This is a genomic window from Micromonospora sp. NPDC047521 (genome assembly GCF_055587305.1).
In genome coordinates, this window is the sequence record NZ_JBVJGN010000011.1 from 1 (window position 1) to 55,899 (window position 55,899).

Below are 55,899 nucleotides of genomic sequence, written 5' to 3' on the forward strand. Positions count from 1 at the left end.
TAATTGGCACTGGCTTTACAAGCACCCTGTTGAGTTCTCAAAGAACAACCACACACCGAACCAAACACCACACTCAGTGGCACCCGTTTCGGGGCAACCGCTCAAACCTACTTGGCCGAACTTTCATTGTCAACCTCGTATCCGAGGTGATCAATCTTGTTCGCCCGGACCCACGATGACGCACGCCGTATCCGGCGGTCGCTACTGTCGTGGGAAGCCGCAGACCGGCCGATCACCGCTTCGCGGCTCTCCGCCCGGCTCCTGCCGGCTTCAGAACTCTACCCGGTCGGCTTCGCGTTCGCAACCCCGTATCCGAGGTGTTCCGCACCGCCCGATCCTCAGTCTCGCTCGGCGTTCCCGCCACGAGCCTGGCGCCCGTTCTCGGCCGGTTTGTCCGGCCTCCCCCGTGCAGAGAGAAAGTTACGCGGGCGGCCCGGAGAAGGCAAATCAGGGTTCATCACTGGTTCGGGCGATCCCGCTGCAGGACTCGTCGGCCCACCCGGCGACGCGGGACGGCCGGGCGTGCCAGAGTGTCAGGCATGGATGACTCCGGGCCTCGCACCACGGTGGTCGCCGAGGAGGCGCTGCTCGGTCTCCTCCTGCCGTTCTGGCAGGTGGTGATCGGCGCGGTCGTGCTTGTCGTCCTGGTGCTCTCGGTCGGGCGGCTGGCCCGACGGGGTCGATCGCGGATGACCACAGCGCTGCTGGTCACCGCCGCGGCCATCGCCGGGCTCGCGGTCATCGGCGTACTGCTGGAGGGCTGAGGGCTCAGAGCCGGCGGTTGGCCAGGCTGGGCAGTTCACTCCGGATGACGGCGAGCCGGTCGAGATCAAGGTCGGCCACCGCCATCCCCGGCCCGTCCGGCAGTTGCGTGAGGACGGTCCCCCACGGGTCGACCACCATGCTGCGCCCGAAACAGGTGCGGCCGGGCTCATGGTCGCCGGTCTGACCGGCAGCCGCCACGAAACACTGGTTCTCGATCGCCCGGGCCCGCAACAGGACCTCCCAGTGATCCCTGCCGGTGTGCATCATGAACGCCGCCGGGACCACAAGCAGCTGGGCGCCACCGTCGGTGGCCAGTGCCCGGTACAGCTCCGGAAAGCGCAGGTCGTAACAGATCGACAGGCCCACCCGTAGACCCTCGACGTCGACCACCACCGGCTGCGTCCCGGGTGCCACGGTCGCCGACTCACGGTAGGAGACCCGGCCCGGGATCTCCACGTCGTACAGGTGGATCTTGCGGTAGCTCGCGGCCAGGCTGCCGGACCTGTCGAAGACCAACGAGGTGTTCCAGGTGCGCTCCGGGTCCGGCCCGGCCTCGTGGAACGAGCCCGCGATCACCCACATGCCGAGCCGGCCGGCCACCCCGGCGAAGAAGCTGCCCACCTCGCCGTCGACCGGCTCGGGCTCCGGCAGCCCGGCCGCAGGGCCGAGATAGTCGACGTACTCCGGAAGGACGGCGAGATCCGCGCCGCCGGCGGCGGCGCGTTCCAGCAGGACCTCCGCGGCAGCCAGGTTGGCCTTGCGGTCGTCCCGGGCGTTCAGCTGGCAGACGGCGACGCGCATGAGCCCAGGGTACGACCGCACGGGCCGGTGGGGACAGCGTCAGATGCTCGCCAGCACCAGCGCTCCGGCGGCGAACCCGAGCCCGGCGACCTGGACCGGGCGGAGCCGTTCCCTGTCGACGGCGAGTGCGAGCAGCACCGTACTCGCTGGATAGAGCGCGGCGATCGCCGCGATGATGCTCAGGTGACCTCGGGACGCCGCGCCCAGGAACAGCGCGTTCGCGGCGCCGTCGAGCAGGCCGGCGACGGCCACCCAGACCAGTACGCGCCGGCCGAGCCGCAGCCGGACGCCGGTGCCCGCGGCCAGCGCGAGCCCGAACGCTATCGAACTGACCCGCAACGCCGCCACCGGCCACATGCCGGCGCTCTCGTCGGCCTGGCCGAGGAGCGCGAAGAAGACGCCGAAGAGCGCCCCGGCGGCGAGGGCGAGCCCGATCAGCCGGGTCGGAGCGGCTCGCCGGCCGCCACCCTCCCCCAGGCTCACAAGCGCGATGGCAAGCACGGCGAGGCCCGCTCCGGTCAGGGCCGGGCCGCCCGGGAAGGTAGCCGTGAACAGGCCGGCGATGATCGGCACCACGGCGGCGGTGATCGCGGTGATCGGCGCGACGACGGCCATCATCCCGCCGGCGAGCGCGCGGTAGAGGAGCATGACCCCGGCCGCGCCTGCCACCCCCGCGGCGAGCCCCCAGACGATGTCCCCGGTCGTCGGGGTGCCGGGCACCAGCAGCACCAGGACGACCAGCAGCGGGACGCTCAGCAGCTGGGAGACCACTGTCACGGCGATCGGGTCGGCACGGCGGGAGGCCTTCCCGCCGGAGAAGTCGGCGGCACCGAACGCGATCGCGGACACTGCGGCGAGGACAATGGGAAGCATCTGTCTGTCGTACCATAATAGTGACCGTGAGGGATAGTTTAATGACCGACACCGGGGGCGACCGGGTGGGCGCGGTGACATCCGCGGTCGCCCGGCAGGTACGCGACCTACGGGCCGCCCGAGGCTGGACCTTCGAGGAACTGGCCGGCCGGTCCGGAGTGAGCAAGGGGATGCTCGTGCAGATCGAGGGCGCCCGGACCAACCCGAGCGTCGGCACGCTCTGCCGGGTCGCCGACGCCTTCGGCGTCAACATCGCCCACCTGCTCGAACCGGCCGAGGAACACACCGTGAAGATCACCACCGCCGCCGAGGCGCCCCTGCTCTGGCAGGGCGAACACGGCGGCACCGGTCACCTGCTGAGCGGACTGGGCGAACCGGACCTCGTCGAACTCTGGGACTGGCGGATGGCCCCCGGAGAGACACACCGCTCCCTCGACCACCCGCGCGGCACCCGGGAGGTGCTGCACGTGCTGGACGGCGCCGTGGTCGTCCGGGTCGACGGGCAGGACCACCCCGTCCGCGCCGGCGAGACCATCGAGTTTCACGCCGACCGCGAGCACGGATACCGCAACGAGACCGACCAGCCGACCCGGCTGATGATGGTGACCGTCACCCCGTCGGGCGAGTGGGACCGCCGAACGCGATCACGCCGGCCGCGTCAGGAGTGAGCGACCGGCGTGACACGGGGAGGATCAGGCCGACTTCTCCTCGCGGTCCCGCCGGGCCCGACGCCCGGTGAACTCGCGCGGAACGATCGTCGGGTTGACGTTCTCCAGGACCACCTCGCGGGTGATCAGCACCCGGGCGGCGTCCGGGTTGCTCGGGACCTCGAACATCGCGGAGAGGAGAACCTCCTCGATGATGGCCCGCAGACCTCGGGCGCCGGTGCCCCGCAGCATCGCCTGGTCGGCGATCGCCTCCAACGCCGGCTCGTCGAACTCCAGCTCGACACCGTCCAGCTCGAAGAGCCGCTGGTACTGCCGCACCAGCGCGTTGCGCGGCTCGGTGAGGATGCGCACCAGCGCGCTGCGGTCCAGGCTGCGCACGTTGGTGATCACCGGGAGCCGGCCGACGAACTCGGGGATCAGGCCGAACTTGAGCATGTCCTCCGGCATGACCTGGCTGAAGATGTCATCGGTCGACCGGTCGGACACCGACCGGAGCCGGGCGCCGAAACCGGTGCCGCCCTGGCCGGTGCGGGACTCGATGATCTGATCCAGACCGGCGAACGCACCACCACAGATGAACAGCACGTTCGTGGTGTCGATCTGGATGAACTCCTGATGCGGGTGCTTACGACCGCCCTGCGGCGGCACGTTCGCCACAGTGCCTTCCAGCATCTTGAGCAGCGCCTGCTGCACACCCTCGCCGGAGACGTCCCGCGTGATCGACGGGTTCTCCGACTTACGGGCGATCTTGTCGACCTCGTCGATGTAGATGATGCCGGTCTCGGCGCGCTTGATGTCGTAGTCCGCGGCCTGGATCAGCTTGAGCAGGATGTTCTCCACGTCCTCACCGACGTAGCCCGCCTCGGTGAGCGCCGTGGCGTCCGCGATGGCGAACGGGACGTTCAACATCCGGGCGAGCGTCTGCGCCAGGTGGGTCTTGCCGCACCCCGTCGGCCCGAGCAGCAGGATGTTGGACTTGGCCAGCTCGACGGCGTCACTGCCGGAGCCCGGCGCACCCGCCGCCTCGGCCTGGATGCGCTTGTAGTGGTTGTAGACCGCCACCGCGAGCGCCTTCTTGGCCTGATCCTGCCCGACGACGTAGTTGTCGAGGAACTGGCAGATCTCCATCGGCTTGGGAAGCTCTTCCCACTTCACCTCGCCGGACTCGGCCAGCTCCTCTTCGATGATCTCGTTGCAGAGATCGATGCACTCGTCGCAGATGTAGACCCCAGGGCCCGCGATGAGCTTCTTCACCTGCTTCTGCGACTTGCCGCAGAAGGAGCATTTCAGTAGGTCGCCGCCGTCACCGATCCGTGCCACCTACGTTCTCCCTGCACTCATCGGCCGGAGACCCGGCCCTGACCTGCGGACGCTGCGCGCCGCCCGGCTTGGTTCGCCACACCGGCCCAACCGGCGAAGCGGTACGGACCCGACGTTACCCGCTGGCGGGACATTCTCCGACCCCCAAAACGGGTGTGTCAGAGGTCGGCCGGGAACGAACGCCCCGGCCAACCCCTGACCCGGTACTGATTCAGCTGGCCGCGTTGGCCGCCAGCAGACCCTTCTTGCGGCTGGTCAGGATCGTGTCCACCAGCCCGTACTCCTTGGACTCCTCGGCCGTCATGATCTTGTCACGGTCGATGTCCTTGCGGACCTGCTCGATCGGGCGGTTGCAGTGGCGGGACAGCATGTCCTCCAGCTGCGTCCGCATCCGCAGGATCTCCCGAGCCTGGATCTCGATGTCCGAGCCCTGCCCGTAGCCGCCCTCGGTGGCCGGCTGGTGGATGATGATCCGCGAGTTCGGAAGAGCCATCCGCTTACCAGGCGTACCCGCCGACAGCAGCACCGCCGCCGCGCTGGCGGCCTGCCCCAGGCAGACCGTCGAGATGTCCGGACGGACGTACTGCATGGTGTCGTAGATCGCCGTCATGGCCGTGAACGAGCCACCGGGCGAGTTGATGTACATGATGATGTCGCGGTCCGGGTCGGTGCCCTCAAGCGTGAGCAGCTGGGCCATCACGTCGTTCGCCGACGCGTCGTCCACCTGCACACCGAGGAAGATGATCCGGTCCTCGAAGAGCTTGTTGTACGGGTTCGACTCCTTGACCCCGTACGACGTGCGCTCGACGAACGACGGCAGAACGTAGCGGTTGTGCACGGCCGCGAACTGGGGCGGCAAGCTCAGATCGGTCATCGTCAGCTCCTCAGCTCAGGGTCCCGGCGCCATCCGGAACCTGAGCGGCCCCGATGATCACCTTGTCGATGAAGCCGTAGTCCATGGCCTCCTGGGCGGTGAACCAACGGTCCCGGTCCGAGTCCGCCTCGATCTGCGACTGGCTCTGGCCGGTGTGGTGCGCGACCCGCTCCTGGAACATCCGCTTCGTGTAGAGCATCTGCTCCGCCTGGATGGCGATGTCGGACGCCGTACCGCCCAGACCGCCGGACGGCTGGTGCATCATGATCCGGGCGTGCGGCAGCGCGTACCGCTTGCCCTTGGTGCCGGCGCAGAGCAGCAGCTGGCCCATCGAGGCCGCCATGCCCATCGCCACTGTCGACACGTCGTTGTCGATGAACTGCATGGTGTCGTAGATCGCCATGCCGGAGTAGACCGAGCCACCCGGCGAGTTGATCCACAGGTTGATGTCGCGGTCCGGGTCCTCCGCGGCGAGCAGCAGCAGCTGCGCGCAGATGCGGTTGGCGACCTGGTCGGTCACCTCACTGCCCAGGAAGATGATGCGTTCCTTGAGCAACCGGTTGTAGACCGAGTCGTCGAGGTTGCCAATGGAGTCGCCACCGCGCGCGTCAATCGCCCGGAGCGACTTCTTGGGGATGTGCATGTCGGTCATGGCAGCCCTTCGCTCTCCGTACCGTCTTTCCCGACACTAACCGCTGTGCGGGGCGGCAGAGTCCCGGTCGGGGCACTGTTCGCTCTCAGCGCAGCTGTGTCAGGCGCACCCGCGGCGCGGGCGTCCGGGCGTACCCCGGAACGGATTCGGCCGCCGCCCACCGCGCAGCGGCGGACGGCGGCCGCACCCGACGATCAGTGCTCGTGGTTGTGCTCCGCCTCGTTGGCGGCGCGCAGCGCGTCCAGGGTGACCTCGTTGCCGGCCGAGTCCTTGATCGTGATCCGCTCCATGACGGCCGCGAGCGCCTTGCCCCGCCGCACGTCACCGAAGACCGCGGCGGCCGCGCCGGAGCGCACCAGCTGGTCGTAGTACTGCTGCGGAGCCATGCCGGCGCGCTGCGCCCGGTGCACGATCTCGTGCCCGAACTCGTCGTCGGAGACCTGCACGTCCTCCGCGTCGGCGAGCGTGTCCAGCAGGAGCTGCACCTTGACGCCCTCGGTCGCCGCCTCGGTCAGCTCGGTGTCGATCTGCTCCTCGGTCTTCTCCTCGGCGGCCAGGTACTCCTCCAGGGAGGCGCCGATCCGCTCGAGCTGGTCGACCATCGCCTGCTTGCGGCTGGCGACCTCCTCGCGGACGACACCCTCCGGCGCCGCCACCTCGGCGGCCTCGACGAGCTGGGCCAGGGCCTTGTCCCGGGCGGCGTAGATCTGCTCGACCTGCTTGCCCTGGGTGACCCGCGCCCGCAGGTCGCCGCGCAGCTCCTCGATCGTGTCGAACTCGCTGGCCATCTGCGCGAACTCGTCGTTCAGCTCCGGCAGCTCCTTCTCCTTGACCGTGCGCACGGTCACCGCCACCTCGGCGTCCCGGCCGGCGAAGTCGCCGCCGACCAGCTGGGTGGTGAAGGTGGTGCTCTCACCGGCGGCGAGACCCACCACGGCCTCGTCCAGGCCCGGCAGGAGCTGCTTGCTGCCCACCTCGTGGGAGATGTTGCTGGCCTGGCCGCCCGGCACGTCCTCGCCGTCGACCGTGGCGTTCAGGTCGATCTGCACGTAGTCGCCCTCGGCGGCGGCCCGCTCGACCGTCTTGAGGGTGGCGAACCGCTCCCGCAGGTTCTTCACCTGCTCGTCGATCTCGCTCTCGTCGATCTGCAGCTCGTCGACGGTCACCTCGATGGTGCTCGCGTCGGGCAGCGTGATCTCCGGGCGGACGTCGACCTCGGCGGTGAAGTTCAGCGAGTCACCGTCGTTGAACTCGGTGATCTCGACCTCCGGACGCCCGAGCGTCTTCAGGTCGTGCTCGCGTACCGCGGCGAGGATGTTCTCCGGGATGGCGTCCTGGACCGCCTCGTTGAGGACGGTCCCCCGGCCCACCCGCTGGTCGATCACCGCGGTCGGCACCTTGCCCCGACGGAAGCCGGGAACCTGGACCTGCGAACCGATCTCCCGGTACGCCTTCTTGAGGCTCGGCTCGAGCTCGACGAACGGCACCTCGATGGCGAGCCGCACGCGCGTCGGGCTCAGAGTCTCGACGGTGCTCTTCACAGGCGTACTCCTTGACGGATCTGGGTTGTGATTCTGGGCCTTCGATTGGCCCATCGAGTGTAGGCGAGCCGGCCCGGCCGGCTGCTAGCGCCCGGGGCGACCGGACGCGGACAACAGTCGGGGTGGCGGGATTTGAACCCACGGCCCCTCGCTCCCAAAGCGAGTGCGCTACCAAGCTGCGCCACACCCCGTGGCGACGTGCAGTCTATGCCGTCTCCGCACCCCAGGCGGGGCCGGGGCGTCCCCCACCCGGACACAACTTCCAAAAGCCCCACAGCCCGCTTGCATTCGGACGCCCACACGCCCCGCACCGCGCCACGTGCCAAGATCCACACAATCTCGGGGGATGTAGGGGTATCCGCGAGCCGGGACACCACTGTTGCCTGAAACTGTGCGGATCTTGGGCGGTCGGGGCGCGACGCGGGCGCCACGCCCACCGCCCCGGGACGGCGGGCGTGGTTGCGCATCGGACACGGCCATTGGGTACGCTGTCGGCGCGCCCCGTCTTCGGCGGGGCCGAGCGCGGGCGTAGCTCAATGGCAGAGCTTCAGTCTTCCAAACTGACGGTGCGGGTTCGATTCCCGTCGCCCGCTCCACCCACAGAGGCCCAGGTAAGTCGCATGATTGCGGCACCTGGGCCTTCGCGTCTCTCCGCCGCCTTGGATCTTGCGTGCCAACCGCGTGCCATTCACGGCCGGCGGCGGCCGTTCCCGGCGATGCGGCGGTCCATCCTGCCAGCCATCGAGTGCAGGGATGCCGATCAGAGGTCTCCGAGCGCCGGCCCTCTTGGCGTCCCCCGGCTGTCCGCAATGTGAGCCGATGAGGCACGCTCGCGGGTGTGAGTTACGACCTCGCCGTATGGGAAGGCGACCGGCCGGCGGACGATGGAGTCGCGACGGCGCAATTTGAGCGGCTCTACGAGAAGTACCTCGACAAGCAATACCCCGTCCCGCCGACGCCACGCATCCGGGCCTACGTCGAGGCTCTGCTCGAACGCTGGGACACCGAGGACGCGGACGACGAGGACGTGGACGACGACTGGGAGGACGACAGCCCTTGGTCGACGGGCGGGTTGATGAACAGCGCGTCCGGACCGATCGTCTACCTCGCCATGGTCTATAGCAGATGTGAGGAGGTGTCGGCCGGTGCCGCACGCATGGCCGCCGACCGTGGCCTTGTCTGCTTCGACCCGCAGTTGAGCCGCCTGCGGCCGGCCGCCGGCGAGCGGTAGGCCGGGCCATCCACGGGCCGTAAGCCTTGTCCGGCCGGTTCACGCGGGTCGGGACGGGTCTGGGGGTGGATGACGCGCAGCGTGCACGGGCGGCGCCGGTCGCCTACTGACCAGCGAGCTGGTTCAGCGGTAAGGGTCGGGGCTGAACTGCGGATTGGGGCTGGGAAAATCCGGCGGGAAAATCGGGATCTGAAGGGATTTCGTCAGCAGCTCGAAAACCATACTCGGGGATTCGAGGTGAACGATCGAGAATCGCAGCCGACCGGCCTCCAACACGAGGGTTGGCCACTCGTCCACCGGCCCTGTCGGAATCCAGAGGAGGAGGTCACCGTTGTCGGTTCCGCCCCACTGCACGAGCTGATCGGGAGTGATGTCAAGGCCCGACAGATACTCCGCCAGGGATTCCGGAAGGCCCCTGCTCAATATCGATCGGGCGGCCCGGGTGTTCTCCTCGATGTTCAGAGATTCGCGCTCGACACCCTCGCCATAAATCCACAGGAACTCGTCGAAACAGCCCGCCCCGTAGGCCGCAAGCATCTGCCGATGGCTGGAGGGCAGCTCCACCGCCTCGGCAGCCGTCGCGCGATGGGACGGATCCACGGCGGCCGGAGGAGGACACAGGGTGAGAAGCTCCGGCAGCCTATGCACCAGACGTCCTAAATGTTGCGCACCTTCTCATACAACGACCATCCAAAATCGTCCACGGCTTCAATGATGACATGGCTGGGGACGACCCCACCATTCTCGTACACCGGCGTAACGCTCATGACAACGCTGTTCTGGCTGCTGCTGACATGCTGGGCAATCCTGTTTTCCACATCCGCGATCGGCCCGTTGTTCTGAGTCGCGCTCTGGGTGACGAGGTTTCGGATGTCCCTTCCGTCGCCTCCGAACTGCCGACCGATCAGGTGGCCGCGAGAGTGGCCATTTCCGCCTCCGAGGAAGCCTGCCGGACGCATGCTCCGTCCTGCCTCGCTGCCGATCCTCCCCGCAGCCGCGTCGATGAGCGTCTGGGGGGAAACCTCCGCGTAGGCGGCACCTGCCCGACCATTGACGACATCACTGTAAACAGGGCACGGAACCAGACCCAGGGGGTCGGTCCACTGCAGTGGGTTGAAGACATAGCTCTGCGGGTTGAGGCTTCCGCTGATCCCCAGTTTGTCGGTGGAGAGGTATTGGGCGGCGTCGGGATCGTAATAGCGGTGGTAGTTGTAGGAGACGCCGGTTTCCGGATCGTGGATCTGACCGGGAAAACGCAGCGGGCAGTCGACCCCGGTGGCACTGACGTGGGTCGGGACACCCCAGATGGTGGTTCGCTGCTGCCAGGCGATGTCGCCATCCGGGCTGACCAACTCGGTGGGCGTGCCGACCAGGTCGGTCACGATCGCGTAGAAGCGCCGGTCGATCTCGCCCTGCTCAGACTGCGCATCGGTCTGGGTGACGGGACTGAAGGTGCCCGGGGCGTACTCCCAGGTGCTGGTCCGTCCCCCGCCTGCGCCGCGGTGGCTCTGCTCGATCAGGCGTGGGCCGTCCCAGGCGAAGTCGACCTGTTCGACAACATCGCCCCCGGCGTCGAGGCGCTGCTTGGCGACCCGGCGGCCGAGCGCGTCGTACCGGTAACGCCAGCGCGTGCCGTCGGGCGTGGTGACGGCGACCAGCCGGTCCTCGCTGTCCCAGGTGTAGCGCCAGGTCAGCGGCTTGGTAGAGCGCTGCTTGACCTGCCGTAGCGTGACCCGGCCGGCGGCGTCGTGCTCGTAGCGCACCTGCCCCGCCCGACGGATCAGAGTGCCGGTGTATTCCCGCTCGCCCCAGGCCCCATCGCCGTCCGCGCCCGTGGCACCGGGCCGGACCGCGCTCGTGACGTTTCCGGCCGCGTCGTAGGAGTACCGCTCGGTCCAGTCGGCGGCCTGCACGGCGGTGACCCGGCCGGCCCGGTCCACCTCCAGCCGGCGCTCACCGACGAGCTGGTCGGCGATGTCGGTCAGGTAGCCGTCGGGGCGATACCGGTAGGCCCGGTGGGTGAGGAGTTCCGGCACCCCCGTCGGGCTGCCCGTGGCGGCGACGAGGATCTGGGAGAGCAGCCGATGGTTGGCGTCCCAGCTCTGGGTGAGGGCAAGACCGCCAACCGCCCTCCGGGTCTCGCGGCCGGCGGCGTCGTGGGTGAAGCTGACCGTCGCGCCGCCGGTGTGCAACGCGGTGGGCTGTTGGCCCGCGTCGTACTCCCAGGCACTCTCGACCCCAGTCGGGGTACGCCGCAGCGTCCGCCGGCCGAGCACGTCGTAGTACGACCTGACCTCTTGACCGTCCCGGATCTCGGCGAGCACGCGGCCCAGCGGGTCCCGTTCGAAGCGGAGATCGACCTCGGGTGAGCTGGCCCGCAGCAACCGGCCGACCGGGTCGTACGCGAAGGTGGTGACGCCCTCGGCGGTGCGCTTCTCGACGACGTTGCCGAGAGGATCGCGGACCAGCTCGATGCTCCCCCCGGCGCCGTCGGTCCGGGCGACGAGTTGGCCGGCGGCATCGTAGGAATACGTCTGTACGCGGCCGTTGAAGTCGGTCTCGGCGACCAGCCGCCCGGCCGGGTCGTAGTCGTAGTGCCAGGTGAGCCCCTGCGGGTTCGTGACCGTGGTGAGGCGCAACTCGGTGTCGTAGTCGAAGGTCAACCGGCCGCCGTCCGGCCCGCTACGCGCCACTGGAAGGTCGAAATGGCCGATCTCGAACTCGGTGGTTGCCCCGGTCTGGTCGGTGTGGGTGACCAGGTTGCCTTCCGGGTCGTAGGTCCACTCCTCGCTCGCCCCGTCCGGGGTGCGTCGCCAGGCCAGCCGCCCGTCGGCGGTCCAACCGAGATGGGTGACGCCACCGACCGGGTCGATGACCTGGGTGATCTGGCCCGCCCGGTCGCGCTGGTAGGTGGTCACCGCGCCGGTGGGGTCGGTGAGTTGACGGATCAGTCCGGTCGCATCGTTGGTCACCCGCAGGGCGTTGCCGAGCGCGTCGGTCACCTCGGCGAGGTGACCGAACTCGTCGTACCGATAGCGGGTGAGCACGCCGGTCGGGTCGGTGACCATGGTCAGGTTGCCGCGCTCGTCGTACTCGCGCCGCCAGACCGCGCCGTCGACACCCGTGAGGACGACCGGCTGGCGCAGTTCGTTGTAGCCAGCGGTAGCCCGCGCACCGTCCGGGCGGGTGACCTCGACCAGGTTGCCGTCGTCATCGTAGGACCAACGAGTGGTCCGCCCGAGAGCATCGGTCTCGGTCAGCTTCCGATCGGAAGAGTCCCAGGTGAAGGCCGTGGCGTTGCCCAGCGGATCGGTGACTCGTTGGACTTGGCCGCGTTCGGTCAGCTCGTAGTGGGTGGTGTGGCCGAACGAGTCGTTCATGACGGTCATCCGGGCGGCAGAGTCGTAGCGCAGACGCGCGGTCAGGTATCCGCCGGAGCCGGTGGCTGCGACACAGCGGCCCTGATCGTCGTAGGTGTAGTGGTACTCCTGCTCGTTGCGGTCCTGCCAGTGGGTCAACCGGCCGTCGGCGTCATACCCGAACCGCAGCGCAAGCCCGGACCCGTTGATCACCTCGGCGAGGTGGCCGGCCTCGTCGTAGCCGAACCGCACGAGCGTCCGGGCGTCACCTGAGGGTTCCGCGTCGAGCAGGCTCAACGCCGCGACTTGACCGTGCAGGGTGTCGACCGCGATCCGATACCCGCCACTGTGCCGAATCTCGCTGACCGCGCCGTCACGCCAGTCGAGGTCGATCCGGTGACCGTTCCGGTCGGTGACGGCAACCAGAGGTAGTACCCGAACGGGCTCGCCCTCGCCTTCCGGCTCAGGCTGGTCCGGCACCGCCTGGAAGTGCAGGGCCCGGCCGGACCCCGGCTGGTCGACGCGGTAGCCGTCGCCGGATGGGGTGATCGGCCAGCGTGGTCCCGTCTCCGGCATGGTCTGCGCGTCGCCGGCCGCGGGCTTGGGATAGGTGAGGACCATGCCGTCCTCGGCGACGAAGCAGACCCCCTCGTCGTCGACCTCGACCCGCTGGTCGAGCGTGGACGCCCAGGACGGCCCGAACCACCGGCCGACCCGGTACGACGACAGGTGACTACGACGCAGGACCAGCGGGAGCAGGCCGGGCAGCTCGGCGTCGGTCTGGGTGAGCACCACCTCGCCACTCGCCACGTCGATCGGGTCACCGGCACACTTGCGTGCCCCCATCGGAATGCTCGGGCGGGGCATGTTCGAAAGAGCCGCGCGCGCATTGGTCAGGCCCCTACCCAGAGCCGGCAAACCCCGCTTGGCAAGGGCCAGGACCGGTCTGCCGAGCATCGCGAGCCGCCCAATCGGCACGACTGTGAGCACCGTGTCGATCAATAGATTGGTCAGACTGCCCTTACCCGTCGCCGCGTAGAGCGAGGCGTCGATGAGCAGGGCGGCGGCGCCGGCAGCGATGGCGATCGGCCCCATGATGGGTGCGAGGATGGGGATGAAGGACAGCAGACCCGCGACGAGGGAGACGATCTTCAACGCGCCGGACAGCTGCGCCAGCAACTCCTGATTGTCCCGGACGAAGTTGGTGAACTGGCCCTTGAGGTCCCACCACTTCGGGTTTTCCTTGAACCGCAGGCCCTTGGCGTCGTTCACCACCCGTACGCAGTCCCGCACCGCCGTGGACAGCTCACCCCGCAGAGCCCCGGCCTGCGCCACGCACTCGTCCCAGTCGCGCTGCGCCTGCGACAACGCCGCGCCGGCCGCCCCACTGTCCGACCGGTACGGGTCCGGCTCCGCCGCAGCAGCCTGATCCGGCGGCCGGTCGGCCACCTCCTGCTCATGACGCTTGTCGGCCTGCTCGGCGCGGTCGGCCCGCCCCCGCGCGCTCTGCAACGCCGCCCACAGGCCCGGGGCGCGCTGCGCCACCGGACGCATCCGATCCTGCAACGACGACAGCGAGTCCGCGAATGTCGTCAAGCCGGTCGACACCTTGCCGAACGCATCACCGGTGATCCGCAGATGCCCTGGCATCTCGGCGTTCAGCCCCTCCCGGAACAGATCAGCTTCCGGCCCCACGAACTGACTCGTGTCCAGACCCGTGATCTGTGCCGCGGCCTGCGTCGCCGCCGAACCGAACCCCTGCCATCTCGTCGCCGACGACCGGATCGCCGACGGATCGCCTTCCATCCTGAACAGATGCGCCGGAAACTCAGCCATCCCGCCCGGACCTTCCCCGTGTCCACGCCTACAAGCCCGAAACCCACCCACTGAGCCCCGATGCGGGACGACCAGACGCGCGCCGCCCCGCCCGGCACCACCTGCCAGCACAGCGCGCCCGGACCTCGATCGACGCCCGGACGCCGCCACACGTCTGGATCAGCCCTGCAGGGTCCCCCGCACCTGACCGCGCATCTCCTGCACGGATGTGGTGGTCTGACCCAGGGCCTGCTTCACGGAGTCGAGAATCTGCTTCACGGTGTCCGCGGCAGCGTTCCACTGCATCTGGATTCCGTTGTAGATCTCCATCTCGTCGCCCTCCCAGTTGGCCTTCACCCGGGTGACGAAGTTGGTCAGATCGTCGAGACTTGCCTGAACCCCGTTGGCGACCGAGGCGATGTCGCCCTGCGCCGACCCAGCGGTCGACTCGTCGTAACTGAAGACGTCACCCATGATCCCGTAACCTCCGTCAGCCCCGGAACTTCGCGCTGTCCCAGTTGGCCGACCCCATGGTCGACTGCAACTGGCTGGTCTGCTCCGAGTGGTAGGTGTCGTAGAGTTGGCCCGCCGAACCGACCCGGCTCGTGATGTCGGTCAATGCCTTGTTCAGATCGGCCATCGCCGTGTTCCACCGCTGAGTCAGCTGGTCCCAACTCTGGAACGCCGAACCCCGCCACACCGCCGGCAGCGGCTCGATCGCGCTGATGAACGACTGCGCCTGGCTGTTCAGCGCGGCGACCGATGTGTCCAGATTCGACGAGTGTTGATTGACCGCATTGTCGGTGATCGAAAACTTCGCACCCATCCGAAGCCCCTCCCGTGAACTCGACCAAATTCATTCGAACATAGACGCGCAACGTCCTTTGCTTGCTACCTGAGTTGGAGATCTCGCACAATCTGCGCAGCCATGTCCAGAATGATCTCCGCAGTGCCGGCAGCGAGATCGGCCCACTGCAACGCACCGTCGACCCGTAGCGCCGGATCGAACGGCAGGACGAACGTCGCTGCGCCGCCGGACCCACCGGACGACAGCCCAGCGGTGGCAGCGGGCGGCCGCGCGTCATTGCCGACCAGCACCTGCACGCCTACCTGGTCGAACGGCTCACGGAGCAGCGGGGCGATCCACGACCGACAGTCGGTCAGCCAGCGGGGGCCGTGCTCGTCGTTCGACGCCACGAGCACCACCCGGTCGGCCCGGGTCAGCACCGCTGGCACGACCGGATCGCCGGTCAGCGGCGGGGTGTCGACGACCCGCACCGGAAACCAGCGACTGAGGGTGGCCGAGACCGTGGCGTAATCGGCCGCCGCGACCGGACGCTCGGCGCCGCCCGGCGGGCCGGCCAGCAGCATCGCCCGCTCGGCCAGCGCGAGGTGTTCCCGCAGCCAACGCTGACCCACCGCTGGCCGGCGACCGGTGGCGACGTCCCGCAGGCCCAGGCCGGCCAGCACCACCTCGGTGGACCCGCCGGAGCGGATCGCCAGACGGGCGTGCAGCCCACCACCACGGCCGGTGTCGATGGCGAGCACCCTGCCGCCCTGATACCGGGCCAGCGCCAAGGTCAGCAGGGCCGCCACGGTCGAGCGGCCGGTACCCACGCCCGGACCGACCACGGCGATCACCCCCGGCCGCAGCCGGACGGAGAGGATCTCCGCGCGCTCCCGCTCGGCCCGCACCCGTGCGGTGATGCGGGGGTCGAGGGCTCGCACCATCGTTCGGCCGATTTGCCGGTACTCGGTCATCGGGGTCTCCCGTAATAGACGTGAGTTGTTAGCCTTACTGAGCGATGACGGGGAGGCGGGATGACGTACGTTCAGTATCCTTACGCGACACTGGTGAGCCTAGGCGGGAATTTGACCAGCCTTTCTGATCAGTTGGAGACGGACCATCGCGGTGTGGTCGACTGCGCCGGCCTGACCGATGATCATGCCGATATTCAGGGAGCGATCTCTGATTTCCGCGACGAGTGGAAGACCAGCCTGCTCGAGTTGATGAACAACATCGGCGAGTGGGGCGGCCTCTCCAGCGCGATCGGCAAGATGGTCTCCGACTTCGACAGCCAGACCGCCGCCGCGCTGCGCCCGACCGAGTCGTAGGGGTGCCGCGTGAGCGACGTTTCCATGCGTGATCCGCTGCCCGCCCACGACCTGAAACTCAATCCCCATGCCCCGCACCCGGATTTCGCGTGGTATGTCGGGATCCCCGCAGACTGGGCGCTGCTCGACACCAATCCGGAGTCCTGGCAGCGCAGCGCGGTCCGGATGGTCGACGACCGCTTCTTCGGGCAGCGGCTACGCGCCGCCGAGCGACGGGCGGTCCTCCAGTTCGTCGAGCAACTCGTCGCCGACTGTCAACGTGCCGGCGCCTCGCTGAGTCTGGTCCAGCTGGGTCCGATGTCCACCGGGACGGTGGGCAGCGCTGGGCTGCACCTGGGCTGGTTCAACTCCACGCCCCAGCCGGCCGGCCTCGCCCTGGTCCGACAGACCCTGCCGCGCACCGGCACGGCAGAAGAGGTCGACACTCCGGTCGGGCCCGGGGTGCTGCACCGCGATGTCGCGTCCACGGTGCCGCCGGGCGGCCTGACCCGGGTCCGTTCGACGGTGCTGCAGCTGTTCCTGCCGTTGCCCGGCACCACCTGGACGGCGGTGCTGAGCGCCGCGACACCGCATCCCGAGATGGAGCAGGTCATCACCGACGTGATCGTCGCGGTGAGCCGGAGCATCAAGCCAGCCGGTCCGGACGACGTGGCAGCACCCGGTGGAGCCGAGCAGGGCAACGCCCGTGGCTGACGGCCGGGACCGGGTTGTGGTCGAGTCGCACGCGCTGCGCACCGCCACCGCCAAGGCCGCGCTCCTGCACGGGTCACGGCGCGGCCCCCGCGAGTTACGCCGTCCCTATGCGGCGGTGATCGCGAGCCTGGTCGTGGGTGCTCTGTTGCTGATCGCGGTCTGGGCGGTCACGCGCATCGGCGGGCTGCTCGCCGAGCAGCGCCAGAAACGAGGGCTGGGCACGCCCGCCGCCACGCAACCGTACGCGGCCCGTCCTCTCCTCGTGCGACCGGCGGAGCTGCCCGGGCCGGCCACAGCGATCGTGCCCCACGCAGCGCCGGCCACGCTGATCGGCTGATCGGCGGATGCGGTCGGCCCGTGGCTCAGCCGGCCGCCCAGTCGAAGCCCCCGAAGAGCGCGATCACCAACGGCGCGAGGCTGACCACCGCGAGCACCTCGGCCAGGTCGAAGAGCTGTCGCAACCGGGCGGCGCCGACGTCGTCCAGCCGGGGACGGCCGGCCCAGAGCACCACGGCCGCCACGACCAGGGCGCCGCCCACGGTCAGCCAGGCCGTCACCACGTCATCGGCGTCGGCGAGTCGGACGGCGCCGAGCACCGCCACGGTGGCTGCCGTCACCGGCGGCACGAGCATGGGCAACACCTGACCCAGCCGGGTGAAGACCCGCGACCGCAGTGCGAACACCAGCCCCAGCACGCCACCCAGCACCGCGCCGACGCCGGCCGGCCCGGTCAGCAACACCACGCACGCGGCGGTGGCGGCCAGCGCGACGCCGACCACGGCACCCGACAGCACGGTCTGACCACGGCGGACCGCCGCCGTGACCAGGGTCCGGCCGACCCACTGGCTCTCCTCCTGACGACGCAGCAGGTCGACGAGGCGGGCCGAGCTGAGTGCGAGCTGCGGCGCCAGCCCCACCGCGAAGACGACCACGACCGAACCCACCGCTGCCGTCTGCTGTGGATCGAGCCCGGCGGCGAGCAGGGCGGTCCCGATCCCGCCGAGGACCGTCACCGCAAGCCCACCGGCCGCGACGCCGTACCACCGCTCACCACCCAGGGCGATCAGGGCGGCGCCCACTCCGGCACCCAGGGCACCGGCGGTGAACCAGGCCGACTCCGGCCAACCGGCCGCCCGGGCCACCGCCACGCCGGCGACCAGCCAGGCCGGTACGGCCGCGGCGATCAGGAGCGTGCCACCCGGCGCCCCGAGCACACGCCCGGCCAGCACCGCCAGCGCCGCCACCGTGAACAGCACGGCCGGGGCCGCGGCCACCGGCGCCGGCATGGTGGCGAGCGCGTACGTGAGTGTCAGGACCACGACACCGGCCAGCGCGGCGCTGCCCGTCAACCGGGCGGCGTCGCGCCACTCGCTGCCGTCACCGTCCAAAGTGGTTTGCACCTCGTCCACCACGTCGTCGACGAACGGCGGCAGAGGCGCGTGCTCGGGCGGGGTCAGGTAGAGCGTCTCGGCGTCGATGATCCCGGCGTCGTCGAGCGACCGACCGGGGTCGAGCCCGCCGGCAGCCACTGTGGACAGCTTCCAGCGACCGGCGGCCTCGGGGGTGAGCGAGAGCAGCTCGCACATCTGCGGCACGAACTCCAGCACCGGTCGCGCCGCGGGCAGGCTGATGTCGAGGCTTCGTCCGTCGGCCACCACTGTCACTCGGGTGAATCGGGTTGCCATGACCCTCCGTCCCCGCACGGTCGGCTCAGTGTGCCGACCGGTACTACTGTAGGCAGTCGGAGCACTACCGGTAACCCGGCCGAAGCACTGATCGGTCCGGCCCGGAAGGGGTCGCGATGACGCAGCGGGTGATCCACCGACCGGCCCGGGTCCCGCCAACGGAGCCGGAGCCGAGCGCGCTCGATGTGGTGACGCCACCGGCGATGCCCGACGGTGGCGGCGGCTTCGCGGGTGTCATGCAGGTCTTCCTCCCGATCATGGGCGGCGCCGGCATGTTGCTCATGATGATGGCCAACAAAAACCCGATCATGATGATCGCCGGGCTCGGCATGCTGATCGCCACGGTGCTCGGCGGGATCGCCGCGTACGTCACCCAGCGCACCGGTGCGGCTCGGCGCTTCGCCCGGCAACGGCAGCGGTACCTGGAGTACATCGACCGGGTACGCGACCAGATCCGGGCGGACGCGGCCACTCAGCGGGCAGCCGCCCAGCACCGGCACCCCGCCCCGGAGGTGCTGCCGGACCTGCTCCGTGACCCGCACCGGCGCTGGGAGCGGCGGCTGGCCGACCCCGACTTCCTCGTGCTGCGGGTCGGGCACGGGCAGGATCGTCTCTGGCGCCGGGTCACCCTCCAGGCCGACGAGAACAACCCGCTGGTCGACCTGGATCCGGTGACCCTGGCCGCCGCACGGCTGGTGGTCGACCGGGACCGGCTGCTCGACGGTATGCCGGTCGCGGTGCCGGTCACCGGCGTGGTCTCGGTGGTCGGCAGCCCGGCCGCCACCCGCAACCTGATCAGGGTGCTGGTGGCGCAGCTCGCCACCCTGCACGCCCCGGACGACGTACGCCTCGCCTGGCTGCTCGGCGGCACCGCCGGGCTGGAGTTCGACTGGCTGAAGTGGCTCCCACACTGCCTGCACCCGAGCGAGTACGACGGCCCCGCCCCGCAGCGGCTCGTGGCCGCCGAGCCGATGGGGTTGGCGTCGCTGCTGACCGCTGAGCTGTCCCGGCGCGTCGGCGAGGTCAATCGGGCCCGACGACTCGGCGATCCGCAGCACCGGTTCCGGGGCAGCCGCCTGGTCGTCGTGGTCGACCAGATCTCGGCCGGGCGGGCGGACCCGCTCGGTCACCTCGAAGCCGGTCTGGCCCCCGAAGACCTGGGCATGGCGGTGGTGGTGCTGGTGGACGACCGGCAGCACGAGCCGTCCCACGTGGACGTCCGGGTGCTGTGCGAGGACGACCGGGTCACGGTGCAGGACCTGCGGAAGGTCACCGACAGTCGGGCGCAGGCGATCCTGGCCCAGCGCGAGCGGCTGCGGGGAGCGCCCGCCGGTACCGTCGACCGGCTCGACCTGACCGAGATGGAACTGCTGGCCCGGCGGGTCTCGCCGCTGCGGCTGGTGGCCGACACGGTGGACGACGCCCCGTTGGAGGCGACCGTCGACCTGCGTGGCCTGCTCGGCATCGTCGACGAGGCGAGCTACGACGTGCGCTCGCTGTGGGCGCCCCGGATGCTGCCGGACTTCCTCACCGTGCCGTTCGGGGTGGGCCCCGACGGCAATCCCGTGCACCTGGACATCAAGGAGTCCGCGTTGGGCGGCATGGGCCCGCACGGGCTCTGCGTCGGCGCGACGGGCTCCGGCAAGTCCGAGGTCCTGCGGACGCTGGTGCTCACCCTGGCGATGACCCACCCGCCCGAGCGGTTGAGCCTGGTCCTGGTCGACTACAAGGGCGGCGCCACCTTCGCCGGGCTGGAACACCTGCCGCACACCTCGGCGATGATCTCGAACCTCTCCGACGACGCGGGTCTGGTGGACCGCCTGCACGACGCGATCCAGGGCGAGATGAAGCGTCGCCAGCAGATCCTGCTCGACGCCGGCCAACTGCCCAACATCACCGAGTACAACAGGCGGCGCGACGCGGGCCGGCCGCTGCCTCCACTGCCCAACCTGATGGTGATCATCGACGAGTTCAGCGAGCTGCTGACCGCCAAACCGGACTTCATCGAGCTGTTCATCGCGATCGGCCGGATCGGCAGGTCGATCGGAATCCACCAGATGCTCGCCTCGCAGCGGCTGGAGGAGGGTCGGCTGCGCGGGCTGGAGTCGTTCCTGTCGTACCGGCTCGGGTTGCGCACCTTCAACGAACAGGAGAGCCGCACGGTGCTGGGGGTGCCCGACGCGTACCGGCTGCCGCCTCTGCCCGGTTCGGGTTACCTGAAGGTCGACACCACGGTCTTCGAACGGTTCAAGGCGGCGTACGTGTCCGGCACGTACCGGCCGCCGGCCGGCGAGGAGGTGGTGGACGCCGCACCCGACCCGATGATGTTCCTGATGTACAACGTGGCCCGGCACCCGCCGAAGCTGTTGACGGGCGACGAACCGGCGGCGGGGGCGGACGAGAGCGTCACGGCGCCGAGCACCCTGGACGTGGTGGTCAACCGGCTGCGCGAGCACGGGCGGCAGGCGCACCGGATCTGGCTGCCTCCGCTGCCTGCCGCACTGCCACTGGACGCCGTCCTCGGCCCGTTGGAGACAGATCCGGCGTACGGCCTGGTGGCACCCGTGGAACGGCGCGGACGGCTGCGGATTCCGCTCGGCCTGCTCGATCGGCCCACCGAGCAGAAGCAGGAGCCGTTCGTGCTGGACATCTCCGGCGGCGGCGGGCACGTCTGCATCCTCGGCGCGCCGCAGACAGGCAAGTCGACGCTGCTGCGCAGCCTGGTGGCCGGTGCCGCGCTGACCCACACGCCGCAGGACATCGCGTTCTACTGCGTCGACGTCGGCGGCGGGGCGCTGAACGCGCTGGCCGGGCTCCCCCACGTCGGCGGGGTGGCCGGCCGTCTGGACCCGGACCGGATCCGCCGCACGGTGACCGAGGTCAGCATGTTGATGACCGAACGGGAGGAGCTGTTCGCCGCCCACGGCATCGACTCCATCGACACGATGCGGCGGATGCACCGCGAGGGGCGGCTGCCCGAGTTGCCCGCCGCCGACGTGGTGCTGGTGATCGACAACTATCCGGTACTCAAGGCGGAGTTCGAGGATCTCGCCGACCTCGTACAGGACATCGGCGCCCGTGGGCTCGGCTACGCCGTACACCTGGTGTTGACCGCCGGTAGATGGTCGGACCTGCGGATGCAGCTCCAGGCGGTGATCGGCTCGAAGATCGAGTTCCGGTTGAACGACCCGCTGGACTCGACGATCAAGCGGCAGGCCGCCGAGAACCTGCGCGCCGATACCCCGGGCCGCTGCCTGACCCAGGACGCCCTGACCGCGCACATCGCGCTGCCCCGGATCGACGGCAGCGACGACGTGGGCACCCTGCCGAAGGGGCTTGACGATCTGGTGTCCCGGGTGGCGACGGCCTGGACGGGGCCGTCGGCCCCGGCCATCCGGATGCTGCCGACGATGATCGGGTACGCCGAGGTGTCCGGCGGGCTCCCCGCCGACGGGCGGGTCCGGCTCGGGCTCGACGAGGCGGAGCTGCGGCCCACCCTGCTCGACCTGTTCGGCACCGATCCGCACCTGCTCGTCTTCGGCGACTCGGCAAGCGGCAAGACGTCCCTGCTCCGCCTGCTGGTCCGGGACCTGACCGCGCAGTTCACCGACGACCAGGTGGTCTTCGCCGTCATCGACCTGCGGCGCACCATGCTGGACGCGGTGCCCGACGCCTATCTCGGCGCGTACGCCGGCACCGCCACCGCCGCCGCGGGTCTCGTGCAGGGTGTCGCCAGCGAGGTGCGCAAACGGCTTCCTCCGGACACCCTGACCGTCGACCAGCTCCGGAACCGCTCGTGGTGGAAGGGGCCGGAGATCGTGGTGCTGTGCGACGACTACGACCTACTGCCCGGTGGCGGCGCCGGGCCGTTGGCGCCGTTCCTGGAGTTCCTGCCGCAGTCGAAGGACCTCGGCTTCCACCTGGTGCTTGCACGGCGCAGCGGAGGCGCAGGGCGGGCCGTGCACGAGCCGGTGCCGCAGCGGATGAAGGAGGTCGGCTGCGCCGGCCTGCTGCTCTCCGGCGAGCGGCAGGAGGGCCAGCTCTGGCCGCAGGCACACCTCTCCGTCCAGCCGCCCGGGCGGGGACGGCTGGTGCGGCGCGGCCGTCGTACCACCCTCGTCCAACTGGCGTACGTGGAGTAGACCGCCGCGCGCCACTGCGGGAGGGCGGCCCAGCGCGCCAACGACACTCCTTGACAGATGCCGATCAATGGACTGGTGTAAGGACCAAGCCACATCGACGTCCGTCACAGGAGGGCACATGATCGTCCGACGACGGTGGACAGCTGCCGCTACCACAGCGATCCTGATCAGCGCGGTGCTGTCCCATCCCGGCTCCGGATCGGCGGCACCCGCCGCCCCGGCCAGCCCGATCACCCTGACCGCCACCGAGACCGCCCTGGTCCGGGTGCAACTACGCGACCAGGCCCAGCTCGACCGGCTCGTCGCCACCGGCGCCGACCTCGCCAACCGGCCCCGGACACGGGACAGCCGGATCCTCGCCGACCTGGTGCTGACCGGCGCCCAACTCGCCGACCTGACCGCGCAGGGCGCCACGGCGGTGCAGATCGTGCAGCGCGCCGGGGACGGCAGCCGGCACTTCGCCGACAGCGTCCGCGCCGCGCAGACGAGGACCAGGGCCGGGCTGCGGGCACCGGCCGCCGACCAGCGGACGACCACCGCCGCGGCAGTGGACACGCTCCAGGTGCAGCAGGCGTACTGGTGGACCGCCTCCGGGCAGACGTTCCTGCAGGCACAGGTCGCGACCACCGCCACCGACGACCCGGACGTCGAGATCACCGTCAGCTGGCGGACCGCCGACGGGGCCACCGGCTCGTTCCCGCTGTACCGCTTCGAGGACTCCGGCGAATACCAGTACCACTACAACCTTCCCCAGCCGGTGCCGAGCCGACCGGTCCAGCTGACCGCCACGTCCAGCCTCGGCGGGGTCAGCCGGGTCGTCACGCCGTCGCTCTGGCCGAACGCCACCCCGCCTCCGCTGCCGGCCGGCTACCAGAGGGACTTCATCGACGCGTACCTGACTCCTGTGGACGTGCAGGCGCGGATCAAGCGGTTGGCCCGCCAGTACCGGGACCTGGTCGACGTGATCGACCTGCCGAACAAGACCCAGGGGTACCGGCGTAACGCCGTGGCGTACCTGGGTGACCCGGCGGTCGCCGCCGTGGTGGTCGAGTCGGTGCGCTTCGGCGACCAGGGCATGAACGGCGTGCAGGTGCGGACGGTCGACCCGGGCCGCCGGAACCGGCCGCTCACCGTCACCTACCGCGATCGCGTCCTCACCGTCTCGCTGGCCACCGACACCGCCGGCAAGACGGTGAGCACCACCGACGAGGTCGCGGCGGCGATCACCGCACGGCACCCGAACCGGTTCCGGGCCACAGTCGAGGACGGCTCGACGGGTCTGCCGATGCCTGTCGCCGGTCCGGCCCGGCTCGACGACGGCCTCCAGGGCACCGAGGTGCCGGCTAAGCCGTGGACGGTGCAGGCGCTGCGCCTCGGCGTACACCGGGACGGCTCCCGCGTCGGTGTGCTCGCGTACTCCCAGGAACACGCCCGGGAGTGGGCCACGCCGCTGGTGACGCTGGAGTTCGCCGAGCGGATGCTGGCCAACGCCCGTACCGACCCGGCCACCCGGGCGCTGCTGGAACAGGTCGACGTGTTCGTCATCCCGACGGTCAACCCGGACGGGGCGAACTACTCGTTCAACGACTTCAACATGCAGCGCAAGAACCTGGTCAACCACTGCACCGGGGCGGCCCGCGACCCGAAGAACCGCAACTCGTGGGGTGTCGACGTCAACCGCAACTACACCGTCGGGTCCTATTTCGACGGCTATGTGGGCGCCAGCGCGAACTGCCTGTCCGGCACGTACGCGGGCACCTCGGAGCTGTCCGAGGCGGAGAGCCGCAACGTGGTCGCGCTCGCGAAGGCCCACCCGAACATCAAGTTCGCGATGAACGTGCACTCCTACGGCGGGTACTTCATGTGGCCGCCCGGGGCGTACCGGGCCGACGGGCGGGTCACCCTGCCCCGGCCGTCGATCGACGAGTCGACGCTGTTCCTGAACAGCGCTCGGCGGATCGTCGGCGCCATCGCCCAGGAGCGCGGCACCGTCACCTGGCCGTCGCAGACCGGCCCGGTCGCCGACGTGCTCTACTCCGCCGCCGGCAACTCCGCCGACCAGCTCTACTACGAGCTGGGCATCTTCGCCTGGGACTTCGAGGTCGGCAACGACCGCTGGAACGCGGAGACCGGCCAGTGGGAGGGCGTCGGTTTCCAGCCGCCCTTCGACGAGGCGCACGCCGAGTCCCAGGAGTACGCGGGCGGTCTCGTCGAGCTGGTCCGGGTGGCCCGCGACTACGCCGCGGCCGAGTCCGCCGCCGGCTGACGCGCCCTGGTGCTGCGCCCGGATCCACGGGCGCGGCACCACCGGCGGGTCGACGGCGACCCGGAGGCTATTGCCGCATTTGGCCCGTTTCCGATCGAGAGCGTCTGGGTAGGGCTACGGGCATGGACACGACGACAACGGCACACCTCATCGGCGGACCTCGTGACGGCAGCACCCTCGACGTCGGCGGCGACGCCCTCGTCGAGGTGGAGATCGACGGCATGATGCACCGCTACATCAAGACCACCAAGCAGCACGACGACGGTGGCCCGCTCTACAACTACGACGGGATGGTCGCCCCAGACGGCGGCGAGCCCGGCGTCGAGGATCCGGCCGCCCGGGTCGCCTCCCCCAGGGCCGACGCCGAGGGGCACGGCGGCAGCCACTGACGCTCCGCAACGCACACGAACCGTCCGGCCACGGATGAACCGTGGCCGGACGGGTAAGCAGCACCCCTGCCTGGTGGGGAGACGACCGGGTGCACGGGCGGGCGGCCTCGGGCCGACCCGCCCGTGCGCGCCCCGACATCAGTTGTTGGAGATCCAGTTCCAGGCCGAGACGACCCACTCGGTCTGCTGCAACCAGGCCACCCCGAGACCGACGAGGAAGACCGCCGTCGCCAGGTGCGCGCCGCGCGCGCTGCGTCGCACCCGCCCCAACTGACGCTCCAGCACCACCCGGCCGACGAGCCGCGACAGCGCGAACAGGCCGACCGCCACCAGCAGGCTCAACACGAGCACCAGCAGCGGCCCGGACAGGTCACCCCCACCGGAGAGCGCCCAGATCCCCCAGCACACGAACGCGAACAGGCCGGCCGCCGTACTCCACTCGCCGCCCCGGCGCAGCTGCGCCAGGTGCCAGCTCAACGGGCGGCGCGGCGCCGCCTCGCCCGGCCAGCCCGTGCCGGTCGGCTCCTGCCCGACCACCGGGAACGGTTCGGTGCGCGGTGTGCGCGGCTGACCCACCGGGGCCACCCCACGCCGGAAACCGTCGCGCTGCGGTGGGACCCCGACGCCGGCCTGCGGTGGCACCTCCACGGTCCGCTCCGCCCACGGCTGCGTCTGGTCTGCCATCTCGTCCTCCCCCTGACCGACGGCACCACCACCGCCTGAATTCGAGGGTAGCCACCCGACAAACCCTCCCGCCGACCCCGTCCGAGCCGGGGCCGGCAGGGTACGGTCGGCTGATGGGTGACCCGGACCGGCGACGGCGACGCCTGCGCCACCATTCCGACCCCGACCCGGGTGGACGGGGCGCCGACGGCTCGACCGCCAGCACAGCCGGGGTGCACGACGGTGACGAGCCGCCACCGCCGCGGCGTCGAGGCCAGGGCGGTGACGACCGCGACGGCGAACGAGGGCTGCGCGGGCTGGTCGGCTCCGGCTCGTCCCAGGTGGGGTTGAGCGCGGCGCTACGGGCGCGGGACGCGGCCCGCCCCACCGACGACGACCTGGCCGAGGCCGAGGCGCGGGTGGTGGTCGTCCGGCGCAACTGGGTGCCCCGCGAGGACCTGCCCCGCTCGCCGCGCTGACCCGCCCGCTGTCAGGGCAGGTCGGGCAGCTGCCGGGTCCGCTCGTACTCGGCCACCTGGGTGATCCGCCGGGCATGCCGGTCGTTGCCGGAGAACGGCGTGTTCAGGAACGCCTCGACGATGCCAGTGGCCTCGTCCAGGGTGTGCTGACGGGCACCTACCGCCACCACGTTCGCGTCGTTGTGCTGCCGGGCCAACTGGGCGGTCTCGACGCTCCAGGCGAGCGCGGCACGGACCCCGGCGACCTTGTTCGCGGCGATCTGCTCACCGTTGCCGGAGCCACCGATGACCACACCCAGGCCGACCCCGTCGGCCACCACCCGGTCACCGGTGTGCAGGCAGAACGCCGGGTAGTCGTCGTCCGGGTCGTAGCTGTGCGGGCCGACGTCGACGACGTCGTACCCCTGCTTGGCCAGGTGGTTGGCCAGGTGCACCTTCAACTCGAAACCGGCGTGGTCGGATCCCAGGTAGACGCGCATACCGCGCAGTCTCTCAGGCCGCGCTCTCCGACGTCGCGGGGGCGGCGTCGGAGAGCCGGGTTCGTCACACGGCCGGGTGGGCGGGTCGTCAGCGGGGCAGCTCGGCGACCACCAGGCCGCCGCGCGCCTTCGGGGTGAACCAGGTGCTCTTACGGGGCATCTTCTCCCGGGCCAGGTTCACCGCGACGAAGTCGTCGACGGTCACCGGGGCGATCAGGATGGCCAGCTCGGCCCGACCCGCGTCGACCTCGCCGGTGAGCCAGCTCGCCGGGTAGTCCCCACCCACGTAGGTGATCCGCTTGTCGCCCGGGTCCAGGCCCAGCGCGTCCCGCAGCAGCAGCCGCTCGACCAGGGCGTGGTCCAGGTTCTCCAGGCGGCCGGCGGCGCCCGCCGGCAGGCGCACCGCGTACCCCTGGTCGGCCAGCCGGAGGTGGACGACGCCGCCGGCGGTCGGGACCTCGACCGGGCCGTCGATCGGCTCGACCTGCGCGCCCGCCGCCCGCAACCGGTCCAGCAGCTCGGCCGGCGTGGTGGTCAGCTCGCTGACCAGCCTGTTGTACGGCTGGATGGCCACCGACGCCGGGGTGGTCACCACTGCCAGAAAGCGCGACAGCCCGCCGGTCTGGGCGGCCAGGCTGCGGTGGTTGCCGTCGGCGACGACCAGCTCACCGCCGCCCGCCAGGGCGGTGAGCGCGTCCTGTTCCGGGCCGGGGCCGAGCAGCCAGATGGCGTGCGTGCGCCCCGCCTGGTCGGTGTCCGTCGCGGCTGGCGCACCGCCCGCGTCGGTCGCCGCCGCGAGCGCGGCGTGCAGCTCGTCACCGCACCCGGTCTGGAGCAGGAGTACGGGTGAGAGCAGGTGACCGAGCGCCTCGGCGAGCGCCACCCGCTCGCGCACCTTGGCGATGAACACGTCCTCGTTGCGGATGACCAGGCCCGGCTCGTCGGCCCGGGTGGAGATCTGGTCGGTGTCCACCATCGCGAACAGCCCGTACGCCGGGGACTCGCCCGGGGCGCTGATCCGGTAGAGCACCACCACCTGCTCGGCGGGGGTGTAGCTGCCGTCCGCCTTGGCCTCGGTGAGGCGGGCCACCGCGTCCGGCAGGGCGTCGAGGAAGGACTTCCCCGCGCTCTCCGGCGCCCGGTGCGGCATCTCGATGCCGAGGGCACTGTGCGGGTTCGCCTCGATGATCGCGGTGATCTCCGCGTCGTCGGCGAACTCGTCGTAGTTCTGCGCGCCAGTGCCGCCAGTGGTGATCCAGGCCCGGTTGATCGGGTGCACGACCGTCATGCCCGCTGACGCTACCGGCGACCGCGTCGGAGCCGACGGGGACCCGCGCAGCGTCCACCAGATGAAAGCCCCGCGAGGGCGGCGCGGTGGTCAGCCAGCGCGGCCCGACGTGCCCCGGCGGTGCCGGCCCGCCACGGCGGGCCCGCCGTTACCCCTGCGGCCGGTCGTGGCCGGCCCGGTGCCCGCGTTGCGGCGGGGTGACGCGGGCGGCCCCGGCACGGGACGCTCCGGGGGCGGCGCGGGCACGGGCCGCGGGTTCAGCGGCGGTGTCGGCACGGGCCGCGGGGGCGTCGGCGCGGGTGGCGGCGGCGCGGGTTCGGCCGGCGCGGCCGCCGCCGACAGCACCGGAGCCGGCGGTACGGATGCGAGGACCGGCGCCATGGGCGGCGTGGGAGCCGTGAGCGACGCCGCCACGTCGGCCGACGCGTCGTCGGCGGGCGGGGTCAGGCGGGAGGTCACCGGAACCCGGGCCACGCCGACCACGATGGGCGGCGCGAGCAGATCCACCACGTCGGCGGGTAGGTCGGGACGGACCGCCGGCCAGCGGGAGTCGTCGACCGACCAGTAGGCCGCGCCGGGAGTCTCGATCACCCCCTGCCGGGTCAACTGATCGTCACCGGACGCACGGTGCTTGGCCATTGGGAAAGCCTCCACGAGCTGCGGGGTGCGGCCCTGCGGGTCGCTGCGGCGGACACCGAGGGAAACGACGCCGCCCGCCCACCGGTGACGCCGCGACCGCCTCCGGCCCCAGCAGCCGCACCAGGCGTCCGACACGACACGCCCCCGCCCGGGCAGCCGACGGTGTCCGGACGGGGGCGCGTGTCACAGGCGGATCAGTCGAAGATCGGCCCCTGCTCGCGGGTGCGCTTGAGCTCGTAGAAGCCTGGTGTGCCGGCGACCAGCAGGACACCGTCCCAGAGCCGGCCGGCGGCCTCCCCCTTCGGAGCAGGCGTGATCACCGGGCCGAAGAACGCCACGGGGCTGCCGTCCGGGCCGGGCGCGTGCACGACGGGGGTGCCCACGTCCTGCCCGACCGGGCGCATGCCCGCCTCGTGACTGGCCCGCAGCACCTCGTCGTACTCGGTGCTGTCGGCGGCCTCGGCCAGCGCCGGGTCCAGACCGGCGTCGGTGAGCGCGGCCACGTACAGCTCGTGTCCCCGCTCCTCCTTACCGAGATGGATCCGGGTGCCCAACGCGGTGTAGAGCGGGCGCAGGACGTCGTTCCCGTACCGCTGCTCGGCGGCGACGCAGATCCGCACCGGCCCCCAGGCGGTCTTCAGGAACTCCTTGTACTCCTCGGGCAGTTCGTCTCGGCCGTCGTTGAGCACGGCCAGGCTCATCACGTGGAAGCGGATGTCCACCTGACGAACCTGCTCGACCTCGAGCAGCCAACGGGACGTGATCCACGCCCACGGGCAGGCCGGGTCGAACCACATGTCGGCGGTGACGCGATCGGTCACTGTGAGATCCCTTCGCGGCGGGGTTGCGCCGGCGATCCGGCGTCTGGGGGAATCTTCGCCCCGTGCCCCACCGGTCGGCACCCGAATGGGACCGTGACCTCGGCCACCGCCGGACGCACCGTCATGGAAGACTCGGATCCGGACCGCCGCCACCAGCGGGCGGCAGACGGGCGCCGCCGGGCGTACGGCGAAATGTGGGATGGAGACGAACAGTGCCGGGAGTGCGCAACCTGACGCAGGTCGAGGCCACCGAGCGGTCACATCTGCTCGATGTGACCGGGTACGACATCAGTCTGGACCTGTCGACCGCCGTGTTGGCGGCCGACGGCCGCACCTTCCGGTCCACGACCGAGGTCCGGTTCCGCTGTGCCGAGCCCGGCGCGAGCACGTTCATCGAGCTGGCCGCCGAGTCGGTGCGTTCGGCCACCCTGAACGGCACCCCGGTCGACCTCTCCGACTGGTCGGCCGAGAAGGGCCTGACCCTCACCGGGTTGCAGAGCGACAACACGCTCGTGGTCGACGCCGACTTCGTCTACTCGACAAGCGGGCAGGGGCTGCACCGCACTGTCGACCCGGTGGACGGCGAGACGTACCTCTACAGCCAGTTCGAGACGGCCGACGCGCAGCGGGTGTTCGCCTGCTTCGACCAGCCCGACCTGAAGAGCGTCTACACCTGGCACGCGACGGTGCCGACGCACTGGCGGGTGGTGTCCAACATGCCGGTGCGCAGCGAGGACGCCGCCGGTGAGGGGCTCAAGACCCTGCACTTCGCCGAGTCGCCCCGGATGAGCACCTACATCACGGCGCTCTGCGCCGGGCCGTACCACGAGGTGCGTGACACCCACGACGGCATCGACCTGGGGTTGTTCTGCCGTGCGTCGATGGCGTCCTACCTGGACTCCGACGACCTGTTCCTGATCACCAGGCAGGGCTTCGACTTCTTCCACGAGAAGTTCGGGGTGCGCTACCCGCTGCCCAAGTACGACCAGCTCTGGGTGCCCGACTTCAACGCCGGCGCGATGGAGAACTTCGGCTGTGTCACGCACGCCGAGTCGCACTACCTGTTCCGCTCGCAGGTCACCGACTACGAGTACGAGCAGCGGGCCAACACGATCCTGCACGAGATGGCCCACATGTGGTTCGGTGACCTGGTCACCATGCGCTGGTGGAACGACCTGTGGCTGAACGAGTCGTTCGCCGAGTGGGCCAGCCACTGGTGCAACACCCACGCCACCCGGTTCACCGAGGCGTGGACGACGTTCCTGTCCATCCGCAAGAACTGGGGCTACCGGCAGGACCAGCTCTCCTCCACCCACCCGGTCTACACCGAGATGCCGGACATGGAGGCCGTCGAGGTCAACTTCGACGGCATCACCTACGCCAAGGGCGCGAGCGTGCTCAAGCAGCTCGTGGCGTACGTGGGTGAGGAGCCGTTCGTCGCCGGCCTGCGGGCGTACTTCGGCAAGTACGCCTGGGGCAACGCCACCTTCGACGACCTGCTCACCGAGCTGGAGACGGCCTCCGGCCGGGAGTTGCGCAAGTTCGCCGCGCAGTGGCTGGAGACCGCGCAGGTCAACACGTTGCGCCCGGAGGTGAGCATCGGCGCGGACGGCACGTACGAGCAGGTGGCGGTCCGCCAGGAGGCGCCGTCCGGGTACCCGACGCTGCGGACGCACCGGATCGGTGTGGGCCTGTACGACCTGGCCGACGGGCGGCTGGTCCGCCGCGAGCGGTACGAGGTGGATGTGACAGGCGAGCGGACCGAGCTGCCCGAGCTGCGTGGCGTCCGCGCCGCCGACGTGCTGCTGCTCAACGACGACGACCTGACCTACACCAAGCTGCGCCTCGACGAGCGGTCGATGGCGAACGTGGTGCAGCACATCGGTGGTTTCGAGTCGTCGCTGGCCCGCGCGCTGTGCTGGACCGCCGCGTGGGACATGATCCGCGACGCCGAGCTGTCCGCACGAGACTACGTGGCGCTGACGCTGAGCGGGCTGCCCGCGGAGACCGACATCAACCTGGTCACCGCCACGCTGCGACAGGCGACCACGGCGCTCACCGTGTACGCCGACCCGGCCTGGGCGCCGACCGGCTGGGCCGACCTGGCCCGTACGGCCCGCGACGCGCTCGCCGCCGCCGAGCCGGGCAGCGGGTTCCAGCTGGCCTGGGCGCGCGCGTTCACCTCGGCGGCCCGCTCCGAGGACGACCTGGCGACGCTGCGCGGCTGGCTGGACGGCTCCGGCGCGCCGGCCGGCCTGACCGTGGACACGGAGCTGCGGTGGACGGTGCTCAGCGCACTGGTGGCGAACGGCGCCGCCGAGCCGGCCGAGATCGAGGCGGAACTGGCTGGTGACCGTACCGCAAGCGGCGAGCGGGAGGCCGCGTACGCGCACGCGTTGGTGCCGACCGCGGAGAACAAGGCCGCCGTGTGGGAGTTGCTGACCGGCCCCGACGCGCTGCCCAACTGGCGGCACCGGGCGCTGTTGCAGGGCTTCGCGCACCCGACGCAGGTGGACCTGGTCGCCCCGTACCGGGAGCGGTACTTCGCGACTGTCGCGCAGGTGTGGGCCACCCGGGACAGCGAGCCGGCGCAGGAGTTCGCCCAGCTCGCGTACCCGACGTACCTGGTGGAGGACGACACCGTGGCGGCCAGCGACGCGTTCCTGGCCGAGGACGGGCACCCCGGTCCGCTGCGCCGGATGGTCGCCGAGGGCCGCGACGGTGTGGTGCGGGCACTCCGGGCGCGCGCGAAGGACGCCCAGCAGAGCTGACCCGGCAGGCAGACCGAAGCCCGGCCCGCTGAACGCGGGCCGGGCTTCGTCGTACGAGGTTGGGTCAGCCCTTGCCGGCGTGGCTGGCGAGCTGGTCGAGGCCGTTGATGATGCCGCCGGCCAGGTCGCCACCGCTGAACGCGCCGACCATGGAGAGCGCGGCCAGCTTGGCGTACGTGTCGGGGATGCGCTTGCGGGCGTGCCGACCGGTGACGATCTCCAGCTGGCGCTGGTTGGGCGACACAGCGATCAGCACCGACTTGTCGGGGTCGGCGAGCTGGCGGTGCAGCCGCTGGGCGTGCTCACGGATCGGCTCGTCGAGGCCGCCGACGAACACCGAGAACACCAGGCCGGTGCCCTGGTCGGCCAGTCGCAGGGCTTCGTCGATGCGCAGCAGCTGACGGGTCGAGAACGGTCCGTCGAGCACCTCGGGCGGATTTTCCGACCCGGCCTGCTTCTCACCAACGGTCACTTGCGCCTCCGGTTCCCCCGGCCGGCGCCTCGACGCTGGCCTGCTCAAGCTTGCTGCTGGTCAGCGCGGGCGCCTGCGCGCCCGCCGTCAGCGCGGTGCCGGCCGAGTCGGCCAGCTGCTCCGGGCGGCCCAGGAACCACACCGGCGTGAAGTCGAAGGGTCGGCCCGGGCGGTAGCGCTTCGCGCCACCGCCACCGCCGGTGGCACCACCACGGCTACCCGCGTACGCCAGGCCGGCGATGACAAGCACCGCGGCCGCCGGGATGCCGACGAAGATCAGCAACGTCTCGGTAACAGACAATCCCAACGCCCCCAGGCGGAAGAAGGACCTCGAACACTCGGGTCGGATGGACGATCATGACGTCGACCTGTCGACTCCGTCTCCATTCACGTTAGCGGAGTCGACGGCCCGCCAGATTGCGGGGTGCCGATCCCATCCGCCACTGGAGTTCTCCAGTTGCGCAGCGGTCGCGATGAGCCGCGCGTCGTCGCCGTACCGGCCGGTGAGCAGCACCCCGACGGGCAGACCGTCGGTGGTGGTGCCCAGCGGCAGGGAGACGGAGGGATCGCCTGTGACGTTGAAGATGGCGCAGTAGGGCGAGAACCGGCGTTGCCTGTCGAAGTCGGCCGCCGGGTCTCCGTCGGCGGTGAACCAGCCCACCGGCGCCTGCGGGACGGCCAGGGTGGGGCAGAGCAGCAGGTCACAGCCGGCGGTGCGGCGGGCACCGAGGCGAACCTGACCCTGCAACTCGCCGAGGGTGGCGGCGAGCGTGCCGGCGGAGATGTCGGCGCCCCTGGCGCGCAGCAGCCGGGTCAACGGCAGCAGCTCCGCCTCCCGCTGCGGGGGCAGCGGGGAGAGCGCCAACACGTACCAGATGATCTCGAACAGTGGCCACGCATCGGGCCCGAGGGGCGCTGGCACCTCGACCACCTCGTGGCCCGCCGCGGCGAGCAGCGCGGCGGCCCGGTCCACGGCGGCGACGCAGTCGGGGTGGACGGGCTCGTCGGCGAGCATCGGGGTGATGAACCGGCCGATCCGTAGTCGGCCGGGCGCGGCCCGGCGGGCGGCGGCCAGGAAGCCGTCAGGCGGCGCGGGCGGCGACAGGTAGGGCTCGCCCGGCACCGGCACGGCCATGACGTCGAGCAGCGCGGCGACGTCGGCGACGGTCCGTCCGAGTGGGCCGCTGGTCGGCAGGCCGAACGCGCCGGAGCCGACCGGCCCACCGGAGACGAGGCCACGGCTGGGCTTGTAGCCGACGAGGCCGCAGAGCGACGCCGGGATGCGCAACGATCCGCCACCGTCGGAGCCCTGGGCGACCGGGATGAGGCCGGCCGCGACCGCCGCCGCCGCGCCGCCGCTGGAACCACCGGCGGTGTACGCCAGTTGCCACGGATTGCGGGCCGGCGGCGCGACGCGGCCCTCCGAGTAGAGCGAGCAGCCCAGCTCGGAGGTGGTGGTCTTGCCGAGGCTGACCAGGCCGGCGGCCTTGATGAACCGGACCACGTCGGCGTCGACCGGCGGCACGAAGTCGGCGAAGGCTGCCGAACCGAAGGTGGTGCGGACCCCGGCGGTAAGCGTCAGGTCCTTGATCGCGGTCGGCACGCCGTGCAGGGGGCCGCGCTCCCCGACCGGCACGGCGTCGGCCGCTTGGGCGGCGGCGCGCGCCAGCTCGGGTGTGACGGTGACGAACGCGCCCACGGTGTCGCCGAGCGCCTCGACGCGGCGCAGGTGGTGCTCGACCAGCTCGACGCTGGACAGCTCGTCGCGCGCGACAGCGGCGGCCTGCTCCAACGCGGTCAGGTCGTGCGGCTCGGCCATGGCCTCATCCTGCCCGCTGGGAGCGGCAGTCAGCGGGCCGACACGGCGTGGGCCGCTGCGGCGGCTCCTGAATCCGATCGACATCCCGTCCGGCCCGCTGGCTCGGACTGCGCCGCCGACCGCACCTCCCCGCCGTGCCCTTTGCTCTGCTTCAACACACGCAACAGCAGACGTCCGATTACCGGACACGCGGTGTTGCGTGGGGTGAAGCAGAGCAAAGGCAAACAACAGGGGTACGCCGTCAGCGCTCCCCGTGCAGGAAGCGCAGGGCGTTGGTGGTCAGGAGCTTGTCGCGCTGGGCGTCGGTGAGGAAGTCGGCCGCGTGAACCACCGCGCCTGCCGGGCGTTCGCCAAGCGGGTACGGGTAGTCGCTGCCCACCAGCACCCGGTCCTCCCCCACGGTGTCGACAAGCAGCCGCAGCGCCGGCGGCGTGAAGACCACCGAGTCGACGCTGAACCGGTCGACATAGCTGCTGGGCGGGGCGGCGGACGCACCCCGGACCAGGTCGCCACGGCGGTGCCAGGCGTTGTCGGCGCGACCCAGCCAGAAGGGGAAGCTGCCGCCGCCGTGCGCGAAGCAGATCCGCAGCGTCTCCGGCACCCGGTCGAAGACGCCGCCGAGGATCATCGCCAGCACCGACAGGTGCGTCTCGGCGGGCATCCCGGTGAGCCAACGGGCCATCCAGCGGTCCAGTCGCGGGCCGCCCGGCATGTCCCAGGGGTGGACGAAGACCGGCGCCCCCACCTCGGCGCAGTGCGTGAGGAAGGTGACCACGCCGGCGTCGTCCAGGTCCCGGTCGCCGACGTGGTTGCCGATCTCCACGCCCACGTGCCCGGCGGCCAGGCTGCGGTCCAGTTCGGCGCAGGCGGCGTCCGGATCCTGCAACGGCACCTGGCAGAACGGCACCAGCCGGTCACCGCCGGCGGCGGTGACCTCCAGGGTCAGGTCGTTGAAGATCCGGGCGACCTTCACGGCCTGGTCGGCCGGCCGGTCGTAGCTGAAGAAGACAGGAGTCGGTGAGACCACCTGCACGGCCACGCCGTCGGCGTCCATGTCGGCCAGGCGGCGGGACGCGTCCCAGCACTCGGCGCCGACCGGGCGGAACTCCGCCTCCCCCAGCATGATCATGGCGGCGCGCTCGGAGTCCACCCGCAACCAGGGCCAGCCGGACCCACCGCACGCGGCGTCGAGGTCCGGCCACCCCCTCGGTACGACGTGCGTGTGCACGTCGACCAGGCCTGCGGGCATCAGCCCTTGCCCGGGTGCAGGGTGCCGCAGTTGGCGCAGGTGCGCGCCGCCTCGTCGGCGTAGAACGCCTGGAACACCGGCGGCAGGTCGGCGGCGATGTCGCGGACCTGCAACTCCACCTCGTGTACCTTGTGCCCGCACTCGGGGCAGTACCACTGGAAGGTTTCCAGGGTGCCCTCCTCGCGAACCCGCTCGACGACCACGCCTATCGAGCCGGCCTCGGGGCGCTGCGGCGAGTGCGGGGTGTTGCGCGGCAGCATCCACATCTGACCCTCGCGCACGTGCACCGTACGCGGCCCCTCCGGGGTCATCAGGTTGATGTGCATGTTGCCCTTGACCTGGTAGAAGAACTCCTCGTACGGGTCGACGTGGAAGTCGGTGCGCTGGTTGGGCCCGCCCACCACCATCACGATGAAGTCGTCCCCGCCGGGGAACATCTCCTTGTTGCCGACCGGCGGCTTGAGCAGGTGCTGGTTGTCGGCGATCCAGCCCGGAAAGCTGAACGGCTCGGCGATCTCACTCACGACTGACCTCCCGAGGGAAGAAGGGCCACGGCCTGGATCTCGATGAGCAGGTGCGGGTGCGGCAGCTGGTGCACCGCCACTGTGGTGCGGGTCGGCCCGGACGCGTCGAAGAACTCCGCCCAGACCTCGTTGTAACCACCGAAGTCGTTCATGTTGACCAGGTACGACGTCACCTGGACGAGGTCGGTGAGGTCCGCGCCGACCGAGCGCAGCAGGTCGCCGATGTTCTCGATCACGGCCCGCGTCTGCGCCCGGATGTCGAGGTTCGTGGTGCCGAACTCGTCGACCGACACACCCGCGAAGCTGTTGTCCGGCCGCCGCGACGACGTACCGGAGACGAACACGAACCCACCCGCGACCTTGACGTGCGGAAACGCCCCCCGAGGCACGGCCTTGCCGGGCACCACCCGGGCGGTCACGCCGACGCCCGCAGGGAGGCCGTGCCGAGCTTCTCGACGACGGCACGGACATGCGCGCCGGGACGCAGCGGAACGGCGGCGGTGGCGGCCCCGGCCAGGAAGACCCAGCCGGATTCGAGCCGCACCCCGTGCCGACCGGCCAGCCGGATGCCCTCGTCGAGCGCCCGGCGCGGGTCGCCGAGGATCGCCGCCGTCGAGCCGACCTGCGCCACCCGACCGTCGACCTCCAGCAGCACGCCCAGGTTGTCCAGACCGGCCGGCACCGGCGACCACGGCCCGATCACGAACGCGGCGGCCGAGGTGTTGTCGGCGATCACGTCCGGCAGCGAGAAGCGGAAGTCCGCGTACCGGGAGTCGATCAGCTCGATGGCCGGGGCGACAGCGCGGACCGCAGTGGCGAAGTCGCCCACCGGCTCACCCGGCTCGGGTAGCCGGTCCAGCAGGAACGCCACCTCCGGCTCGACCCGGGGATGGATGTACGCGACCGGGTCGACAACGCCCCCGTCGGGCACCCGCATCGCGTTGGTGAGCCGCCCCCAGATCACCTCGTCCACGCCGACCTGGGCCATCTTCGCCCTGCTGGTGAGGCCCATCTTCAGCCCGACCACCCGCTCGCCCGCGGTCACCCGGCGCTGGATCAGGGCGGCCTGCACGGCGTACGCGGCGTCCACATCGAGGCCGGTCTCGGCGGCGAGCTGCGGGATCGCGGTGGCCGTGTCGGCTGCCGCGCCCAGCTTCTCGGCGATCCCCGCGATGTCCGGTCCGATCATGCTGCGCCACCTTCCGTTCGCGGTTGCGGGGCGCGCGCACCGGTCTCTGCGCCGGCGAGGTCGAGTGCCACGTCCACGATCATGTCCTCCTGGCCGCCGACCATCCGGCGCCGCCCCAGCTCGACCAGGATCGACCGGACGTCCACCCCGTACTTCGCGGAGGCCCGCTCGGCGTGCCGCAGGAAGCTGGAGTAGACCCCGGCGTACCCCAGGGAGAGCGTCTCCCGGTCGACCTGGACCGGCCGGTCCTGCAACGGGCGGACGATGTCGTCGGCGGCGTCCATCAACGCGAACACGTCGCAGCCGTGCTTCCAGCCGTGCAGCTCGGCGACCGCCACGAAGACCTCCAGCGGCGCGTTGCCGGCGCCCGCGCCCATGCCGGCGAGCGAGGCGTCGACGCGCACCGTCCGGCCGTGGGGCGCGTCCGGGCCGACGGGTGTCGACCCGGAGATCCGGCCGTGCTCGACGGCGAGGACGCTGTTGGCGACGCCGAGGGACAGGTTGTGGTGGGCGTGGATGCCGATCTGCGTCTGCGGTTCCAGCACCTGCCGGTACGCGTCGACCCGCTGCGCCACGTCGGACATCAGCAGCCGACCGCCGGAGTCGGTGACGTAGACGCAGTGCGCCCCGTACGACTCCATGAGCTTGGCCTGCCCGGCGAGCCCCGCCGGGTCGTTCATGTGCGACATCATCAGGAACCCGGCCACGTCCATGCCGTTCTCCCGGGCCCAGGAGATGTGCTGGGCGGAGATGTCCGCCTCGGTGCAGTGGGTGGCGATGCGGACGCTCGTCACCCCGAGCGCCTTGGCCGCCTTCAGGTCGGCGATGGTGCCGATGCCGGGCAGCAGCAGCGTGGTCAGCTTCGCCGTGGTGAGCACCTCGGCGGCGGCGGAGATCCACTCGGCGTCGCTGGCCGCCCCGTGCCCGTAGTTGACGCTGGAACCGGCGAGCCCGTCGCCGTGCGCCACCTCGATGGCGGCCACCCCTGCGGCGTCCAGCGCGGCGGCGATGGTGCGCACCTGCTCGACCGTGTACCGGTGGGCGATGGCGTGCATGCCGTCGCGCAGCGTCACGTCCTGGATGTACAGGTCGGTCATGACGCGGCCACCTCCGGAGAGCGCAGGGCGACCAGCCGCTCGGCGGTACGCAGGGCCGCGGAGGTCATGATGTCGAGGTTCCCGGCGTACGCCGGCAGGTAGTGCCCAGCGCCGGAGACCTCCAGGAAGACCGACACCTGCAACGCGGTGAGCTGCCGTCCGAGCGTCGGCAGGTACGCCCGCACCCTGTCGAACTGCACGTCCTGCTTGAGCCGGTAGCCGGGGACGTACTCCTGGACCGTCGCCACCATCTCGGCAACCGAGGCGGCGATGGCGGCGGTGTCGGCGTCGGCGTCCGGGCAGAGGCAGTAGACCGTGTCGCGCATCAGCAGCGGCGGGTCCGCCGGGTTGAGCACGATGATGGCCTTGCCCCGCTCGGCCCCTCCGACCACCTCGATGGCCCGCGCCGTGGTTTCGGTGAACTCGTCGATGTTGGCCCGGGTGCCGGGCCCCGCCGACTTCGACGCGATCGACGCCACGATCTCCCCGTACGCCACAGGGGTGACCCGGCGTACGGCGGCCACGATCGGCACTGTCGCCTGCCCGCCGCAGGTCACCATGTTGACGTTCGGCTCGTGCAGGTGCTCGTCGAGGTTGACCGGCGGCACCACGTACGGGCCGATGGCGGCCGGGGTCAGGTCGACGACCGTGCGGCCGTGCGCGCGCAGCACCTCGTCGTGGCGGCGGTGCGCGCCGGCGGAGGTGGCGTCGAAGACCAGCTCGACGTCGGCGAACTCGGGCATCGCGACGAGTCCGTCGACGCCCTCGGCGGTGGTGGCCACGCCAAGCCGGCGGGCGCGGGCCAGGCCGTCGGAGGCCGGGTCGATGCCGGCCATGGCCACCATCCGCAGGCTGTCGCTGAGCCGCAACACCTTGATCATCAGGTCGGTGCCGATGTTGCCGGAACCGAGCACCGCCACACCTGTCGCCGCACCTCCGGTGTTCGCGACTGCGGGGCTCGCAAGCTCACTCCTCGCGCTCACCTGTCACCTCCGTCGCTGAAGCAGGTCCGCACCGAGCCGAGACCGGAGATCCGGGCCTCGTACGCCGCCCCGGGCGTGACAGGCACCATCGGGCCGAGCGCCCCGGAGAGCACCACGTCACCGGCGCGCAGCGGGTCGCCGGCGCGCGCGAGGGTGCTGGCCAGCCAGTGCAGGGCGTGCAGCGGGTTGCCGAGGCAGGCCGCTCCCGCGCCCACCGAGACCGGCTCACCGGCGTGCTCCAGCACCATTCCGCACAGCCGCAGGTCGACGTCGGCGAGCCGGCGCGGCGTGGTGCCGAGCACGAACAGCCCACTGGAGGCGTTGTCGGCGACGGTGTCCACGATGGAGATGTCCCACCCGGCGATCCGCGAGTCGACGATCTCGATGGCCGGCAGCACGTGGTCGACAGCGCGGATCAGGTCGACTGTGGTGATCTGCGGGTCGGCCAGGTCCTTGTCGAGCACGAACGCGATCTCCGCCTCGACCCGCGGCTGGAGCAGCCGGTCGATGGGCACCTCGACCCCGTCGCCGACCGCCATGGCGTCGGTAAGCATCCCGAAGTCCGGCTGGAACACCCCGAAGGTCTCCTGCACCGCCCGGGACGTCAGCCCGATCTTCGCGCCGACGCGGCGTTCGCCACGGCCCTGCCAGGCCCGCGCCTGGAGCTGCTGCACGCGGTACGCGGACTCGACGTCCCCCTCGGGCAGCAGCCGGCCGCGCAGCGGCGGGCACGGCTTGCCGGTGCTGCGGGCGTCGGCCAGCTCCCGGTTGGCGGCCTCGATGTCAGCTTCCATAACCGCTCCCTCGCTGGGGCTCACGACAGGTCCACGCAGACGTTTGTGAGTTCGGAGTAGAAGTTCAGCGAGTGCACGCCGCCCTCACGGCCGATGCCTGACGCCTTCACCCCGCCGAACGGGGTGCGCAGGTCACGCAGGAACCATGTGTTCACCCAGACGATGCCGGCGTCCAGCCGGGCGCCGGCCCGGTGCGCGACCCCCACGTCCCTGGTCCACACCGTCGCCGCCAGGCCGTACTCGGTGCCGTTGGCGAGGGCGTACGCCTCGTCCTCGGTGTCGAACGGCGCGACGTGCACCACCGGGCCGAAGATCTCCTCCCGGTTGGTACGGGCGTCCGGGCCGAGCCCGGTGAGGACCGTCGGCTGCACGTACGACCCGCCGTCGCGGGCGTCGCCGAAGGTGGGCGTGCCGCCCCCGGTCAGCACCTCGGCGCCCTCGGACCGGGCCAGCTCGTACGCGCCGAGCACCTTGGCCCGGTGCTGGTGCGAGATCAGCGGCATGGTGGCGGTGGCCTCGTCGGTCGGCCAGCCGTAGGCCAGCTCGCCGGCCCGCTTCGCCAGTCGGGCGGTGAACTCCTCGAAGACCGGCCGCTGCACGTAGATGCGTTCGGTGCAGAGGCACACCTGCCCGCCGTTGGTGAAGCTGGACCGCACCGACCCGGCCACCGCGGCGTCCAGGTCGGCGTCGGCGAAGACCAGGCCGGCGTTCTTGCCGCCCAGCTCGAAGCTGACCGCCTTCACCCCGTCTGCGGCGGCCCGCATGATCGCGCCGCCGGTGGCCGACTCGCCGGTGAAGGTGATCGCGTCCACGCCCGGGTGCCTGGTGAGGTGTTCGCCTGCCGAGTCCGGTCCGAAGCCGTGCACGAGGTTGAACACCCCGGCCGGTACGCCGGCGGCGGCCATCACCTCGGCGAGCACGGTCGCCGAGGCGGGAGTCTCCTCGCTGGGCTTGACCACGACGGCGTTGCCGCAGGCCAGTGCCGGGGCGACCTTCCAGGTGAGCAGCAGCAGCGGCAGGTTCCACGGCACGATGACGGCTACCACGCCGACCGGCTTGCGCAGCGCGTAGTTCAGCGCCCTGCCGCCGGTCGGGGTGACGGTGGTGAACGACTCGGTGGGTGCGGTCGCGACGATCTCCGCGAACGCCCTGAAGTTCGCCGCGCCGCGCGGGATGTCAAGCGTGCGGGCCTGGGCGATGGACTTGCCGGTGTCGGCGACCTCGGCGGTCACCAGGTCGTCGAAGCGGCGTTCCAGCTCGTCGGCGACCCGGCGCAGCACCTCGGCGCGCTCGCGCTCCCCCATCCGGCCCCACGGCCCGCGCAGCGCGGCCCGTGCGGCGGCGACCGCGTCGTCCACAGTGGACGTCGATGCCTCGACCACCTCGAACACCGGTTGGCCGGTGACCGGGCTGGCCTTGGTGAACGTCGACCCACCGTCGACGAACTCGCCGCCGACGAAGTTGCGTAACAGTCGCGGCCCGGCCGGTGGGTGGCCGGCCATCAGCCGTGGGTCCCAGGTGCCGGTCATCCGCGCCTCCCTCGGCTCAGTGCCGCGCCGACAGCGCCGATCAGCAGCAACGCGGCGCCGCCGGCGAGCGCGCCGAGCACCGCGTGCTGCCGGCGCACCCGGCGGCGCACCTCGGCGTACGGGGTGGTGGAGAAGGACACCAGCTCGTACTGCGAAACGTACCGGTCGGGCAGTGCCCGTTCCAGTGCGTGCTCGACCCTGCGGCGGAGCTGGAAGACCGGCGAGGCGACCTTGTCGCGCATCTCCACGAAGTTGGTGAGCGCCATCTGGGCGATGGCCTCCGCGTTCTCCTGGCGGCGCCGCTGGAACAGCGGCAGCGCCGCCGCCCAGTCGTCGGCGCACTCGTCGAGGCAGCGGTCCAGCTCGACCACGTCCTCGAAGGCGCAGTTGGCGCCCTGGCCGTAGAACGGCACGATGGCGTGCGCCGCGTCGCCGAGCAGCCCGACAGTGCCGTTCACCTGCCAGGGGGTGCAGTGGACCGTGCCGAGCACGCCTACCGGGTTGTGCTGGTAGTCGTCGACGAGGGACGGGGCCAGCGGAACCACGTCCGGGTAGTGCTCGGCGAAGTGCCGTTCGATAGCCAGCGGATTGTCCAGGGCCGCGAAGCTGCCGGCGCCCTCGTTGGGCCAGAACAGCGTGCAGGTGAAAGAGCGGTCCGGGTTGGGCAGCGCGATCATCATCGAGGTGCCGCGCGGCCAGATGTGCAGCGCGTCCTCCTCCAGGGCGAAGTCCCCACCCAGCGGCGGGATCGTCAGCTCCTTGTAGCCGTAGTCGAGGAAGTCCACGCTCTCGCGCAGCAGCCCGGACGCCAGCAACTGCCCGCGTACCACCGAGCCGGCGCCGTCGGCGCCCAGCACCACCGACGCCTTGGCGTCGACGGTGCCCTGCGGGGTCTCGAAGCTCAGCGCGCCGTCGGACGGGTCGAGCCCGACCAGCCGGTGGTCGAAGACGATCCGGACCCCGGGCAGCGCGGCGGCCGCGTCCAGCAACGCGTTGTTGAGCGCGCCCCGACTGATCGAGTTGATGGCCCGGTCACCGCCCGCGCTGTACGACTGGAACTGCGGCTCCCCCTGCACCGGGTGGATCATCCGGCCGCGCATCGGCAGCGCGTCGGCCATCACCTGCTCGGCCAGGCCGATCCGGCGCAACGCGTCGAGCCCGCGCTCGGAGAGCGCCAGGTTGATCGAGCGGCCGCGCTCCGCCGTGCCGGTACGAGGGTCGGGCCGCCGTTCGTACAGGGCCACCGGGTAGCCACGCCGGGCCAGGAAGCAGGCGGCCAGGCAGCCGGCCAACCCGGCGCCGATGATCGCGATCTCGTCGCGCCGGGCGGTCATGAGGTCACCTGCCCCACCGTCGCGGCGAGCGCGGCGGCGGCCCGCCAGCAGTCGAGGTACGTGGAGTAGAGAGGCACCGGGGCGAACCGGACGACGTCCGGTTCGCGGGCGTCGGCGATGACGCCGTGCTCGTACCGGAGGCGTTTGGTCAGCTCGGCGGCACTGCCGGAACCGATGCGCACGGAGAGCTGGCAACCGCGTCGGGCCGGGTCGCGTGGCGTGACCACGCGCAGCGGCCGGCCGGCGGTGACCTCGTCGAGCAGCGACTCCAACCAGCCGGTGAGCCGCTGGCTGCGGGCGCGCAGAGCGGTCATCCCTACCGTGTCGAACAGCTCCAGCGAGGTACGCACCGGGCCCATCGCGAAGATCGGCGGGTTGGAGATCTGCCAGGCCTCCACGGTGGCCGGTGGCCGGGACACGGGCGTCATCTCGAACCGGGTCGCCGCCGCGGTGCTCCACCAGCCCTCGAAACGGGGCAGGTCCCCGTCGCCGAGGTGCCGTTCGTGCACGAAGACGCCCGCCAGGGCGCCCGGCCCGGAGTTCAGGTACTTGTAGGAGCACCAGGCGGCGAAGTCGACGTCCCAGTCGTGCAGCTCAAGCGGAACGTTGCCCACCGCGTGCGCCAGGTCCCAGCCGACCACCGCACCCGCCGCCCGGCCGGCGGCCGTGATAGCCGGGATGTCCAGCAGCTCGCCGGTCAGGTAGTTGACCCCGCCGAGCAGCACCAGCGCCACCCGGTCACCCTCGGCGGCCAGGTAGTCGGTCACGTCGTCGGTGCGCAGCGCGTCCTCGCCCGGGCGCGGGCGCAGCCGGACCACTGTGTCGTCCGGGTCCAGGCCGTGGAACCGGGCCTGGCTGCGTACCGCGTAGCTGTCCGAGGGGAACGCGGAATCCTCGATGACGATGCGGGTGCGGGCACCCGCCGGGCGGTAGAAACTCACCATCAGCAGATGCAGGTTGACCGTGAGCGAGTTCATCACCACGGTCTCCGCGGGCCGGGCGCCGACCAGTCGCGCGGCCGGCGCCGTCAACAGCTCGTGGTACGGCAGCCACGGCCGTTGCGCCTCCAGGTGCCCCTCGACGCCGAGCCGCTGCCAGGCGTCCAGGTCGGCGAGGAGTTCGTCGCGGGTGGCCCGGGGTTGCAGGCCGAGCGAGTTGCCGGCCAGGTACGCCGCCTCGGGGTGGTCGCCGCCGTCGGCGGGCGGCACGTGGAACAGGTGCCGGTGGCCCGGGTCTGTCTCGTCGAGGCGAAGTGCCTCTTGTTGTGGGGTGTGCATGTCTCGCTCTCCGGTCACATCGCGGTACGGGCCGACCACAGCTCCGGGAAGACCACCCGGGACATGCTGCGTTGCAACCAGGCCAGCCCGGCGGAGCCGCCGCTGCCGACCTTGGCGCCCATTGTCCGCTGAACCGCCTTCACGTGATTCCACCGCCAGTCGCCGAATTCCTCGGCGACCCCGCTCAACGCCTCGCCGAGCAGCCGCAGGTGGTTGTCCGGTCCCAGGTCGCCGTAGATGCGCACCCAGGCCGCCTCGACCGACGGGTGCGGGTCGTGCTCCACCGCCACGTCCCGGCCCAGCAGGTCGGCGGGGACGTCGAACCCGCGCCGCGCGAGCAGCGCGACCACGTCGTCCCAGAGGCTGGGGGCGGCGAGCGTCGCCGTCAGCGCGGCGTGCACCTCGGTCTGCCTGCGGAACGGCCGGATCAGCGCCGGGTCGCGGAGCCCGAGCAGGAACTCCAGGTGCCGGTACATGGCCGACTGGAAACCGGAGCCCTCACCGAGCAGGTTGCGGAACCTGTTGAAGTCGGCGGGGGTCATCCACCGCAGGCCCTGCCAGGCGGCGTTCAGTCCCTCCAGGTGCAGGGCGGCGCGACGCAGCGGGGCCAGCGCGTCCCACACCTGGTCGGCGCGGAGCAGGCGCTGGGTCTCCCGCAGCTCGTGGCAGGTCAGCCCGAAGTACAGCTCCATGATCTGACTGACCATGAGGAAGGACATCTCGCCCGGGTCGCTGCTGAGTGGTTGCTGCAACTGGTGCAGGGTGCTTGCCTGCACGTACGCGTCGTACGGCACGCGCTCGGCGAACTCGAGCGTCGGCTCGCCCCCGTTGCGGGCGGCCCGGGCGGCCCGCTGCCTCGGGGTCACCGGTCGCACCGTGGCGGGGCGGTTCGGCGCCCGCCGCTCCGTCTGATCCACCATCGTTCTCCCTCCCCCGGACTGGCCGACATCATGATCCCGCGGTCGGATCGGCCTACGGAATGCCGGATCAACGGCGCTGAAGGGGCTCTGGCTGGCAAGCCAAAGGCAGCTAGGCGAGTCGGGTTCACGAAAGTAAGGTCTGAGCGTGGACGACATGGACTGGGCGCTGCTGCGCGAACTGCAGGCCGACGCGCGGCTCTCCTTCAGCGAACTGTCGCGGCGGGTGCACCTGTCCCCACCTGCGGTCGCGGAGCGGGTCCGCCGGCTCGAGGAGTCCGGTGTGATCACCGGGTACCACGCCCACGTCGACCTGACCCGGGCCGGCCGCACCGTGGTCGCGATGATCCGGATGTCCTGCTACGGGGCGCGCTGCATCCTGCACGACCCGGCGGTGGCCGGCTGGCCGGAGATCCTGGAGATCCACCGGATCACCGGGGACGCGTGCAGCATGTTGAAGGTGGCCGCCGGCTCCATCGGCGAGTTCGAGAGAGTCATCGACAGACTCGCCCCGTACGGCCAACCGTCGAGCACCATGGTCCTCTCCTCCCCCCTGACCTGGCACCCCCTAACCCCCCAAACCCCCTAACCCCACCCCCTGCACGCGCCGATCTTGCACATGCTGTCGCCCTTTTGTCCTCTTCTGCCACGTTTGTCGAGGCAGCAAGTGCAGATCGCGCGGGCCGGGGGCGAGGTCGGGCGGGGTTTGGGGGCTGGGTGGGGGGAAAGCAGGCGCGTGCCCAGGGGAGGGTTCCGGCGGTCGTCGCCGGTTGGGGGGAAATCATGCAGGGAATCCGCACGATCAACCGCGCGCTCTCGTCCGCACTGACACTTGTCGGGCTGGTCGCGGCGTTCGTCCTGATGACGGTCACGCCGGCACACGCCGGTGAGAACACCTTCGTCGAGGTGACGCCTAACAGCGTCCCGGCCGGCAGCCGGGTCACGATCCGCGCGAGCTGCGACAACAACAACGAACGGCAGGCCAACGTGCACTCCGACGCGTTCGGGCACGTGATGCTCAGACCGGACAACGGCTTCCTCAAGGGCGAGGTCACCGTGCCGGGCAACAAGGAACCTGGTGACTATCCGGTCGACCTGCGCTGCCAGAACGGCCAGACGGCCTCCACGATGCTGACCGTGCTGAACATGGCCTCGCCCAGCAAGGGACCGGCGACCGGGGGCGGCGGCACCGCCGGGGGCCGGGGCACGGGCTCCCTGCTGGTGCTCGGCGGCGTGGCCCTGGTGGCCACCGCGGTGGCGCTCGGCATGGCGGGCGGACGGCGCCGGGCCGGAGCCGGCTCCTGAGCCGGACCAACAATGACCCGCGGATCCGCGCGTACGCGGTCGGATCGCCGCGCCCGCTTCCGGGCCGGGCCGGCGCTGCGCGCGTCCGGCCGGCTGGTGGCCCGCGCGTCGCGCAGGCTGCGTCGGGTCGCCGGGCAGGCCGTGTCGGCGAGCGTCGCCACCACCGACCCGGCCGCCCGTCCGCTGCCGCCGACGCGGACGGCCGCACCGCCGCTGCTGCGCGGCCGGTTCGGCACCGGACCGGGACTGCCGGTGCTGGCCATCGCAGGGCTGATGGTGCTGATCGTGGCGATGCTCGGCGTCGAGCAGGTCACCGGGGTCAGCATCCTGCCCGACCGGCTCAGCGCCGGCCTGCGGCCACCGCCGAAGAAGTTCCCGGTCCTGCCGGCCAGCCACCCGGTGAGCCTCAGCATCGACACGATCGACCTGCGGGCGCCTGTGCACGACGTGGGCATCGCCGCCGACGGCACCATCGCCGTGCCCGACGCGGCCCGCGCCCAGGAGGCCGGCTGGTACGACCAGGGCCCCACACCCGGGCAGTACGGCCCCGCGGTGATCGTGGGCCACGTCGACACCACGACCGGTCCGGCGGTGTTCCACCAACTGCGTGAGCTGCGCTCCGGCGACCGGATCGAGGTGACGCGCACCGACCACAGCGTGGCGGTCTTCGAGGTGGACTCGGTGCAGCGCTTCGACAAGGGGCGACTGCCGGTGGACGAGGTGTACGGCGACTTCAGCCGTCCGAGCCTGCGCCTGATCACCTGTGGCGGTCGCTGGGTCGGCGGGGAGACCGGCTACTCGGACAACGTCGTGGTCTTCGCCTCGCTGGTCAAGGCCCGGGGAGGGTGACCGTCCGCGACGGCGTCGAGGTACTCGGCGAGCCGGGCGGCCCCGGTGAGCATGGCCCGGCCGCGCCAGGTGAGCCGTCCGCGCCACTGCCCGAGGGACGCGGCGAGCGGTTCGGCGCCGCCCGCGTCCCGCACCCGACGCAGCACGTCGGCGATGTGGCCCAGCCGGTACCCGCCGCGGCGCAGCAGGTGGGCGAGTTCGGCGTCCCGGACGTCGTCGGGCGCGTAGACGCGGTGGCGGGTCACCCGATCGCGCTCCGGTCGCAGGATCCCGGCCGACTCCCACTTGCGCAGGGTCGCGGGTCGTACGCCGAGCCGGTGCGCCAGCACGCTGATCGGTACGGCCCGCCGGCCCTGCGGCGGGGGTTTCGTCGCGGTGAGCGTGGTGACCGCCGCCTCGACCGCGTCCAGCGTCTCCCGGTCGCGTCGCAGCAGGGCATGACTGTTGTCGATGGCGCGCAGGGCGGTGTCCATCTCGCCCCGGTTGACCGCGCGCATGATCTCGCGGCTCACCGCGTGTCCGTGGCCGGCGACGAGCGCCAGGTAGGCGCTCAACGCACGGGCGTGCGCCTCGGTGAAGCGGCGGTATCCGGTGGCGGTGCGCTCGGCCGGTGGCAGCACACCATCGCGTTCGTAGTTCCGGACCGCCTGCGCCGACAGTCCGTGCCGGCGGGCCAGGTCGATCGGTCGACGTACCCCCGGCTTTGAGGGTTTTGTGGTTGCCACCGCGCTCCGTCGCTCTGAAGTCTCAACCGCTGGTTCAAGGATACGGTCGATGCAATGACCACTCTTCTCGACCTGCTCGACGGCTCGCCGGCCCTGCTCGCGCTCGGTGAGCCGACACATGGCGAGTCCGCCTTCCTCCAGGTCCGCAACGACGCCTTCCTGACACTGGCCGAGCACGGCTGTCGCTCCATCGCCCTGGAGAGCGACCGGGCCGCGGGGCTACTCGCCGACGAGTTCGTGCGTGGCGGGGACGTGCCGCTCGACCGTGTGCTCGCCGAGGGGTTCAGTCACGGCTTCGGCGCCGCGCCTGCCAACCGTGACCTGCTGCTGCGCATGCGCGAGTGGAACGCCGGACGCCCGCCCGCGCAGCACCTGCGGTTCCACGGTTTCGACGCGCCGCTGGAGATCGAGGGCGCTCCGAGCCCGCGCCGGCACCTGACGCGGGTCTGCGACTTCCTCGACCTCGACCGCTCGGCGGAGATCGACGACCTGGTTGGCGACGAGGCCCGGTGGAGTGACCCGGCCGCGATCTGGGAGGCCGGTCGGTCGGTCGGACGCTCGACGGACGCCCAACGGCTACGGGTGCTCGCCGACGACCTGGTGACCGAGTTGTACCTCCAGGCGCACCGCCGGTCCGTGGGCTGGCCGGAGGCGCTCGTGCACGCCACGTCGGCTGTCGCGTTGCTGCGCTACCACGCCGCGGCCGCGGCCCCACTCGGCCAGGAGGAACGGTTCGCACGCCTGGCAGGTGTCCGGGACGCGCTGATGGCCGAGAACCTGCTCGCGATCCGGGCGGTCGAGGCGCACCGTGGACCGACGCTGGTCTTCGCGCACAACACACACCTGCAACGCCAGCCGAGCACGATGACGATGGGCACGACGACGGTGTCGTGGGCCGGCGCCGGCGCGATCGTCGGGGCACTGCTCGGCGAGCGGTACCGGGTGGTGGTGGGCAGCCTCGGCGCGAGCCCCGCGCTCGGCATCGGCGTGCCCGCCGCGTCCACCTACGAGGGCCGGCTCCAGCAGAGGGGCGACCTTCCCGAATACGTCCCGGCGACCGACATCGGCCCGGCCGAGCGCAGAACCCACGACCACCGCTACTTCCCGCTGGACCAGGCCACCATCGACCACGCCGACGCGGTGCTGCACATCCCCACAGGCGTCGACACGACGGTGCTCGCCGACCGGATCGGTGCGCTGCCCGGCGTAGAGCAGGTGGTGGCGAGCGAGGAGAACGGATCACCCGAGGGGGCGTGGGGCGACCGGTTCTTCTACGTCGGAGCGGACCGCCGCCAACCGTTCGCCACGATCGTCGAGCACGACGTGCCCGGCTTCGACGAGGCAGGGCAGCTCGACCGTCCCGGCGTCTTCCGGCTCAACCTGGACCTGGGCCGGGTCGAGTTCGAAAGGGCGTTCGGCTTCGCGCCGAAGGCGTTCGAGGAGCACCGGGACGACTTCGACCACGCCCGGCTGGACACTCTCACGCCGCACCCGGGCTACGCGCTGCACGGCTTCGCCGGGATCGTGATGCCGGGACCGCAAATGCTGCCCGAGATCGACACGCTCCTCGCCATCGCGTACGGACGGGCTGTCGACCGTCACGAGCGCGCCACGCGGCGGGCCGCCGACCGGCGGGACTGAGCGCCCGGGCCGGGGCGGGTGCGGTCAGGCGGCCGCTTCGGGCTCGCGCAGGTCGAGCCAGTCGGCCCAGCGCGGGTCCGGAGCGCGGTGCCCGAGGACCCGCCACGCAGTCCCTTTCGGCGCGGCCGGCAGCGCGTGCAGCCGCCAGCCCAGCTCGGCGGGGGTCTTGTCGCCCTTCGTGTGGTTGCAGCGGGCGCACGCGGCCACCACGTTCTCCCACGCGTGCCGGCCACCCCGGCTGCGCGGGAACACGTGGTCGATCGTCTCGGCCGGGCCCCGGCAGTAGGCGCACCGCCAGCCGTCCCGGGCGAAGATCGCCCGGCGGGACAGCCCGACGTGCGTGCGGTACGGGACGCGGACGAAACGGGTCAGCCGGACCACCGACGGCACCGGGAGCGCGTCGCGGGCACTGTGCAGGATGCCGTCCCCGTCGGCGACGCAGACCGCCTTCGCGGACAGCACGAGGATCGCGGCTCGACGCACCGACACGACACACAGCGGCTCGTAGGTGGCGTTGAGGACCAACGCGCCGGAGCCCACCGTGGGTCGTATGTCAGGCATCGCGCTCACCCTCCCGGTTCAGCGGCTGCTGCGTACCGCCGTCGACCGGGGTCGGGCATGACGACCCACACGGTCGACGCCGGCCGATCACCGACGTCCGTTGCGCCAATAGTCCCTGATCGGACCCCGGATTGCACGCACTAATCCGGGGCCGGACATGAAGCTCTCTACCGCACCTGTCAGGATGGCCGGTTCGCCCCGTTCCGGTGCCGCCGTCGGCGGCACGTCACCCGCCGGTGGGTCGGCGACTGGCGGTCCGGTTCGTTGCGGTACGAAGACAGGGTGAGTGCCGCCAGCGTGATGCCCCTCGCCCTGTCCACCGCCGGGTCGGTGAACTGCCAGGGCAGTTCCTCCTGCGAATTCATCTACGAGCTCACCCGGTCGCAATGGTTCGCCGAGGGCAGCTACTGGATCCTGCTCAAGCCGCTGCGGGTGCTGTTGATCCTGGTCGTGGCGATGGTGGCCCGCTGGGCGCTGCACCGGACGATCAACCGGCTGGTGCGGACCACCACCGACGGCGCGGTGCCGACGATGCTGCGGCCGCTGCGCGAGCGGGTGCCCACCGCCGCTGTCGACCCGGCCGAGTTCGTACCGGAACGACGGCGGCAGCGGGCCGAGGCCATCGGCTCGGTGCTGCGCAGCCTCACCACGGCGTTCGTCTTCGGGATCGCGCTGCTGATGATCCTGCGCGAGTTCAGCTTCGACCTGGCCCCGCTGCTGGCCAGCGCCGGGATCGTCGGCGTCGCGCTGGGCTTCGGCGCGCAGAGCCTGGTCAAGGACCTGATCGCCGGTCTGTTCATGCTCATCGAGGACCAGTACGGCGTGGGCGACAACGTCGACCTGGGCGAGGCGACGGGTGTGGTGGAGTCGGTCGGACTGCGGGTCACGACGGTCCGCGACGGTCGGGGCGTGCTCTGGTACATCCGCAACGGCGAGATCATCCGGGTGGGCAACAAGAGCCAGGGCTGGGCCCTGGTGGTGGTGGACCTGCCGATCGGGTTCAGCAGCACCGAGGAGGCCACCGCCGTGCTGCGGACCGCGGCCGCGTCGATCGCGATGGACCCGGAGCTGTCGCCGGAGATCGTCGAGGCGCCCGAGGTGCTCGGCGTCGAGCAGATGACTGTGGACGGCGCGGTGATCCGGACGGTGGTGAAGACGACTGCCGACGGGCAGTTCGCGGTGGGCCGGGAGCTGCGCCGGCGGCTTGCCGAGGCGCTGGAGAACTCGGGGATCACCGCCCAGATCGCCGCTGCCCGCATCTATCCCGGCGTACCGAGCCGGCCGCTGCCCGAGGCTGAGACCGGTCAGGGCGGCGCCACCTGACCGGGACGGCCTGTCCGGTCGATACAGGGGTCGCGGTCCGCCCGGCCCCTCAGGTATCGTCCGTTCGTTCAGTCGGGGATGCGACGAACGAGCCGTTCGCCCTAGCTAGTTGTCAGACGATCGGGCAGAATTCGGTGCACGCGTTCCCGCCGGAGCGTGGTCACATCCTCGCTGATCCGTAGATCTGACGAGTGTTCCCGGCCGGCTGCCACGAGCGGTGCGCCGGGAGCCGATGGAGGCGACGGTGCCCGACGAGCGACCTTCCGCGGAAGGCCCGGCCACATTTCGCGAAGTGTTCGCCCAGCGCGAGTTCCGGGCTGTCTTCGCGGCCGGTGCCCTCTCGTGGATCGGTGACTACGTGGCGAAGGCCGCCGTCACCCTTCTCGTCTACCAGCAGACCGACTCCGTCGCGCTCTCCGCCGCCGCCTTCGCCGTGAGCTTCCTGCCGTGGCTGCTCGGTGGCCCTCTGCTCGCCGCGCTTGCCGAGCGGTACCCGTACCGGCGGGTGATGGTCGCGTGCGACCTGATCCGGATGACGCTGATGCTGCTCATCGCCATCCCGGGCCTGCCGGTCCAGGCGGTGCTCGTGCTCATCTTCGCCGCCACGCTGGCCAACCCGCCGAGCCAGGCGGCGAAGTCCGCCCTGATGCCGCAGATCCTCGCCGGCGACCGGCTGGTGGTCGGCCTGTCGCTGAACAGCAGCGTCGGGCAGGCCGCGCAGGTCCTCGGCTACCTGCTCGGCACGGCCGTCGCCGCGTTCAACCCGGCCCTCGCACTGCTGATCAACGCGGCGACGTTCGCCGCCTCGGCGCTGCTCGTGCGTTTCGGCGTCCGGGACCGAGCCCCCGTGATGACCGGCGCCCGCCGCAGCCACCTGCTGCGGGAGACCACCCAGGGGTTCCAGATCGTGTTCGGCACGCCGGTGCTGCGGGCCATCGCGGTGCTGGTGTTCAGCGCGATGCTCTTCTCGATCGTTCCGGAAGGGCTGGCGGCGGGCTGGGCCAACCAGGACGGCGTCGGCATGGACGAGGGCCTCGCGCAGGCTCTGATCATGGTGGCCAACCCGGTGGGGTTCATCCTCGGCGGGCTGCTCGTGAGCCGGCTGTTCGGCCCGTCCCGGCGGCGGGCTCTGATGCGGCCACTTGCCGTCCTCGCCCCGCTGGCGCTGGTGCCGGCACTGCTCAACCCGGCGCCACAGGTGGTGGCGCTGCTCGCCGCGCTCTGCGGGTTCGCGGTCGCGGGCATGCTGCCGATGGCCAACGGCCTGTTCGTCCAGGCCCTGCCCGCCGAGTTCCGGGCACGCGCCTTCGGTGTCATGGCCACCGGGGTCCAGGTCATCCAGGGGATCGCGGTGCTGGTCACCGGCCTGCTCGCCGACCGGTTCTCGATCCCGCTTGTGGTAGGCGTGTGGAGCGCCGCCGGGGTGCTGCTGATGCTTGTGGCCTCGCTGCGCTGGCCGGACCGGCAGACGGTGGACAGCACTATCGCGGCGGCGGTCGCGGCCAACGCCGAACAGGCGGCGAACCAGGGCGACCGGCCCTCCGGCGGCACGCCTGCCGCCGACCCCCAGACGGGCACGGGCCGCCGCCGGCACGCCCTGAGCTGACGTACGGGCCGGGCGTGATCCGACGCACGGCGTACGGGTCCGGCCGGTGCGGAACGTACCTGGCAGGATGGAACGGTGAACCCCGCAGGTGAATCCGACCGTCCCAGTGCGTCGATGACCCTCTTCGAAGCGGTCGGCGGCGAGCCCACCTTCCGCAAGCTGGTGGACGAGTTCTACGTCGGTGTCGCCACCGACCCCCTGCTGCGACCCATGTACCCCGAGGAGGACCTGGGGCCGGCCGCGGACCGGCTGACCCTGTTCCTCATGCAGTACTGGGGTGGGCCGAACACGTACTCCACCCAGCGGGGCCACCCGCGGCTGCGGATGCGGCACGCCCCGTTCCGGATCGGCGTGGCCGAACGGGACGCCTGGCTGCTGCACATGCGCCGCGCCGTGGACCGGCTCGACCTGGAGCCGGAGATCGCCGATGCGCTCTGGGACTATCTGGAGCGGGCCGCGTACTTCATGGTCAACGCCATGGACGACCCGGCCGGGCCCGCCTGACGGCCCCGGCCGGACACCAGGCCCGCGCGGCGCCTCAGAGCAGAGCGCCCTCGTCGTGCAGCCAGTCCACGAAGCTGGTGGCCACCGCCGCGCCGCAGTCGAGCATCTCGACGAGCAGCGCGTCGTGGGTGCCGGCGCCTAGTGGCACCTGAAGCTCGGCGTAGATCGGCAACTGCCCGCGCTCGGTCGGGTCGCCGATGTACGCCTTGCAGAACCGGCGTGTGTGGTTCCACTCGTTCACCACCCGGTAGGCCCGGTCGGCCCAGTCCGGTGGGACGGTGGCGTGCGGGCGGGCCCGCATCACCAGGATCTCGTCCTCCGGCCCCTCCAGGGCGACCAGGACGGCGTGCCGCTCCCACATGGCCAACAGGTTGCCGTCGCCGTCGGCAAGGTACCGGACGTCGAGCAGGTCGAGTGCGTCGCAGACCCGACGCAGACTGACCGGCTCGACGGTGGCGGGCATCTCCGTCAGCACGGGCCGCTCATTGGACGGGCAGTCGTCCCCCGGCTGGCGGGGGCTTGGCGGTCCGACCCGGACCGCGCTCTCCACTGTGATCCCGCTTCGGGTTTCCGGATCGCCGCCGTCGGCGGGACCGGGGCGCCATGACCACCACGGCATCGCTCGCGCACCTCACTCCCCAGCGGATCCAGTCGCCTACGGTGCGTTGGATCCGAGGATGGACGGTACCCGGACAGCCGAGTTGAAGCACCCCCCCAACGACCGCCCCAGCCCAGAAGAATGAGCCGGGGTCATCCGTTCGGACGAGTCATGAGGGGTGTTACGGCGAGGTCGGTGGCCTTCTGCAACCAGGCCGCTCCGTATGGTCCCACCAGGCCGACCCAACGGCCGGCCACCCGCACCTGCACGGCCGGCTCGTCCACGGCGGTGCCCGGGCCGGGGGCGCCGAGGAAGCCCATCCGGACCAGCCCCTGCACCAGCCGCTGCGGTACCTCCACCGGCGGCGCCGGCGGCCCGTCGGGCGTGACCACCACCGCGACGTGATCCAGCAGCGCGTCCCGCAGGGCACGCTGACCGACCGCCCGGCCGGCCACACCCTGCTCGCTCGCCGTCCGCAGGGTGCCCGCCGCGGCGTCCGCGATCCGCCGCAGCTCGGCGGCGGGCAGCACCTCCACCGGTTGGCTGCGCGCCGGCGGGAGCGGCCACCGCCACTGCGCGTCCCGACGCGTCGGCAACGACGTACCGCCGCGTTCCAGCTCGGCCAGCAGTTCGGCGGCGGCCACCGTGACGTCGTCGGCGACGCCGTCGGCCGGGCCGCCGGCCACCGTCCGCACCACGAGCACCTGCCACGGCAGCCGCGCCCAGAGCGCGACGCGCCCGGTCGCGCCGGCCGGCCGCAGCCGGACCGGCGCGGCCGGGTCGAGTCGGACCAGCCGGGCCAGGAACGCGCCGGCGTCGACCGCGCCGGTGAGGCCGTGCGCCGCCGACGCCACCCGGCCCGGTTCCGTGCCCGGCCGGGTCACGCCCCGCCGCCCTGCGGGGCGTACGTCAGCAGGAAGTCCCGCTCCTCGGCGGTGATCCGCCGGGGCACCTGACGGGTCAGGTCGAACGGCACAAGCACCGAACGGGCCCGGCTGGCGAGCACGTCGCCGTCGTACAGCTCGTAGGCGACGGTGAAGCGGGAAGCCTTGATCTCCTCGACCCACAGCTCGATCCGGACGGTGGGCGCCGCCTCCGCGGTGGCCCGACCCAGCGCGTAGTCGACGGGGCGCAGGTAGTCGACCTCGTGCCGGCGGATCACCACACCGTCGGCGAACGAGCCCACCCCCCAGGCCCGGCCGCCGGCGAACATCAACGCCACCCGCGCCTCCTCGTACAGGGTGAGGAAGCGCGAGTTGTTGACGTGGCCGTAC

At 71.3% G+C, this 55,899-nt stretch carries 54 protein-coding genes and 2 tRNA genes (1 of these 56 only partly in view); 19 read left to right on the plus strand and 37 right to left on the minus strand.

Features of this window, described 5'->3' with window-relative positions; genetic code table 11:
• The first annotated feature begins 539 nt into the window (after positions 1 to 539).
• Positions 540 to 764: a hypothetical protein gene (locus ACZ6N8_RS22640; protein WP_364373437.1), complete on the plus strand. Its 225-nt coding sequence runs from the start codon at positions 540 to 542 to the stop codon at positions 762 to 764.
• Positions 765 to 768: 4 nt separating this feature from the next.
• Here ACZ6N8_RS22640 and ACZ6N8_RS22645 read toward each other — a convergent pair whose 3' ends face one another.
• Together ACZ6N8_RS22645 and ACZ6N8_RS22650 are read right to left on the minus strand one after the other, a co-directional pair.
• Entirely contained in the window at positions 769 to 1,566 is a 798-nt protein-coding gene (locus tag ACZ6N8_RS22645; RefSeq protein ID WP_466012477.1) for a carbon-nitrogen hydrolase family protein, read from the minus strand.
• Positions 1,567 to 1,605: 39 nt separating this feature from the next.
• Positions 1,606 to 2,439, minus strand: a complete 834-nt coding sequence (locus tag ACZ6N8_RS22650; protein WP_466012479.1) for an EamA family transporter — start codon at positions 2,437 to 2,439, stop codon at positions 1,606 to 1,608.
• Between the two features lie 41 nt (positions 2,440 to 2,480).
• Between ACZ6N8_RS22650 and ACZ6N8_RS22655 the strand changes: the two genes are divergently transcribed.
• On the plus strand, positions 2,481 to 3,107 hold the full coding sequence (locus ACZ6N8_RS22655; RefSeq protein WP_466012481.1) for a helix-turn-helix domain-containing protein: 627 nt from the start codon (positions 2,481 to 2,483) through the stop codon (positions 3,105 to 3,107).
• Positions 3,108 to 3,131: 24 nt separating this feature from the next.
• Here ACZ6N8_RS22655 and clpX read toward each other — a convergent pair whose 3' ends face one another.
• The 5 genes from clpX to ACZ6N8_RS22680 all read right to left on the minus strand — a co-directional run bounded on the left by clpX (position 3,132) and on the right by ACZ6N8_RS22680 (position 7,685).
• A complete protein-coding gene (gene clpX / locus ACZ6N8_RS22660; protein ID WP_139588132.1) occupies positions 3,132 to 4,427 on the minus strand; it encodes an ATP-dependent Clp protease ATP-binding subunit ClpX in 1,296 nt (431 codons plus the stop codon).
• Between the two features lie 211 nt (positions 4,428 to 4,638).
• Entirely contained in the window at positions 4,639 to 5,301 is a 663-nt protein-coding gene (locus tag ACZ6N8_RS22665) for an ATP-dependent Clp protease proteolytic subunit (RefSeq protein WP_121652300.1), read from the minus strand.
• A gap of 10 nt (positions 5,302 to 5,311) precedes the next feature.
• Entirely contained in the window at positions 5,312 to 5,953 is a 642-nt protein-coding gene (locus ACZ6N8_RS22670) for an ATP-dependent Clp protease proteolytic subunit (RefSeq protein WP_007464111.1), read from the minus strand.
• Between the two features lie 194 nt (positions 5,954 to 6,147).
• Complete coding sequence (gene tig, locus ACZ6N8_RS22675; RefSeq protein ID WP_466012482.1) at positions 6,148 to 7,494, minus strand: trigger factor; 1,347 nt, start codon at positions 7,492 to 7,494, stop codon at positions 6,148 to 6,150.
• Positions 7,495 to 7,611: 117 nt separating this feature from the next.
• A tRNA-Pro gene (locus ACZ6N8_RS22680) sits at positions 7,612 to 7,685 on the minus strand.
• 331 nt (positions 7,686 to 8,016) lie between these two features.
• On the opposite strand from ACZ6N8_RS22680, the gene ACZ6N8_RS22685 reads away from it, so the two are divergent.
• Together ACZ6N8_RS22685 and ACZ6N8_RS22690 are read left to right on the plus strand one after the other, a co-directional pair.
• A tRNA-Gly gene (locus ACZ6N8_RS22685) sits at positions 8,017 to 8,090 on the plus strand.
• A gap of 242 nt (positions 8,091 to 8,332) precedes the next feature.
• A complete protein-coding gene (locus ACZ6N8_RS22690) occupies positions 8,333 to 8,725 on the plus strand; it encodes a hypothetical protein (protein WP_466012484.1) in 393 nt (130 codons plus the stop codon).
• 123 nt (positions 8,726 to 8,848) lie between these two features.
• On the opposite strand, the gene ACZ6N8_RS22695 is transcribed toward ACZ6N8_RS22690, so the two are convergent.
• The 5 genes from ACZ6N8_RS22695 to ACZ6N8_RS22715 form a co-directional block, all read right to left on the minus strand.
• Entirely contained in the window at positions 8,849 to 9,373 is a 525-nt protein-coding gene (locus tag ACZ6N8_RS22695) for a hypothetical protein (RefSeq protein WP_466012485.1), read from the minus strand.
• Positions 9,374 to 9,381: 8 nt separating this feature from the next.
• Positions 9,382 to 13,920: a DUF6531 domain-containing protein gene (locus ACZ6N8_RS22700; RefSeq protein ID WP_466012487.1), complete on the minus strand. Its 4,539-nt coding sequence runs from the start codon at positions 13,918 to 13,920 to the stop codon at positions 9,382 to 9,384.
• Positions 13,921 to 14,079: 159 nt separating this feature from the next.
• Complete coding sequence (locus ACZ6N8_RS22705; protein WP_466012489.1) at positions 14,080 to 14,373, minus strand: WXG100 family type VII secretion target; 294 nt, start codon at positions 14,371 to 14,373, stop codon at positions 14,080 to 14,082.
• Between the two features lie 16 nt (positions 14,374 to 14,389).
• A complete protein-coding gene (locus tag ACZ6N8_RS22710; RefSeq protein ID WP_466012491.1) occupies positions 14,390 to 14,725 on the minus strand; it encodes a WXG100 family type VII secretion target in 336 nt (111 codons plus the stop codon).
• A 65-nt stretch (positions 14,726 to 14,790) separates the two neighbouring features.
• On the minus strand, positions 14,791 to 15,660 hold the full coding sequence (locus ACZ6N8_RS22715; protein WP_466012493.1) for a MinD/ParA family ATP-binding protein: 870 nt from the start codon (positions 15,658 to 15,660) through the stop codon (positions 14,791 to 14,793).
• A 60-nt stretch (positions 15,661 to 15,720) separates the two neighbouring features.
• Here ACZ6N8_RS22715 and ACZ6N8_RS22720 point away from each other — a divergent pair, with 60 nt between their 5' ends.
• From ACZ6N8_RS22720 to ACZ6N8_RS22730, 3 genes are read left to right on the plus strand one after another with little or no spacing between them, the layout of a single operon-like run.
• Positions 15,721 to 16,014, plus strand: coding sequence for a hypothetical protein (locus ACZ6N8_RS22720; protein ID WP_466012495.1), 294 nt, complete (start codon positions 15,721 to 15,723; stop codon positions 16,012 to 16,014).
• Positions 16,015 to 16,023: 9 nt separating this feature from the next.
• Entirely contained in the window at positions 16,024 to 16,707 is a 684-nt protein-coding gene (locus ACZ6N8_RS22725) for a hypothetical protein (RefSeq protein WP_466012497.1), read from the plus strand.
• Positions 16,700 to 17,044, plus strand: a complete 345-nt coding sequence (locus ACZ6N8_RS22730) for a hypothetical protein (protein WP_466012498.1) — start codon at positions 16,700 to 16,702, stop codon at positions 17,042 to 17,044. Before ACZ6N8_RS22725 ends, ACZ6N8_RS22730 begins: the two co-directional genes overlap by 8 nt.
• Positions 17,045 to 17,069: 25 nt before the next feature.
• On the opposite strand, the gene eccD is transcribed toward ACZ6N8_RS22730, so the two are convergent.
• Positions 17,070 to 18,392 carry a type VII secretion integral membrane protein EccD gene (gene eccD / locus ACZ6N8_RS22735; protein ID WP_466012500.1) on the minus strand — a complete coding sequence of 441 codons (1,323 nt, stop codon included), beginning with the start codon at positions 18,390 to 18,392 and terminating at the stop codon, positions 17,070 to 17,072.
• 116 nt (positions 18,393 to 18,508) lie between these two features.
• Between eccD and eccCa the strand changes: the two genes are divergently transcribed.
• The 3 genes from eccCa (at position 18,509) to ACZ6N8_RS22750 (ending at position 25,189) form a co-directional block, all read left to right on the plus strand.
• Positions 18,509 to 22,534, plus strand: coding sequence for a type VII secretion protein EccCa (gene eccCa / locus ACZ6N8_RS22740; protein ID WP_466012502.1), 4,026 nt, complete (start codon positions 18,509 to 18,511; stop codon positions 22,532 to 22,534).
• A 118-nt stretch (positions 22,535 to 22,652) separates the two neighbouring features.
• On the plus strand, positions 22,653 to 24,800 hold the full coding sequence (locus ACZ6N8_RS22745) for a M14 family zinc carboxypeptidase (RefSeq protein WP_387121036.1): 2,148 nt from the start codon (positions 22,653 to 22,655) through the stop codon (positions 24,798 to 24,800).
• 122 nt (positions 24,801 to 24,922) lie between these two features.
• The gene (locus tag ACZ6N8_RS22750; RefSeq protein WP_387121033.1) at positions 24,923 to 25,189 is read left to right on the plus strand and encodes a hypothetical protein; all 267 of its coding nucleotides are present in this window, start codon (positions 24,923 to 24,925) and stop codon (positions 25,187 to 25,189) included.
• Positions 25,190 to 25,327: 138 nt separating this feature from the next.
• Here ACZ6N8_RS22750 and ACZ6N8_RS22755 read toward each other — a convergent pair whose 3' ends face one another.
• Complete coding sequence (locus tag ACZ6N8_RS22755) at positions 25,328 to 25,873, minus strand: hypothetical protein (protein ID WP_466012504.1); 546 nt, start codon at positions 25,871 to 25,873, stop codon at positions 25,328 to 25,330.
• Positions 25,874 to 25,986: 113 nt separating this feature from the next.
• On the opposite strand from ACZ6N8_RS22755, the gene ACZ6N8_RS22760 reads away from it, so the two are divergent.
• On the plus strand, positions 25,987 to 26,331 hold the full coding sequence (locus ACZ6N8_RS22760) for a hypothetical protein (protein WP_139586722.1): 345 nt from the start codon (positions 25,987 to 25,989) through the stop codon (positions 26,329 to 26,331).
• Positions 26,332 to 26,342: 11 nt separating this feature from the next.
• Here ACZ6N8_RS22760 and ACZ6N8_RS22765 read toward each other — a convergent pair whose 3' ends face one another.
• The 4 genes from ACZ6N8_RS22765 to ACZ6N8_RS22780 all read right to left on the minus strand — a co-directional run bounded on the left by ACZ6N8_RS22765 (position 26,343) and on the right by ACZ6N8_RS22780 (position 29,558).
• Positions 26,343 to 26,810: a ribose-5-phosphate isomerase gene (locus ACZ6N8_RS22765; protein ID WP_387121029.1), complete on the minus strand. Its 468-nt coding sequence runs from the start codon at positions 26,808 to 26,810 to the stop codon at positions 26,343 to 26,345.
• A gap of 88 nt (positions 26,811 to 26,898) precedes the next feature.
• Positions 26,899 to 28,098, minus strand: coding sequence for a DUF1015 family protein (locus ACZ6N8_RS22770; RefSeq protein WP_466012506.1), 1,200 nt, complete (start codon positions 28,096 to 28,098; stop codon positions 26,899 to 26,901).
• Positions 28,099 to 28,188: 90 nt separating this feature from the next.
• Positions 28,189 to 28,737: a hypothetical protein gene (locus ACZ6N8_RS22775; RefSeq protein ID WP_466012508.1), complete on the minus strand. Its 549-nt coding sequence runs from the start codon at positions 28,735 to 28,737 to the stop codon at positions 28,189 to 28,191.
• A gap of 194 nt (positions 28,738 to 28,931) precedes the next feature.
• Complete coding sequence (locus tag ACZ6N8_RS22780; RefSeq protein ID WP_466012510.1) at positions 28,932 to 29,558, minus strand: mycothiol-dependent nitroreductase Rv2466c family protein; 627 nt, start codon at positions 29,556 to 29,558, stop codon at positions 28,932 to 28,934.
• A 221-nt stretch (positions 29,559 to 29,779) separates the two neighbouring features.
• Between ACZ6N8_RS22780 and pepN the strand changes: the two genes are divergently transcribed.
• Entirely contained in the window at positions 29,780 to 32,329 is a 2,550-nt protein-coding gene (gene pepN, locus ACZ6N8_RS22785; protein ID WP_466012512.1) for an aminopeptidase N, read from the plus strand.
• A gap of 64 nt (positions 32,330 to 32,393) precedes the next feature.
• On the opposite strand, the gene ACZ6N8_RS22790 is transcribed toward pepN, so the two are convergent.
• From ACZ6N8_RS22790 to ACZ6N8_RS22855, 14 genes are all read right to left on the minus strand, one after another.
• Positions 32,394 to 32,801 carry a DUF5130 family protein gene (locus ACZ6N8_RS22790; protein ID WP_357990619.1) on the minus strand — a complete coding sequence of 136 codons (408 nt, stop codon included), beginning with the start codon at positions 32,799 to 32,801 and terminating at the stop codon, positions 32,394 to 32,396.
• Complete coding sequence (ctaJ, locus tag ACZ6N8_RS22795) at positions 32,788 to 33,108, minus strand: aa3-type cytochrome oxidase subunit CtaJ (RefSeq protein WP_436837477.1); 321 nt, start codon at positions 33,106 to 33,108, stop codon at positions 32,788 to 32,790. Before ctaJ ends, ACZ6N8_RS22790 begins: the two co-directional genes overlap by 14 nt.
• Positions 33,109 to 33,156: 48 nt before the next feature.
• On the minus strand, positions 33,157 to 34,620 hold the full coding sequence (locus ACZ6N8_RS22800; RefSeq protein WP_466012514.1) for an amidase: 1,464 nt from the start codon (positions 34,618 to 34,620) through the stop codon (positions 33,157 to 33,159).
• A 241-nt stretch (positions 34,621 to 34,861) separates the two neighbouring features.
• On the minus strand, positions 34,862 to 35,869 hold the full coding sequence (locus ACZ6N8_RS22805; RefSeq protein ID WP_466012516.1) for an amidohydrolase family protein: 1,008 nt from the start codon (positions 35,867 to 35,869) through the stop codon (positions 34,862 to 34,864).
• Positions 35,869 to 36,393, minus strand: a complete 525-nt coding sequence (locus tag ACZ6N8_RS22810) for a 3-hydroxyanthranilate 3,4-dioxygenase (protein ID WP_151491805.1) — start codon at positions 36,391 to 36,393, stop codon at positions 35,869 to 35,871. The genes ACZ6N8_RS22805 and ACZ6N8_RS22810 overlap by 1 nt, the downstream gene beginning before the upstream one ends.
• Positions 36,390 to 36,812 carry a RidA family protein gene (locus ACZ6N8_RS22815; protein WP_387121006.1) on the minus strand — a complete coding sequence of 141 codons (423 nt, stop codon included), beginning with the start codon at positions 36,810 to 36,812 and terminating at the stop codon, positions 36,390 to 36,392. The genes ACZ6N8_RS22810 and ACZ6N8_RS22815 overlap by 4 nt, the downstream gene beginning before the upstream one ends.
• Complete coding sequence (locus tag ACZ6N8_RS22820; protein ID WP_466012519.1) at positions 36,809 to 37,582, minus strand: 2-keto-4-pentenoate hydratase; 774 nt, start codon at positions 37,580 to 37,582, stop codon at positions 36,809 to 36,811. The genes ACZ6N8_RS22815 and ACZ6N8_RS22820 overlap by 4 nt, the downstream gene beginning before the upstream one ends.
• On the minus strand, positions 37,579 to 38,679 hold the full coding sequence (gene dmpG, locus ACZ6N8_RS22825; protein ID WP_466012521.1) for a 4-hydroxy-2-oxovalerate aldolase: 1,101 nt from the start codon (positions 38,677 to 38,679) through the stop codon (positions 37,579 to 37,581). Before dmpG ends, ACZ6N8_RS22820 begins: the two co-directional genes overlap by 4 nt.
• Entirely contained in the window at positions 38,676 to 39,599 is a 924-nt protein-coding gene (locus ACZ6N8_RS22830) for an acetaldehyde dehydrogenase (acetylating) (protein ID WP_466012744.1), read from the minus strand. Before ACZ6N8_RS22830 ends, dmpG begins: the two co-directional genes overlap by 4 nt.
• 59 nt (positions 39,600 to 39,658) lie before the next feature.
• Positions 39,659 to 40,456: a 2-keto-4-pentenoate hydratase gene (locus ACZ6N8_RS22835; RefSeq protein ID WP_466012523.1), complete on the minus strand. Its 798-nt coding sequence runs from the start codon at positions 40,454 to 40,456 to the stop codon at positions 39,659 to 39,661.
• A 20-nt stretch (positions 40,457 to 40,476) separates the two neighbouring features.
• Entirely contained in the window at positions 40,477 to 41,958 is a 1,482-nt protein-coding gene (locus ACZ6N8_RS22840; RefSeq protein ID WP_466012745.1) for a 2-hydroxymuconic semialdehyde dehydrogenase, read from the minus strand.
• Between the two features lie 23 nt (positions 41,959 to 41,981).
• The gene (locus ACZ6N8_RS22845; RefSeq protein ID WP_466012524.1) at positions 41,982 to 43,319 is read right to left on the minus strand and encodes an FAD-dependent oxidoreductase; all 1,338 of its coding nucleotides are present in this window, start codon (positions 43,317 to 43,319) and stop codon (positions 41,982 to 41,984) included.
• On the minus strand, positions 43,316 to 44,596 hold the full coding sequence (kynU, locus tag ACZ6N8_RS22850) for a kynureninase (RefSeq protein WP_466012526.1): 1,281 nt from the start codon (positions 44,594 to 44,596) through the stop codon (positions 43,316 to 43,318). Before kynU ends, ACZ6N8_RS22845 begins: the two co-directional genes overlap by 4 nt.
• Before the next feature lie 14 nt (positions 44,597 to 44,610).
• Entirely contained in the window at positions 44,611 to 45,513 is a 903-nt protein-coding gene (locus ACZ6N8_RS22855) for a tryptophan 2,3-dioxygenase (protein WP_466012746.1), read from the minus strand.
• A gap of 148 nt (positions 45,514 to 45,661) precedes the next feature.
• Here ACZ6N8_RS22855 and ACZ6N8_RS22860 point away from each other — a divergent pair, with 148 nt between their 5' ends.
• From ACZ6N8_RS22860 to ACZ6N8_RS22870, 3 genes are all read left to right on the plus strand, one after another.
• Positions 45,662 to 46,102, plus strand: coding sequence for an Lrp/AsnC family transcriptional regulator (locus ACZ6N8_RS22860; RefSeq protein ID WP_364373536.1), 441 nt, complete (start codon positions 45,662 to 45,664; stop codon positions 46,100 to 46,102).
• Positions 46,103 to 46,296: 194 nt separating this feature from the next.
• Positions 46,297 to 46,818 (plus strand): hypothetical protein, encoded by a 522-nt coding sequence (locus tag ACZ6N8_RS22865; protein ID WP_466012528.1) that lies wholly within the window; start codon positions 46,297 to 46,299, stop codon positions 46,816 to 46,818.
• A 12-nt stretch (positions 46,819 to 46,830) separates the two neighbouring features.
• On the plus strand, positions 46,831 to 47,667 hold the full coding sequence (locus tag ACZ6N8_RS22870) for a class F sortase (RefSeq protein WP_466012530.1): 837 nt from the start codon (positions 46,831 to 46,833) through the stop codon (positions 47,665 to 47,667).
• Here the strand turns inward: ACZ6N8_RS22870 and ACZ6N8_RS22875 are convergent.
• Complete coding sequence (locus ACZ6N8_RS22875) at positions 47,613 to 48,392, minus strand: TioE family transcriptional regulator (RefSeq protein ID WP_466012532.1); 780 nt, start codon at positions 48,390 to 48,392, stop codon at positions 47,613 to 47,615. The genes ACZ6N8_RS22870 and ACZ6N8_RS22875 overlap by 55 nt on opposite strands.
• 54 nt (positions 48,393 to 48,446) lie before the next feature.
• Here ACZ6N8_RS22875 and ACZ6N8_RS22880 point away from each other — a divergent pair, with 54 nt between their 5' ends.
• Entirely contained in the window at positions 48,447 to 50,033 is a 1,587-nt protein-coding gene (locus tag ACZ6N8_RS22880) for a DUF6194 family protein (protein ID WP_466012534.1), read from the plus strand.
• Positions 50,034 to 50,057: 24 nt separating this feature from the next.
• Here ACZ6N8_RS22880 and ACZ6N8_RS22885 read toward each other — a convergent pair whose 3' ends face one another.
• Positions 50,058 to 50,594, minus strand: a complete 537-nt coding sequence (locus ACZ6N8_RS22885) for an HNH endonuclease (RefSeq protein ID WP_074313833.1) — start codon at positions 50,592 to 50,594, stop codon at positions 50,058 to 50,060.
• Positions 50,595 to 50,894: 300 nt separating this feature from the next.
• Here ACZ6N8_RS22885 and ACZ6N8_RS22890 point away from each other — a divergent pair, with 300 nt between their 5' ends.
• The 3 genes from ACZ6N8_RS22890 (at position 50,895) to ACZ6N8_RS22900 (ending at position 54,027) form a co-directional block, all read left to right on the plus strand.
• Complete coding sequence (locus ACZ6N8_RS22890) at positions 50,895 to 51,917, plus strand: mechanosensitive ion channel family protein (protein WP_466012747.1); 1,023 nt, start codon at positions 50,895 to 50,897, stop codon at positions 51,915 to 51,917.
• Between the two features lie 232 nt (positions 51,918 to 52,149).
• Positions 52,150 to 53,523, plus strand: a complete 1,374-nt coding sequence (locus ACZ6N8_RS22895) for an MFS transporter (RefSeq protein WP_466012535.1) — start codon at positions 52,150 to 52,152, stop codon at positions 53,521 to 53,523.
• A gap of 114 nt (positions 53,524 to 53,637) precedes the next feature.
• On the plus strand, positions 53,638 to 54,027 hold the full coding sequence (locus tag ACZ6N8_RS22900; protein ID WP_466012537.1) for a globin: 390 nt from the start codon (positions 53,638 to 53,640) through the stop codon (positions 54,025 to 54,027).
• 34 nt (positions 54,028 to 54,061) lie between these two features.
• Here ACZ6N8_RS22900 and ACZ6N8_RS22905 read toward each other — a convergent pair whose 3' ends face one another.
• The 3 genes from ACZ6N8_RS22905 to ACZ6N8_RS22915 all read right to left on the minus strand — a co-directional run.
• A complete protein-coding gene (locus ACZ6N8_RS22905; protein WP_357990570.1) occupies positions 54,062 to 54,646 on the minus strand; it encodes a type III secretion system chaperone family protein in 585 nt (194 codons plus the stop codon).
• Positions 54,647 to 54,777: 131 nt separating this feature from the next.
• Positions 54,778 to 55,509 carry a DUF8185 domain-containing protein gene (locus ACZ6N8_RS22910; protein ID WP_466012539.1) on the minus strand — a complete coding sequence of 244 codons (732 nt, stop codon included), beginning with the start codon at positions 55,507 to 55,509 and terminating at the stop codon, positions 54,778 to 54,780.
• Positions 55,506 to 55,899: the 3' portion of an acyl-CoA thioesterase gene (locus ACZ6N8_RS22915; protein ID WP_139585602.1), read on the minus strand. Its footprint extends 53 nt past the window's final position; the window shows 394 of its 447 coding nt (coding positions 54–447); its start codon lies off the right edge, out of view; it ends in the stop codon at positions 55,506 to 55,508. Before ACZ6N8_RS22915 ends, ACZ6N8_RS22910 begins: the two co-directional genes overlap by 4 nt.

Excerpts from the sequence above, each read along its gene's own strand:
- ACZ6N8_RS22640 (WP_364373437.1), top strand. The coding sequence starts at position 540 with ATGGATGACTCCGGGCCTCGCACCACGGTGGTCGCCGAGGAGGCGCTG.
- ACZ6N8_RS22645 (WP_466012477.1), bottom strand. The coding sequence starts at position 1,566 with ATGCGCGTCGCCGTCTGCCAGCTGAACGCCCGGGACGACCGCAAGGCC.
- ACZ6N8_RS22650 (WP_466012479.1), bottom strand. The coding sequence starts at position 2,439 with ATGCTTCCCATTGTCCTCGCCGCAGTGTCCGCGATCGCGTTCGGTGCC.
- ACZ6N8_RS22655 (WP_466012481.1), top strand. The coding sequence starts at position 2,481 with ATGACCGACACCGGGGGCGACCGGGTGGGCGCGGTGACATCCGCGGTC.
- ACZ6N8_RS22665 (WP_121652300.1), bottom strand. The coding sequence starts at position 5,301 with ATGACCGATCTGAGCTTGCCGCCCCAGTTCGCGGCCGTGCACAACCGC.
- ACZ6N8_RS22670 (WP_007464111.1), bottom strand. The coding sequence starts at position 5,953 with ATGACCGACATGCACATCCCCAAGAAGTCGCTCCGGGCGATTGACGCG.
- ACZ6N8_RS22700 (WP_466012487.1), bottom strand. The coding sequence starts at position 13,920 with ATGGCTGAGTTTCCGGCGCATCTGTTCAGGATGGAAGGCGATCCGTCG.
- ACZ6N8_RS22705 (WP_466012489.1), bottom strand. The coding sequence starts at position 14,373 with ATGGGTGACGTCTTCAGTTACGACGAGTCGACCGCTGGGTCGGCGCAG.
- ACZ6N8_RS22710 (WP_466012491.1), bottom strand. The coding sequence starts at position 14,725 with ATGGGTGCGAAGTTTTCGATCACCGACAATGCGGTCAATCAACACTCG.
- ACZ6N8_RS22715 (WP_466012493.1), bottom strand. The coding sequence starts at position 15,660 with ATGACCGAGTACCGGCAAATCGGCCGAACGATGGTGCGAGCCCTCGAC.
- ACZ6N8_RS22720 (WP_466012495.1), top strand. The coding sequence starts at position 15,721 with ATGACGTACGTTCAGTATCCTTACGCGACACTGGTGAGCCTAGGCGGG.
- eccD (WP_466012500.1), bottom strand. The coding sequence starts at position 18,392 with ATGGCAACCCGATTCACCCGAGTGACAGTGGTGGCCGACGGACGAAGC.
- eccCa (WP_466012502.1), top strand. The coding sequence starts at position 18,509 with ATGACGCAGCGGGTGATCCACCGACCGGCCCGGGTCCCGCCAACGGAG.
- ACZ6N8_RS22745 (WP_387121036.1), top strand. The coding sequence starts at position 22,653 with ATGATCGTCCGACGACGGTGGACAGCTGCCGCTACCACAGCGATCCTG.
- ACZ6N8_RS22750 (WP_387121033.1), top strand. The coding sequence starts at position 24,923 with ATGGACACGACGACAACGGCACACCTCATCGGCGGACCTCGTGACGGC.
- ACZ6N8_RS22755 (WP_466012504.1), bottom strand. The coding sequence starts at position 25,873 with ATGGCAGACCAGACGCAGCCGTGGGCGGAGCGGACCGTGGAGGTGCCA.
- ACZ6N8_RS22760 (WP_139586722.1), top strand. The coding sequence starts at position 25,987 with ATGGGTGACCCGGACCGGCGACGGCGACGCCTGCGCCACCATTCCGAC.
- ACZ6N8_RS22765 (WP_387121029.1), bottom strand. The coding sequence starts at position 26,810 with ATGCGCGTCTACCTGGGATCCGACCACGCCGGTTTCGAGTTGAAGGTG.
- ACZ6N8_RS22770 (WP_466012506.1), bottom strand. The coding sequence starts at position 28,098 with ATGACGGTCGTGCACCCGATCAACCGGGCCTGGATCACCACTGGCGGC.
- ACZ6N8_RS22775 (WP_466012508.1), bottom strand. The coding sequence starts at position 28,737 with ATGGCCAAGCACCGTGCGTCCGGTGACGATCAGTTGACCCGGCAGGGG.
- ACZ6N8_RS22800 (WP_466012514.1), bottom strand. The coding sequence starts at position 34,620 with ATGGCCGAGCCGCACGACCTGACCGCGTTGGAGCAGGCCGCCGCTGTC.
- ACZ6N8_RS22805 (WP_466012516.1), bottom strand. The coding sequence starts at position 35,869 with ATGCCCGCAGGCCTGGTCGACGTGCACACGCACGTCGTACCGAGGGGG.
- ACZ6N8_RS22820 (WP_466012519.1), bottom strand. The coding sequence starts at position 37,582 with ATGATCGGACCGGACATCGCGGGGATCGCCGAGAAGCTGGGCGCGGCA.
- dmpG (WP_466012521.1), bottom strand. The coding sequence starts at position 38,679 with ATGACCGACCTGTACATCCAGGACGTGACGCTGCGCGACGGCATGCAC.
- ACZ6N8_RS22835 (WP_466012523.1), bottom strand. The coding sequence starts at position 40,456 with ATGGAAGCTGACATCGAGGCCGCCAACCGGGAGCTGGCCGACGCCCGC.
- ACZ6N8_RS22840 (WP_466012745.1), bottom strand. The coding sequence starts at position 41,958 with ATGGCCGGCCACCCACCGGCCGGGCCGCGACTGTTACGCAACTTCGTC.
- ACZ6N8_RS22845 (WP_466012524.1), bottom strand. The coding sequence starts at position 43,319 with ATGACCGCCCGGCGCGACGAGATCGCGATCATCGGCGCCGGGTTGGCC.
- kynU (WP_466012526.1), bottom strand. The coding sequence starts at position 44,596 with ATGCACACCCCACAACAAGAGGCACTTCGCCTCGACGAGACAGACCCG.
- ACZ6N8_RS22865 (WP_466012528.1), top strand. The coding sequence starts at position 46,297 with ATGCAGGGAATCCGCACGATCAACCGCGCGCTCTCGTCCGCACTGACA.
- ACZ6N8_RS22870 (WP_466012530.1), top strand. The coding sequence starts at position 46,831 with ATGACCCGCGGATCCGCGCGTACGCGGTCGGATCGCCGCGCCCGCTTC.
- ACZ6N8_RS22880 (WP_466012534.1), top strand. The coding sequence starts at position 48,447 with ATGACCACTCTTCTCGACCTGCTCGACGGCTCGCCGGCCCTGCTCGCG.
- ACZ6N8_RS22885 (WP_074313833.1), bottom strand. The coding sequence starts at position 50,594 with ATGCCTGACATACGACCCACGGTGGGCTCCGGCGCGTTGGTCCTCAAC.
- ACZ6N8_RS22890 (WP_466012747.1), top strand. The coding sequence starts at position 50,895 with ATGCCCCTCGCCCTGTCCACCGCCGGGTCGGTGAACTGCCAGGGCAGT.
- ACZ6N8_RS22895 (WP_466012535.1), top strand. The coding sequence starts at position 52,150 with ATGGAGGCGACGGTGCCCGACGAGCGACCTTCCGCGGAAGGCCCGGCC.
- ACZ6N8_RS22900 (WP_466012537.1), top strand. The coding sequence starts at position 53,638 with ATGACCCTCTTCGAAGCGGTCGGCGGCGAGCCCACCTTCCGCAAGCTG.
- ACZ6N8_RS22905 (WP_357990570.1), bottom strand. The coding sequence starts at position 54,646 with ATGCCGTGGTGGTCATGGCGCCCCGGTCCCGCCGACGGCGGCGATCCG.